Raw genomic sequence first — 56,712 nt, 5'->3', positions numbered from 1 at the left:
GTTGCCGCGGGCATCGGTAAAGCGCACCGGCAGTTCACCGCGCAGGACGCCTTTTTCGGTCATCACCAGGCCGACCAATTGCTCAGTACCTTTCTCACGCTCCAGTTCCAGCACGTCGCGACCGATAAAGTTGCGATCGGCCGGTTCCCAGGCGATGGTCCAGCCCATGTTGGCTGCCAGCGGGGAGACGCTTTCGTCCATCTCCTGGCCGTACAGGTTCATCCCAGCTTCCAGACGCAGCGTATCGCGCGCGCCCAGACCGCAAGGCTTCACGCCTGCCTGTACCAGTTTCTGCCAGAAATCGGCGGCCTGCTCTTTTGGCAGGGCAATTTCATAACCCGCTTCGCCGGTGTAACCGGTGGTGGCGATAAAGAAGTCACCCGCCTGCACGCCAAAGAACGGCTTCATGCCTTCAACGGCGTGGCGCTGCTCATCGGTGAACAGCGTGCCGGCTTTCGCCTGCGCGTTCGGCCCCTGTACGGCAATCAGCGACAGGTCATCACGGACGGTGATATCGATGGCATAAGGTTCAGCGTGTTGGGTAATCCAGGAGAGGTCTTTTTCGCGGGTGGCGGAGTTAACGACGAGGCGGAAATAATCTTCGGTAAGGTAGTAAACGATCAGGTCATCAATCACGCCGCCCGATGCATTTAGCATACCGCTGTAGAGCGCCTTGCCGGGCTTGGTAAGCTTGGCAACGTCGTTTGCCAGCAGATAGCGTAGAAACTCTCGGGTCCGTGGCCCGTGAAGATCGACGATGGTCATGTGTGACACATCGAACATCCCGGCATCGGTACGCACCGCGTGGTGCTCATCAATCTGCGAACCATAGTGCAGCGGCATCATCCAGCCGTGGAAATCCACCATACGCGCGCCACATAACACGTGCTGGTCATACAAAGGCGTTTGTTGAGCCATCATGTCCTCGTTGAATATATCGCACCACAAAACCAAACGCCGACGCCCATTCGGGCACCGACGCAAACGTTCTCTTTTCCCTGAACTTACCACCGAACATCGTGGTAAACCATCCTGAAAAAGGGGACATCACATTAGCTTATGACCAAAAGCCGCGAAAAAGCATACAGAGGAATCGACTGCAAAAAAGCGAAACACACCACATTTAATTAACAACAATGGTTAACAATTCAGCATAAGATAATATTTTATGCGTAAAACAGGGCGAGTTTTCCGTAACATGAAAACGCATGGATTAATAAAACTAATGCGAAAAATGGCGTGAAATTAGAATTTTTCAAATGAGGGAGGAGACTCCCGGTAGAACCACCGGGAGTAAAAGTGTGAGCGACTTAACGAAGCCACTCTGGGAGGTCGTTCAGGCCCATCGCCTGACGAATCAGCTGCGGCTTCACGCCGGGCAACGTATCAGCCAACGCAAGGCCGAGATCGCGCAGCAGTTTTTTCGCCGGGTTTTCACCAGCAAACAGCTCGCGGAAGCCCTGCATCCCCGCGAGCATCAGCGCGGCGCTGTGCTTACGGCTACGCTCGTAGCGACGCAGATAGAAATGCTGACCAATGTCTTTACCCTGCATATGCAGACGACGCAGTTCTTCAATCAGCTCGGCGGCATCCATAAAGCCCAGATTCACGCCCTGCCCAGCCAAAGGATGAATGGTGTGCGCCGCATCGCCGACCAGCGCCAGACGATGGGCGGCAAACTGGCGCGCATAGCGCCCGGTCAACGGGTACACCTGACGTTCACTTTCGACCTTGCACAACCCCAGGCGATTATCAAAGGCGATGTTCAGCTTCTGGTTAAATTCAGCGTCCCCGGCCTGCAGCATCCGTTCTGCTTCCTGTGGCGACAGCGACCAGACAATCGAACAAAGATGCGGGTCGGAGAGCGGCAGGAAGGCCAGGATACCTTCGCCGTGGAAGCTTTGGCGCGCCACCGCGTCGTGCGACTCTTCGGTGCGAACGGTTGCCACCAGCGCATGGTGACGATAGTCCCAGAAGGTCAGCGGAATATCCGCTTTACTGCGCAGCCAGGAGTTCGCGCCGTCCGCGCCAACCACCAGACGCGCGGTCAGCATGTTGCCATCTTTTAGCGTCAGAAACGCGTCGTTCTCGCCCCACACCACCTGCTGCAGTTCAGCGGGCGCCATCAGCGTGATGTCACTACTGCGCTCGGCTTTTTGCCACAGCGCGTGGTGAATCACCGCGTTTTCAACAATATGGCCGAGATGGCTATAGCCCATGCTGCGGTCATCAAACGTAATGCGGCCAAAGCTGTCTTTATCCCACACTTCCATGCCGTGATAGCAGCTGGCGCGCTGGGCAGTAATTGCCGACCAGACGTCCAGCTTAGTGAGCAGCTTTTCGCTGCCCGCATTGATGGCGGAGACGCGAAGCGCAGGCGGCGCATCGGCGGCAAGCGCCTGCGGCAGCGACTGTTCCAGCACGGCAACCCGCAGGCCGCTGCCCTGTAAACCGCAGGCTACCGCCAGCCCAACCATTCCACCACCTACGATGGCAACATCAACACTTTGCACATTAACTCCTTAAACTGCTGATTAGCGGGCGACCCAGCCCAGCGTCCGCTGTGCCAGCACATCGCGTGCAGGGGTAAATAATTCCATCGTCATCAGGCCCACGTTGCGCCCGGCTACCAGCGGTGCCCAGCGGTTGGCGAACAGATGCACCAGCCCGTCGGTGACGCCAATCGTGGCGGCTTTATCTTCCGCACGCTGGCGCTGGTAATGACACAGCAGCGAATAGTCGCCAATATCCTGATTGGCCTCATGCGCGCTTGCCAGATGTTCCGCCAGCGTCATGACGTCGCGCATGCCGAGGTTAAAACCTTGTCCAGCAATCGGGTGCAGCGTCTGCGCCGCGTTGCCCACCAGCGCCAGGCGGTGCGATACCGTTCGAGTTGCAGTAGTCAGCGATAACGGATACACGCTGCGCACGCCAGCCTGGGTAATCCGTCCCAGACGCCAGCCGAACGCTTTCTGTAGCTCACGGCAAAACTCAGCGTCTGACCAGTTGAGCACGTCGTCATGGCGTGCCAGCGGATGGCACCAGACTAACGAACAGCGGTTCTGCGACATCGGCAGCATGGCGATAGGGCCATGCTCGGTAAAACGTTCAAACGCCCGCCCCTGATGCGCCACGGCGGTGGAGACGTTGGCAATCACCGCCACCTGATTATACGGTTCCTGCTGCCAGGCTATACCGCACTGCTCGCCGAGCGTGGAGCGCGAGCCATCGGCCGCAACCAACAGTTTGCCGCGCAGCGTTTCGCCGTTATCCAGCGTCACGCTTACGCCGTCAATCTGACGCTCGACCTGCGCCACGCGTGATGGACAATGCAGTGTGACGCCGCGCGCATGGCGCAGCAGGTCAAACAGCCGCTGGCCCACATCGTGCAGCTCTACCACATTGCCGAGCGCTGATAGCCGATAATCCTGGGCATCAAGGGTGACAAAACCGGCGTGGCCGCGGTCGCTGACGTGCACGGTGGTAATCGGCGTCGCACAGTCGGCAATTGCCTGCCATAAATTGATTTTCGCCAGCTGTTGGCAGGTACCAGCCGCCAGCGCAATCGCCCGACCATCAAAGCCAGGATGTTCGGCGGCGTGAATATCCGCCGCTTCTATCAGGTGCACCGGAAGACGGCCCGCCGTCAGCTGCGAAATAGCCAGCGCCAGCGTGGCGCCGGTCATACCGCCGCCGACAATAATCACGCTCATAGCTGACGTGCCGCTGTCATCAACGCTTCAATGGCATCCGCATCCTTCACCACGCTCGCGGTGAGGTTCTCGTTACCCTCTTCAGTAATGAGAATATCGTCTTCGATACGAATACCGATACCGCGATATTCCACCGGCACGTCCGCGTCTGGCGCAATGTACAGGCCCGGCTCAACGGTCAGCACCATCCCCGGCTCAAGCACACGTGAACGGTCTGCGCCGTAGACACCAACGTCATGCACATCCAGCCCCAGCCAGTGGCTCAGGCCATGCATAAAGTACGGACGGTGGGCATTGTCGGTGATCAGCTGATCAATTTCCCCTTTGAGGATCCCCAGACCGTGCAGGCCGGTCACCATAATGCGCACCACTTCACCGGTCACTTCCTGAATGGAGGTGCCAGGGCGATACAGTTCCAGGGATTTGTACAGCGAGGCGAGCACGATGTCGTAGATAGCGCGCTGTGCCGGGGTAAATTTGCCATTAACCGGGAAGGTTCGGGTGATGTCGCCCGCGTAGCCTTTGTATTCGCAGCCCGCGTCAATCAGCACCAGCTCGCCATCGCGCAGCTCGGATTCGTTCTCGGTGTAGTGCAGGATGCAGCCGTTTTCGCCGCCGCCCACGATGGTGTTATAGGACGGGTAGCGCGCGCCGTGGCGGGAGAATTCGTGGAGGATCTCCCCTTCCAGTTGGTATTCAAACATCCCCGGACGGCATTTTTCCATCGCACGGGTATGGGCCAGCGCAGAAATTTCGCCCGCGCGACGCAGGATTTCAATCTCTTCGCTGTCTTTGAACAGGCGCATTTCATGCACCATCGGACGCCAGTCAATCATCGCATCCGGCGCGGTCAAATTCTGACGCGACCCTTTACGCAGTTTATCCAGCGCGGTGAAGACGATTTCATCGGCAAAGGCATATTCACCCTGCGCGTGGTAGATAACGTCCAGGCCGTTCAGCAACTGGAACAGCTGCTGATTGATTTCGCTGAATGCCAGTGCGCGGTCAACGCCCAGTTTTTCCGGCGCGGCGTCCTGGCCCAGACGGCGGCCAAACCAGATCTCTGCTGTCAGGTCGCGAACGCGGTTGAACAGCACGCTGTGGTTATGAGTGTCATCGCTTTTAATCAGCACCAGCAAGGCTTCAGGCTCGTTAAAGCCGGTGAAGTACCAGAAATCGCTATTCTGGCGATAGGGATACTCAGAATCCGCGCTGCGAGTCACCTCTGGCGCGGCAAAAATCAGCGCCGCGCTGCCTGGTTTCATTTGCGCCAGTAATGCCTGGCGGCGGCGGAGAAACGCTTGCTGTGTCATGACATCTCCTTTCAATCCCTTAGCGCTCCGTTTACCGGCCTTGCGCAGCAAGCGGAGCGGGCGTTGTGATTAGTGTAATGTTGGCTTTTGCACTTCAGGCGCGGTCGGCTGTGGGTGAGTGAAAGTATCGTGGCACAGCAGCGCCGCTACGCGAACGTATTCGATAATTTCTTCCAGCGACATTTCCAGCTCTTCCTGATCTTCATCTTCTTCATAGCCAAGTTGCGCAATATTTCGAAGATCGTCAATGGCTTCGCCGGTTTCATCTCTCACTTTATCGAGTTTTGGCTGTACCATCCCCAGACCCAGCAGGAAATGGTTCACCCAGCCGGAGAGCGCATCGGCGCGGTCGAACACGCTGACATCATCGCCTTCAGGCAGATAAAGCTGAAAAAGGAAGCCGTCGTCTTCCAGCGCATCGCTGGTTGCCGCATGCATGGAACGCAGCGACTCGGCAAGCTCGTGACCAAACGCCAGACCTTCGTTGGTCAGGTCGTGAACCAGCGGCTGCCAGGAGCTGTCCTTATTTCCGCCGCAGAGCAACCCACTCAGCAGACCGTGCATTTCTGCAGGCGTCAGGCCTACCCCTTGTTGGTTCAACAGCTGGTTCATCACGGTGTAACCCGGCATTTCGTTCTGTATAGACATGCGCATTCGTCATTGTTGGGTGGAATTCATGATATGCTACCACTTTGGACCCTGGAGATACCAGAAAAGGGCTTGTATCTTCGTACCAGGGTAGCTATAGTGTCGCCCCTTCACATCCTGAGAGTGAAGGAAGCGCAGTCAATCAGCAGGAAGGTGACATGTCTGCACAACCCGTCGATATCCAAATTTTTGGCCGTTCACTGCGTGTGAATTGCCCGCCTGAACAAAGAGATGCTTTGAATCAGGCCGCGGACGATCTGAATCAGCGGTTGCAAGATCTGAAAGAACGCACTAGAGTCACAAATACTGAGCAGTTGGTTTTCATCGCCGCGTTGAACATCAGCTATGAGTTAACTCAGGAAAGGGCAAAGACGCGTGACTATGCTTCTAGCATGGAACAGCGCATTCGGATGCTGCAACAGACCATTGAACAGGCATTGCTTGACCAGGGTCGCATATCCGATAAGACAGCCCCAAAGTTTGAATAACACTTTGCAGTTTACTATGGTAGAGTGACTGTGAAGACAAAATTTCTCTGAGATGTTCGCAAGCGGGCCAGTCCCCTGAGCCGATATTTCATACCACAAGAATGTGGCGCTCCATGGTTGGTGAGCATGCTCGGTTCGTCCGAGAAGCCTTAAAACTGTGACGACGCATTCACCTTGAACCAAGGGTTCAAGGGTTACAGCCTGCGGCGGCATCTCGGAGATTCCCCTTCTACCTACCGGTCTTATGACGCATCCATCTGAGCAACAAAACTCCCGACAGCACATTCGCCAGTTAATCCGGCAACGTCGTCGTGCTCTCACACCCCAACAGCAAACGCTCTACGGTGAACAAGCCGCAGACCGCATGATGGCCTGGCCACCAATGGTGATGGCAAAAAACGTCGCGCTGTTCTTATCTTTTGATGGCGAACTTGATACCCAACCTTTGATTGAACAGCTCTGGCGAGCCGGTAAGCGCGTATACCTACCGGTGCTGCACCCGTTTAGTCCTGGGAATCTACTGTTTCTGCATTATCATCCGCACAGCGAACTGGTGATGAACCACCTCAAAATCCGCGAGCCGAAGCTTGATATCCGTGAAGTTCTGCCGCTGGCAAAACTTGACGTGCTGATAACGCCGCTGGTTGCCTTTGATGAACAGGGTCAGCGGCTGGGCATGGGAGGGGGGTTTTATGACCGAACATTGCAGAGCTGGCGATTGCACGGTATTCACCCAGTCGGCTATGCTCACGACTGTCAACTGGTGGATGCCCTGCCCGTTGAGCAATGGGACATTCCTCTGCCAGCCGTGGTCACACCATCGAAAATATGGCAGTGGTAACTGAATGCGACTTAGCCCGCCTCCTGCAATATGGCATCCTTTAGGTGCTGTTCACCAGCATCATCCAAATAATGAAACCGTATCTGATGCTTACCCTCTGAACCCAGTGTTCCGATGATCGCATAATTTTTTTTACTGAACGGTCCAACCATCATATCCATCTGCTGTTCAACGCTCCTCCCCACAGCCCCATCCTGAACCGTAATAGAGGTAAGCGAAACATGCAGAGGCGTTGGGTTCTCACATTCAATCCACCAGCGTTCTTTATCATGTCGTAAGCGGAAGACCAACTTTGGCAATGCTTCTTCAAGTGAAATCGTCAGCGTCTGCGGGCGATAGAAAATCTTCATTTGCGTGTTCATCGCAAGCGTTACCCGCTGGACATCGGGGACAGCGCCATTGGTGGGGGGAACCTCATATAGGTTCAACCAGAAAACAGATTCACGATCTTGCGGTATCGTCGTTTGATTAAACAGCAGACGAATCCCCTGAATACCTTGCGGAACCAACCTGAAAACGGGGGGGATGACAATGAATGGCGCTTTAGCTGTGTCTGGATTACCTATTCCATCATCCACCCAACTTTGTACAATCACTGGGTAACTGTTGGTGTTAACCAGCATTACCGATTTCTCCCGTTCGCCTGCAGGATAAATAATGCGCGTAGATGACGCCATAACCCCAGCCACTGCCGAAGAGGCTCCTGACAGCAACATAAGAACGATGACCAATAAGCGGCTCATTGCATTTTCACCAGAACATAGGCCGTTGCATGCAACTTACCGGGCGTTACGGTTTTTCCATTCAACTTCTTTAGTGTTGCAATGAAATTATACGAGTACATTGAATAACCGGATACCGAAGCACCTTCCCTTGTCGCACCCCGCAATACAGGATACCAACCAGCTGCATTACCCCCGGGCGTCAGCGTGGCAATTCCAGGCTGCCCAACCAGCATAAGCGAGATACCCGGATCGCTACTATTCGCAATCGTTATACCGACACCTTTTGCGCTATTCTCATCAAAGTAATTATCTGACACCAGAGCGCTAACGCCGCCGCTGCCGTTAACTAAACCTAACGTTGAAGCTGCGCTGTAGGCCCCCTCGGAAACCTGGATGCCAAGTGCGATTTGCCTATCGCTGACCCCTGATGTTGCAGAATCGCTGCATTCAACCCGGACGGAAAAATTTCCGCTAACCTCCTGACCGGACTCCAGCGCATCAACCGATATCGTCGGAAACATAACCATCGGCGTAGCGTTACGAGCAACACAGGTTGGGTTCGAATAGAGCCTATTGGCAGTACGCATCCCATAAGCAAAACCGTTATCTGCCCCCCAGGAATCATAGTTGTAAGCGCTATCTTCCCCCTCGCTGTCACGGGCAAAGTAGAACGTCACGTTGCTGTCGCCAGACAATTGTAGATAGGCGTTGGGTTGTATGCAGGAGTAGATCTTTCCCGCTGCATTTGCAAATGCAATCCCGCCGCCATCATTGTTATTATTTCCGCAATAGCTAGTCACAGCACTCGTTCCAGGAAGAGTGCTTACTCTATATAGTTCCGCCTGGAGAATTGGAATATCCTGCAACCGAATCTGAATCTTCGAACCTGACGTAGCGTAACTGGTAATAGGAACTTTTTTCCAGTTACGGGTAATTGTCGTCCCTGACATTGTTAACCGCAGTCCAACATACGCAAACCAAGTTGCATAAACATCTTCAAGACCATCTACCGCACCAATATCGTAAAAGCCGCCAATACGGTCATCTCCATTTGTAGAAACCAGAAAATAAATATTTGGCAAATCAGCCGCATCACATTCCCAAAATACCGTGCTCGCGGTAGAACCACCATATGTATAGTTGGTTGGTGGAACAACAACGCTTGCTATTTGGCTCCCTACAGGCATGAAATAAGTATCCGTGAGATTTATTTTGCCAAAAGGAATTAATGCAGAATAACCATCCTCCGTTTGCGGATAGCCATTTTTAGTACAAGCAGCCAATGAAGGAAAAGTAAAAAAGAGCATTAATAGACCAGTGAAAAAAGTTATTAGAACCTTCATTTTTGCGTCCTTTCTCATTACGGCTAGTAAATACATTCAGCTGCAAGCTTTACTAATGTTTGGTTTTGTTTAGATTCCGGCACCTGATAAGATAAGCTGCAGCTATCTTCAGCGCTATCTCCCCACTGAACAATAAGCTTGCCGTTCATATTCTCGGTACGGACATATATCTGACCCCCTTGCCCAACCATGCCAATAATCTCGCCATGTTCATCAACCACATCCGCCCCCAAAGGAACTGGCTGACCATCTTTAAATCGAGAACTAATAAGCAGCGCAGTACCAGTACGCGTACGGAACACCACTTTCACGCCAGAGCCAGCAACCGGGGCAATTTGTTTTTCACTATCAATCAGCTCAGCGTCTCCTTCCATACCCTGCGGATCAAGGGATATTCGATTGTAGCGATAAGGGGTAACCGCAGGGACCAGCGCGTATCCGTGGCTATCAATAACGGTTTGCTGCGAACTGAAGATCTTTGCGCCCTCCGCACCTTTCGCTTCAACCAGCGCAAATGTGTCACCTAGATACGGGCCTGTCGTGACTCCACCGGAATGAGCGACAAACGCTCCCTGAGCATTCCCGGAGGCCTGCCAATAGTTATTTCCTTTAGATGTATTGAGGCCCAATGTGGCAAACGATGTACGTTTTTGTAGATTGCCACCAATCGTCGTTAGCCCATTATTTTGATCGCGTGCAGCGCTAAGGTTGTAGTTCGTCGTCAGAGCCTCATCCATCATGCCCGATGCGGAAGTCTGATACTGATCGCCACCTTGTGAAGAGTGAGTCCATGTATTAGAAAGATCGACCGATCGAGGTCCAGAACCAAGAGGGATGGAAAATGATAGCGACACCAACGTCTCCATTTCTCCAGCATCGTTTTGATAACCCCCTGTCCGCTGGCGCCCTACCGACAGATTCATGGAGATCCCCTTAGAGAAGGTCTTGCTATAACCGAGCTGCAACTGAGTATCACGCTTGCGGCCACCTCGATAATTTTGCGTGGAGCTGGAAAGGAAAATATTCCCGTAGCGCTCAAGACTCTGGCTTATTGAAATATCAAACCTTGAAAGCTGGAGATAAGTACTGGACTGCCAGTCACTCATTCCCTCTTCTTTCTCTGCCTGACGCAAACCGAGCACATCACTCAGGTCACGGTACCCCTTTGTTGAATATCGATAGCCCGCAAGTGACACCGTAGTGCTAGTCGGCTGAAATGTTTTGCTCCATGTAAAATGCATCATCCAACCATCGGTGTAACCAGCAACAGGTAAATCGGCTCTGGAATAGGTTAAATTGGCCCCAAATGCCCCCAGGTAATTACTATAAACACCACCGAACAGCGCCGATTGATAGCCATCGGAAATGCGTACGCCGCTATTTGCAGTGATATTATTTGTTACCCCACGCTGCCAGTTTATATCAGTAAAATAAGCCTCATCACCGCTGTCTCGTGTTTTCCCTGTTTCAATACTAAAGCGCGATATACCCGGGCGCATAGATTCCGGGACGGCTGAAAATGGAACCGTAAACCGGCTAACGGAGCCATTTGCTTCCGTGATAGTCACGTTCAGATCACCGCTATAGCTGGTTGGATAAAGATCGTTTATCTCAAAAGCACCCGGCACCACTGTCGTTTGATAAATTTCAGCACCATTTTGAGTTACCGAGACCTTGGCATTGGTTGCAGCAATCCCACGGATGGTCGGTGCATAACCGCGCATTGAATCAGGCAACATACGATCGTCAGTAGATAAACTGACACCATTAAAATTCAGGCCTGAGAAAAAACGCCCACTAGTAATCAATTCACCCGCCATCAGTTGGCTGTTTATTGTCGGTATCGGGCGTTGGATATAACTACGGATATTATTCCATGTGCTACCGTTGAGCTTATCCCAATTAAGCGTTGATAGTTGTCGGTATTGCCAACCAGCAAGATTGATCCCACCATTCAACGACAACCATGCAGAATCCCGGTCCTGAGCACCGTCATCGGAGTACGAGACGTGATAATAGTTAGCGACATAGTTGGCAAACCCTAAGGAAGAACCAACTTCCAATTCTGAAGGGCTCACATAACCGCGTGGTTTTTTATTTAGCAAGACCTGGGGTATACTAAATTCAATCCGCAGACGAGAAACATCAAGAGTTGTCGAACTCCCCTTCGCAGCCTGATCCATTAAACGGCACGATTCTTCGCGTTTGGAAGAATCGTCAATAATTTTAAGGCCAATAGCGGTCAACATTTCAGTCGTCATACAGGGTTGAACAGATCCATCAGCCTGCTCAGAAAAATCAACGTTGAATTGCTCAACAAATCGCCCATTGATATAAATATCCATTTTATATTGGCCGGGTAAAAGCGAGTTCTTTTTCGTTAATCGAGCCAAAGATGTCTGACTAAATTTTCCGCCACGGAATAATGCCGGATCAAAATAGTATTCATCGGAAGATGTCCCCTGGGACTTTCCATTTATTGCTGCCTGGGTATTTGAAATTGATGCAATAACAAGACAAAGAACCATTGGGTATTTCATTGAATCAGCCCCTATCCCTGTAGGCATTAGCAATGCAATTATTATTATATTTCGTTAAAGTGTGACCGTTGTGATCGTGTCAACACCATAATCATTAACAACCACCAATCGTACTTCGCCTCCCGAAAGGGACGATATAGGTGAAGGGGATTTCCACTCAACTTTGGCGCGTGGGGGTACAATGACAGAGTCAGCAAGTGAGATGGTTTTTCCATTAATATTCAGACTCGCATTTTTTATCACTGCATGATAAGGCGTAGGATTTGTTACAAAAACATTCCCACCACTTATTTTAAATACTAGCGACTTTGCCGTATCCGCTGAATCCCCTTTAATACCTTTCGGCCTGAAGAATATTTTCACGCGAGAGGTAATCGCCAGGATCAACTGATTCCCAGTCTGCTCACTTTTCTTCAAAATAGGAAGTTGACTAAAACTAAAGTAAAAAATTGATTCTCTATCCTGAGGCAGGTTACTGCCAATATACTGTAACCTAACGGATTGACCTGCATTAGGCTCCATACGGAAAATTTGTGGCGTCGCGATAAATGACGATGAGCCAAGACTTTCACTACTCACATTCTCGTTATCATCCACCTGAAGTTGAACAAGATAAAGCTGATTATCAGGATTTCTCAACTGTATAGTTTTCTCTTTAACTTGCTCAGGATAAATAATTCGTGTGCCAGTCATCACCACGCTAGCATGAGCAGCGTTGAAACTGAACGAAATGAAACCAATAAAAAAAACCAATAAGTTGCGCATTTACGCTCCTCAAAAAATACGAATTCTGACCAGGTACGTGAGCACCTGGTCAGAATATATTAATCAGAGATAGCTTACGGTGTATTCCGCAACAGCGCTGATTTTACCAGCCTGTGCACCAGTAGCATTAATAACGTAATAACGAGCACCAAACTCATAGTTTGCAGACGTTGCATCCTTCGGTAACACCAACCCAGGAACGCTTGTCACGCCAGACAGCATCACCGGAGTGCCGCCAGAAGCAGAAGACATCAGCTGAATACCATAACCCACCGCTGCATTTGTTGTTTCACGGTTGCCTAACGTACCGCTCGTTGCATCAACGTCATAGCCCAGGAATTTGGTTGAAATTGGTGTGGTGGAAGTTGATGAAGCAGTACAACCGCTTACCGAAACGGTAAATGCCGTTAAACCAGCAGTCTGCCCCGTCGTCAGCGTAGTACCAAAATCAGTCACAGTGGTGGTTGGCAGCATAACCACCGAGTTAGTCTGACCATTGATATTTACCGAGCATGTCTGAGAAGTGACTTCACCGACAAAAGTAATCGTCGGCGCAGCAAAGCTGACGCAAGGTAACGAAGTTAAAGCCAGAGCCACTGCAATTTTTTTAACATTAAACATGATATATCCTTATTTTAAAACATTGACAATTAAAAAATTCACCACACAGATGAATACGCTAAAATATCGTCAAACACATCCATTTGAACAATTAACCAGAGAAAGTGATTCACTTAATGTATACTTTTGCGCAAAGCATTTTCTTTTTAAGATATTAAAAAAATAAAATTAAAAAAACAATCCCCCATGCTTAAGCATCACACGTCAGGCAATTAAAAACCAAAAGAAACAGAGAATTAAACATAAAAAAATAAATAGCTAAAGAGACATCATATAAACATCACAAATAAAATAACATGTTAATATAAACATCAATGATAGCTTAGTAGGATATTACCTAAGCCACTAATTAAAAAATATAATACTTAAGCATAAAAACCTCTGATATGTTAACACTCAGCGTAACACTTAATATTAACACCAATATTTAATAAAAATTAAAAACACCACCGCGTTAAAATATTAGAATATCCGCAAAGAAATAGGTATATATAATAGAACGTAACACTCTGATATTAGAGAAGGTAGGAATGAAAACGGCAGGCCGATCGCCTGCCTGGCGGGAATCAATGAATCAGTACAGTAGACGTGCGCGAACGGTGCCCGGAATCGCCTTCATGCTCAACAAAGCTTTTTCAGCCACATCTTCTTCCGCTTCAATATCGATAACCACATAGCCCATCTGCGGCGTCGTTTGCAGATACTGTGCGGCAATGTTCACGCCCTGCTCGGCGAAGATCTGGTTGAGTGCCGTCAGCACGCCAGGACGGTTTTCGTGAATATGCAGCAGGCGACGACCGCCGTGCAGCGGTAGCGACACTTCCGGGAAGTTGACCGCAGAGAGCGTCGAGCCGTTATCGGAGTACTTAATCAGTTTGCCAGCCACTTCCAGGCCGATGTTCTCCTGCGCTTCCTGGGTAGAACCGCCGATGTGTGGCGTCAGGATAACGTTGTCGAACTCGCACAGCGGCGAGGTGAACGGCTCGCTGTTGGTAGCAGGTTCGGTTGGGAAAACGTCGATCGCCGCCCCAGCCAGGTGCTTACGCGCCAGCGCATCACACAACGCAGGGATTTCAACGACCGTGCCGCGTGAGGCGTTAATCAGCAGCGCGCCTGGTTTCATCAGCGCCAACTCTTCTGCGCCCATCATGTTCTTGGTTGAAGCATTTTCCGGCACGTGCAGGCTGACAACGTCACTCATGTTCAGCAGGTCAGAAAGATGCTGTACCTGGGTGGCGTTACCTAGCGGTAGCTTGTTTTCAATATCGTAGAAGAAGACATGCATCCCCAGCGATTCCGCCAGAATACCGAGTTGGGTGCCGATGTGGCCGTAGCCGATAATGCCCAGCTTTTTGCCGCGCGCTTCATAAGAGCCCGCCGCCAGTTTATTCCACACGCCACGGTGCGCTTTGGCATTCGCTTCCGGGATACCGCGAAGCAGCAGCAGCAGTTCGCCGATCACCAGTTCCGCCACGGAGCGAGTGTTAGAGAATGGCGCGTTAAATACAGGAACGCCGCGCTTGGCTGCCGCCACCAGATCGACCTGGTTGGTGCCGATACAGAAGCAGCCTACCGCCACCAACTTCTCAGCGGCAGCAAAAACTTCTTCCGTCAGATGAGTACGGGAACGCAGGCCGATGAAGTGGGCATCACGGATCGACTCTTTCAGCTGTTCGCTATCCAGCGCACCCTTGTGAAACTCGATATTGGTGTAGCCTGCCGCACGCAGACTATCCACCGCCTTCTGGTGCACGCCTTCAACCAGCAGAAATTTAATTTTCTCTTTTTCCAGTGATACCTTAGCCATTTCCCCGTCCTGTCTTTGTTTTACTGATGTTGTGGTGAACGAAAGTTCACCTAAGCAACATATCAAAAAAAATTATTGCGGCAATATGAACGTTTGCGTCGGGGTGATGAAGAAATGTCATCCAGCGGAAAATGCCAGCATAAAATGCTAAGTGGAAAGATAAACGTGGGATGTTAATAATGCGTGACGTAAAAATGTGACACAAGTCACCGAATTTAGCCCGCATAAAAAAAATGGGGGAAATTGTATTTTCCCCCCGGCCAGATCATTTCACGATGGTTTTCACACCGTCGGCGGTGCCAATCAGCGCGACGTCCGCGCCACGGTTCGCGAACAGACCCACGGTGACCACGCCTGGAATGCCGTTAATCGCGTTTTCCAGTGCAATGGCATCGAGGATTTCCAGGCCGTGCACGTCAAGAATCACGTTGCCGTTATCGGTCACTACGCCCTGACGATACTCTGGACGACCGCCCAGCTTCACCAGTTCACGCGCCACGGCGCTGCGGGCCATCGGGATCACTTCAACCGGCAGCGGGAAGTTACCCAGAATATCAACCTGCTTGGAAGCATCAGCGATACAGATAAATTTATCTGCAACGGAGGCGATGATTTTTTCGCGCGTCAGCGCTGCGCCGCCGCCTTTGATCATCTGCATATGGCCGTTGATCTCATCCGCACCATCAACGTAGATGCCTAAACGGTCGACTTCGTTCAGATCGAAAACGGTAATGCCAAGGCTTTTCAGCTTCTCGGTAGAAGCATCTGAGCTTGATACCGCCCCTTCGATTTGTCCTTTCATCGTGCCCAGCGCATCAATAAAGTGCGCCGCGGTAGACCCCGTGCCCACACCGACAATCGTACCCGGCTGTACGTATTGAAGTGCTGCCCAGCCTACTGCTTTTTTCAGTTCATCCTGCGTCATGATCGTTTCGCCTGTGGTGTCATCAACTGCCGCGCATTATAGAACATAACTCTGGAACAATTCGAGCAACCGGGAAACCTCAGGCTGGACGCGATGGAACAGGCGCTCAACTCGTGACCTCCATCACAGTAAACTGCAAACCATTTTCGTCTGTATATCGGGTAAATTTATGTCATAGTGCAGATAACACCTATAGGGGAGTACCTCAGAGCAATGAAACGTCCGGACTACAGAACACTACAGGCGCTTGATGCCGTTATCAGGGAACGTGGGTTTGAACGCGCCGCGCAGAAACTGTGCATTACTCAGTCCGCCGTTTCCCAACGCATTAAGCAGTTGGAGAACATGTTCGGTCAGCCGCTACTGGTGCGAACCGTGCCACCACGCCCAACGGAACAGGGGCAAAAGCTGCTGGCGCTGCTGCGTCAGGTTGAGCTGCTGGAAGAAGAGTGGCTTGGCGATGAGCAAACCGGCTCCACGCCGCTGCTGCTGTCGCTGGCGGTCAACGCCGACAGTCTGGCGACCTGGCTGCTGCCGGCTCTTGCCGACGTGTTGGCCAACTCCCCTATTCGTTTGAATTTGCAGGTAGAAGATGAAACCCGCACCCAGGAACGCCTGCGTCGTGGTGAAGTGGTTGGTGCGGTGAGTATCCAGCCACAAGCGCTGCCAAGCTGTTTGGTTGATCAGCTCGGAGCGCTCGATTATCTGTTTGTCGGGTCAAAAGCGTTCGCTGAACGCTATTTCCCTAACGGTGTGACTCGCTCTGCGCTGCTAAAGGCACCCGCCGTGGCCTTCGATCATCTGGACGATATGCACCAGGCCTTTTTGCAGCAGAACTTCGATCTGCCGCCGGGCAGCGTGCCGTGCCACATCGTTAACTCTTCAGAAGCGTTTGTGCAGCTGGCCCGTCAGGGAACGACCTGCTGTATGATCCCGCATTTGCAGATCGAGAAAGAGCTGGCAAGCGGGGAGTTGATTGACTTAACCCCGGGGCTGTTCCAGCGTCGGATGCTGTACTGGCACCGGTTTGCGCCGGAGAGCCGAATGATGCGCAAGGTGACGGATGCGTTGTTGGCTTATGGGCATAAGGTGTTGCGTCAGGATTAACCCGTGCGCTAACACAGAGAGTGTATAAGGGGGCGGCCAATCGCCGCCGCCCCCTTTAAACGCTTATTTCGCCGCAGGTGCCGGAGTTGTCGCTGAAGCAGCTGGAGCCGCAGCCTGCTCAGGCTGAAGCTGGAACACCACATCCACCTGATCATCAAACTGGATCGTCGCCTGCTCGTAAGTTTCCTGCGCGGAAACCGGCGCCGCATCCGCCTTCATCATCCGCACCATCGGGCTCGGCTGATAGTTGGATACGTGGTAACGCACGCTATATACCGGCCCCAATTTGCTATGGAAACCTGCGGCCAGCGACTGCGCCTGATGAATCGCATCTTCAATAGCCGCTTTACGCGCTTTATCTTTATAGGCATCCGGCTGAGCCACGCCCAGCGACACAGAACGGATTTCGTTCAGCCCGGCCTTCAGCGCGCCATCCAGCAGCGAGTTCAGCTTATCCAGCTGGCGCAGCGTCACCTCCACGGTGCGCACCGCGCGATAGCCTTTCAGCACGCTTTTACCGTTCTGGTAGTCATAATCTGGCTGGGTACGCAGGTTCGCGGAGCTGATATCTTTTTTCGCTACACCGTTCTGCTCGAGGAAGGAGAGATATTGTGCGACACGCTGGTCGGCCTGTTTTTTCGCGCTCGCGGCATCCTTGGCAGCAATGTTGACTTCAATGGCAAGCGTCGCGATATCCGGAACCGCATCCACGCTCGCCGTACCCGATGTCACGATATGCGGGCTGTCCGGCAATTCATTTGCCTGTACCGCCATTGCGCTAAACCCAACTACTGCAGCCAGAGCCATCACTTTAAACTTCACTGTTGTATCTCCTTGGTTATCACCCAACAACGGGGTCTTGCCTGCAAGCTTAGCCGTTGCCAGGGGAAAGTCCATCAGATGAGACCTAGTTCAGCAACGCATGCAGATGTCCGACACCCTCTTTTGCCAGCTGAAATGCAATAAACCACATCACTACACCGACAACGAGGTTAATAATACGCTGTGCTTTAGCGGTACGTAAACGCGGAGCAAGCCAGGCCGCCAGCAGCGCTAACGCGAAGAACCACAGAAAAGAGGCGCTTACAGTGCCCAGCGCAAACCAGCGTTTTGGTTCCTCCGCCAGTTGGCCGCCGAGGCTGCCCAGCACCACAAAGGTATCCAGATAGACGTGTGGGTTAAGCCAGGTCACCGCCAGCATGGTGGCGATAATTTTCCAGCGCCCCTGCTTCATCACCTCGGCATTCGCTAGCTCAATATTGCTGCCCATCGCGGTTTTCAGTGCGCCAAAGCCATACCACAGCAGGAACGCGACGCCGCCCCAGGTCACCAGCGCCAGCAGCCATGGCGAAGCCGTCAGCAGCGCGCTACCGCCAAAGATCCCGGCGCAGATCAACAGCAGATCGCTAACGGCGCAAAGTAAGGCAATCATCAGGTGATATTGACGACGGATCCCCTGGTTCATGACGAAAGCATTTTGCGGCCCCAACGGCAGAATCATCGCAGCACCGAGCATAAGACCTTGAAAATAATAAGATATCACGATATTTTTCTTCAAATAGTTCAGGAATGGCGCTGACTATAGCGCGATAACATCATTAGCGGAAATTGATATTTTTAATAGATAATTAGTTTAACTAATGAAAGCCGGGCGCGATATAAACGACACTCTAATTTATTAGAGTCATGAAGCTAAAGGATTAGAAATGAATATTAACGTTATGCTCTCACGGTCGTTCACTGCATTTGCACTGCTGACGCTGTCTATCGGTTGCGCAAATGCAGAGACCGTATTGCGCTACACCGACCACGAACCGTATGGCAACATGCGAACCCGGGCAATAAAGACTATTTTCTTCGCCGCCATAGAAAAAGAGTCGCAGGGACGATTGCGCATCGAGGCGCACTGGAACGGTGAGCTCTCAACCAGCTATGATGCATTGCACACTCTACAGGAGGGCAAAAAAGCCGATATCGGCATTGTTGTGCCAGAATATACCCCCGAACAGCTCCCCCTATTTCAGGTATTCAAAAGCTTCCCTCTTGGCCCTGATAACGGCGCAAAGCAGTCGTTATTCTTTCAACGTGTGTTTAAAGCGATCCCTGAATTTGATGCTGAACTGGCGCAAAACAATCTGGTCAATTTACAGTTTTTCCTCGGCTATCCCGCAGCCTTCTTTAGCACCACATCCAATATGCCATTGACACATTTACAGGGCACCACCTGGCGAACCGCCAGCTTCTGGCACCAGGCCTATCTGGAAAATGCAGGAGGTCGCGTAGTGAAAATGCCGTGGAATGGGCAAATAACCGAAGCATTAAAGAACGGAACATTGAATGGATTGCTGGTTAATCTGGATAGCGGCGACGATATTCACGCCCAGCAGGCGGCAAAATATATCCAACTGTCTCCACGGCTATGGATGGGGCATGTCTATCTTCTGACCATGAATAAAGCACGCTGGAATTCACTATCGGCCGATGACAAAGCCGCTATACAGCGAGCAGCAGCCCAGACTCAACGGCAAATCGGCCCACTGCTGGATACCAGCCTACGCGAAATGACCGATGCGATGGGTAAACAAGGTGCCGCTATTACCTGGCTCTCCCCTGCCCAATTGCAGTCCTGGCAGCACGTTAGCCGTTATCAGCAGGAACAACAAAAATGGGTCTCAGCACAGGAAGCAAAAGGTCGCGGCGATAGCGGACAAATACTGTCTCGCGTTGCGACGATGCTCGATGCCGCGATGAGCCAATAAAAGAGATAAAAATGCCGGGCATAAACCCGGCATTTTCACAGCGTAGAAGCGATTATTGCTGAGCAGCGCTGCCCGGCTGCATATGCACATCTAGCTGCGGGTAAGGAAAGCTAATACCGTTGGCGTCGAACTCACGCTTAATTTGCTCCAGCACGTCCCAGTAGACGTTTTGCAGGTCGCCGCTCAGGCTCCAGGCGCGCACGACAAAATTCACTGATGACGGCGCCAGTTCATTTAAGCGCACGGTAATATCACGGTCTTTGAGAATGCGGTTATCCGCTTCCAGAATGCGGGTCAGGATCTGCTTAACCTTATCAATATCCGCATCGTAAGAGACGCCAATAATGAACTCATTACGGCGCGCAGGTTCGCGGGAGAAGTTGATAATATTGCCGGCGATAATTTTACCGTTTGGAATAACGATAATTTTACCGTCAACGGTACGCATGGTGGTCGAGAAAATCTGCACGCTGAGCACGGTACCGGCAACGCCGCCGAGATCAACGTATTCACCCGCGCGGAACGGACGGAACATCACCAGCAGTACGCCAGCAGCCAGGTTGGAGAGCGAACCCTGCAGCGCCAGACCTACGGCTAAACCGGCGGCACCCAGCACGGCAATCACTGAGGCGGTCTGCACACCGACGCGGCCCAGCGCGGCAATCAGCGTAAAAGCGATAATCGCGTAGCGTACCAGCGCGGAGAGGAAGTCCGCTACAGTGGCATCAATTTTACGCGCCAGCATCAGGCGGTTGACGGTGCCAGAGACAATCCTCGCCACAATCATCCCGACGATAAGGATCGCAATCGCCGCAACAATATTAACGGCGTAGCTCAGCAGGAGTTCCTGGTTGCGCACCAGCCAGGAGCCTGCGTTGTTTATGCTGTCGACAACGTTTAAATCTTCCATTCAATATTCCTTATGGATACCCGGATGGGAAACTAAAAGCGGCCCGTAAAAGTACAGGCAGGTATAAAGGGTAAACAAAAAATCAGTATTTTGCCAAACCGATCACGTTTTTATACCGGCCCATCATATTGAAAAGGCAATAAAAAAGCCCGCTATGCAGCGGGCTTTTGGTCAAGAATCAGGTTTATCTTACAGAACGTCTTTCGCGTTCAGTTCAGTGAAAGCCTGCTCCAGACGAGCGATCATGGACGCCTGAGCTGCACGCAGCCATACGCGTGGATCGTAGTATTTCTTGTTCGGCTGGTCTTCGCCTTTCGGGTTGCCCAGTTGGCCCTGCAGGTAAGCTTCGTTGGTTTTGTAGTACTGCAGGATACCGTCCCAGGTTGCCCATTGGGTGTCGGTATCGATGTTCATTTTTACTACGCCGTAGCTTACGGAGTCTTTGATTTCCTGAGCAGAAGAACCGGAACCGCCGTGGAAGACGAAGTTCAGGCTGTTGTGCGGCAGGTTGTGTTTCTTAGAAACGTATTCCTGAGAATCACGCAGGATAGTTGGGGTCAGAACCACGTTACCTGGTTTGTACACACCGTGTACGTTACCGAAGGAAGCTGCGATGGTGAAACGTGGGCTGATTTTGCTCAGTTCAGTGAACGCGTAATCAACGTCTTCTGGCTGAGTGTACAGTGCAGAAGCGTCCATGTGGCTGTTGTCGACGCCGTCTTCTTCACCGCCGGTGCAACCCAGTTCAATTTCCAGAGTCATGCCCATTTTGGACATGCGCGCCAGGTATTTGGAGCAGATTTCGATGTTTTCGTGCAGGGACTCTTCGGACAGGTCGATCATGTGGGAAGAGAACAGTGGCTTACCGGTAGCTGCGAAGTGTTTTTCACCCGCGTCCAGCAGACCGTCGATCCACGGCAGCAGTTTCTTAGCGCAGTGGTCAGTGTGCAGGATTACTGGAACACCGTAGTGTTCAGCCATCTGGTGTACGTGGTGTGCACCGGAGATAGCACCCAGGATTGCAGCGCCCTGAGGAACGTCAGTTTTCACGCCTTTACCTGCGATGAACGCAGCGCCGCCGTTGGAGAACTGAACGATAACCGGTGCTTTAACTTTTGCAGCGGTTTCCAGAACGGCGTTGATGGAGTCAGTACCAACGCAGTTAACTGCTGGCAGAGCGAAGTTGTTTTCTTTTGCTACCTGGAAAACTTTCTGTACGTCATCACCGGTGATAACACCTGGTTTTACGAAATCAAAAATTTTAGACATGTTACGTAGTCCTGTATCTTCGGCCGTTAGAAAAGGTGCGAGCTCTATAAAGCGCGCTGAAAATGGGGCAGGTTTCCCTGCCCTTGAATGGCTTACTTCTTAGCGCGCTCTTCGAGCATTGCTACTGCTGGCAGTACTTTGCCTTCCACGAATTCGAGGAATGCACCGCCACCAGTGGAAATGTAGGAGATTTTGTCAGCGATACCGAACAGGTCGATAGCTGCCAGGGTGTCGCCGCCGCCTGCGATGGAGAACGCGTCGCTGTCTGCAATTGCGTTAGCAACGATTTCAGTACCTTTGCGGAAGTTCGGGAATTCGAACACGCCAACTGGGCCGTTCCACAGGATGGTTTTTGCGTTTTTCAGGATCTCAGCCAGTTTCTCAGCAGAAACGTCGCCCAGGTCCAGAATCTGCTCTTCATCTTTGATGTCGTTTACAGATTTCAGGGTAGCGGTCGCGGTTTCGGAGAACTCGGTCGCTACGCGAACGTCGGTTGGAACTGGGATATCGCAGGTGGTCAGCAGACGTTTAGCTTCTTCAACCAGGTCAGCTTCGTACAGGGATTTACCCACGTTGTGGCCTTGAGCGGCAACGAAGGTGTTCGCGATACCACCACCAACGATCAGCTGGTCAGCGATTTTAGACAGGGAGTCCAGAACGGTCAGTTTGGTAGAAACTTTAGAACCACCAACGATAGCGACCATTGGGCGAGCTGGTTCTTTCAGTGCTTTACCCAGCGCGTCCAGTTCAGCTGCCAGCAGTGGGCCTGCGCACGCAACGTCAGCAAATTTGCCGATACCGTGGGTGGAAGCCTGTGCACGGTGTGCAGTACCGAATGCGTCCATTACGAATACGTCGCACAGTGCAGCGTATTTTTTGGACAGCGCTTCGTCGTCTTTCTTCTCGCCTTTGTTAAAGCGAACGTTTTCCAGAACAACCAGCTCACCGGCAGCAACTTCAACACCATCCAGGTAATCTTTAACCAGACGAACCGGAGCAGACAGTTTGTCTTTCAGGTAATTAACAACCGGCAGCAGAGAGAATTCTTCATTGTACTCGCCTTCGGTCGGACGACCCAGGTGAGAAGTCACCATCACTTTCGCACCCTGTTTCAGCGCCAGCTCGATAGTTGGCAGTGAAGCACGGATACGCGCGTCGCTGGTTACTTTCCCTTCTTTAACTGGTACGTTCAGGTCCGCACGGATGAAAACGCGTTTACCAGCCAGATCCAGATCGGTCATCTTAATTACAGACATGGTGAATCCTCTCGTTGATACTTAAAGTTTTGTCGACGCTCAAGCGTCGAGCCTGAAACCAATAGCGGCCATTGCTAACGTGGTGTCGAGCATTCGGTTAGCAAAACCCCATTCGTTATCACACCAGACCAGCGTTTTGATCAGATGCGCTCCACTTACCCGCGTCTGCGTACCATCGACAATGGCGCTGTGCGGATCGTGGTTAAAATCAGTTGAGACCAACGGTAATTCCGTATAGTCAACTATACCATGAAATGCACCCTGTGCTGCTTTTTGCAGCAACTGGTTGACTTCATTTGCTTTTACTGGCTTTTTCACCGTCACGCTCAGGTCAATTGCCGTCACGTTAATGGTCGGTACTCGCACCGCAATCGCCTCGAAGCGGTCACCAAACTGCGGGAAAATTCGCGCAATGCCCGCGGCAAGTTTAGTATCTACCGGAATAATCGACTGGCTTGCTGCGCGCGTGCGGCGTAAATCGGGATGGTAGGCGTCAATCACCTGCTGGTCGTGCATCGCGGAATGGATGGTCGTGACCGTGCCCGATTCAATGCCATAGGCATCATCTAACAGTTTAATGACGGGAATGATGCAGTTGGTAGTGCAGGAGGCGTTGGAGACAATACGATGCTCCGCACGCAGTTCATGCTGATTGACCCCAAACACCACGGTGGTGTCGAGATCGTTGCTGCCAGGATGTGAAAAGAGCACCTTCTTCGCGCCGGCGGCAATATGGGCTTCGCCGTCATGGCGGCTGCCATATACACCGGTACAGTCTAGCACGACATCAACCGATAGCTCTTTCCAGGGCAGCGCTTCAATAGTGCGCTCATGCAAAAGACGGATGGCGTCATCGCCGACGAAAAGCTGTTCACGCTCCTGGCGAACATCCCAGGCAAAGCGCCCGTGGCTGGTGTCATATTTCAACAAATGCGCGATGCCCGCAGCATCTGCCAGTTCGTTGATTGCCACCACGGTGATTTCCGCACGGCGTCCGGATTCATACAAAGCACGAACCACGTTACGTCCAATGCGACCGAAGCCATTAATCGCTACGCGTACGGTCATAGGTCTCCTGCAAGGTTGTCCCGATGCAAAGTGGCAAACAGAGTAATGCAGCCAAACGCTTTGGGAAACCTCACCCGCCACAAACAGTGACTGATTGGTTAAATGTCGAACGATTTGTCGACTGAAACGCTTCAGCTAGAATAAGCGAAACAAGGAATAAAAGGAATGATTGTCCAGACAGAGACGCCTAATATCTGACATGCATCACATTTTGATTGGAATAATATGCAAAGAAATTCCTGAGAATAAAAAAAGGGCCGCCGAAGCGACCCTTTTATTTCAGAGAAAACGCAGATTACAGCAGTGATTTCGCTTTCGCGAGAACGTTCTCAACGGTGAAGCCGAACTCTTTAAACAGCAGATCCGCTGGCGCAGACTCACCAAAGGTGGTCATGCCGACGATTGCGCCGTTCAGGCCCACGTATTTGAACCAGTAGTCTGCGATGCCCGCTTCGATAGCGACGCGTGCAGAGACGGCTTTCGGCAGTACGGATTCACGGTAAGCCGCGTCCTGCTTGTCGAATGCGTCGGTAGACGGCATGGACACCACGCGCGCCTTCACGCCTTCTGCGGTCAGTTTTTCGTAAGCGGCAACGGCCAGCTCAACTTCGGAACCGGTCGCAATCAGGATGATTTGCGGCTGGCCGTCGCTGTCTTTCAGCACATAACCACCACGAGCCACGTTCGCCAGCTGCGCTTCAGTACGTTCCTGCTGCGCCAGGTTCTGACGGGAGAGGATCAGTGCGGTTGGGCCGTCGTGACGCTCTACGCCGTATTTCCACGCAATCGCGGATTCAACCTGGTCACATGGGCGCCAGGTGCTCATGTTCGGGGTCACGCGCAGGGAAGCAATCTGCTCTACCGGCTGGTGAGTTGGGCCATCTTCGCCCAGACCGATGGAGTCGTGGGTGTAGACCATCACCTGGCGTTTCTTCATCAGCGCTGCCATACGCACCGCGTTACGGGCATATTCAACGAACATCAGGAAGGTAGAGGTGTACGGCAGGAAACCACCGTGCAGGGAGATACCGTTGGCAATCGCGGTCATACCGAATTCACGCACGCCGTAATGGATGTAGTTACCTGCGGTGTCTTCGTTAATCGCTTTTGAGCCGGACCAGATGGTCAGGTTAGAAGGTGCCAGGTCAGCGGAGCCGCCGAGGAATTCTGGCAGCAGAGGACCAAAGGCTTCGATAGCGTTCTGGGAAGCTTTACGGCTGGCGATTTTCGCCGGGTTAGCCTGCAGCTTAGCGATGAATTCGTTCGCTTTCGCGTCGAAGTCAGACGGCATGTCACCTTTCATACGGCGGGTGAATTCTGCTGCTTCCTGTGGGAAGGCTTTAGCGTAAGCGGCGAACTTATCGTTCCATGCTGCTTCTTTCGCCTGGCCTGCTGCTTTCGCATCCCACTGCGCGTAGATGTCAGCCGGGATTTCAAACGGACCGTATTTCCAGCCCAGTTTTTCGCGGGTCAGCGCCACTTCGGCTTCGCCCAGCGGTGCACCGTGGGAGTCGTGGGTGCCAGCTTTGTTTGGCGAACCGAAACCAATAACGGTTTTGCACATCAGCAGGGATGGTTTGTCGGTCACTTTACGTGCTTCTTCTACTGCACGTTTAATCGCTTCTGGATCGTGACCATCGATGCCACGGATCACGTGCCAGTGGTAGGCTTCGAAACGTTTAGCAGTGTCATCGGTGAACCAGCCTTCAACATGGCCGTCGATGGAGATGCCGTTGTCATCATAGAATGCGATCAGTTTGCCCAGTTTCAGGGTACCGGCCAGGGAGCACACTTCGTGAGAAATGCCTTCCATCATGCAGCCGTCGCCCATGAACGCATAGGTGAAGTGGTCAACGATGTCGTGACCAGGGCGGTTGAACTGCGCCGCCAGCGTTTTTTCTGCAATCGCCATACCTACGGCATTCGCAATACCCTGGCCCAGCGGGCCGGTAGTGGTTTCAACACCTGCGGTGTAACCCACTTCCGGGTGGCCCGGGGTTTTGGAGTGCAGTTGACGGAAGTTTTTCAGCTCTTCCATTGGCAGATCGTAGCCGGTGAGGTGCAGCAGGCTATAGATCAGCATGGAGCCGTGGCCGTTAGACAGCACAAAGCGGTCACGGTCAGCCCAGGACGGATTCTGCGGGTTATGGTTCAGAAAATCACGCCACAGGACTTCGGCAATGTCAGCCATACCCATAGGGGCACCCGGGTGACCGGAATTGGCTTTCTGTACTGCGTCCATGCTCAGCGCACGAATAGCATTAGCAAGCTCTTTACGTGAGGACATTTTGACTCCAGTTCGGACTGTTGAAGGCAACCCTAACGTCACGAGAGGCGCACGTTACGGGCTTTGCCAGAAAAAAGTGTCAACAATGTAACCTATGCGACAAAGCATGTACATGGAGCATCCTTTTGCCACTTCAGAAATCTCTGGAACAGAGGTTAACAAGATGTAATCCCCTCGCCCGTAAGCCGCGATATTCTTTATACTTAGCCTAACTCTGGCGGCGCAGTTCCAGGGCATTTTCAGATAAACGACTTTGGAAGCAATCTCATGAAGAAACGGGCGATGGTTCTGGCGTTTGGCGCAACTTTGCTGCTAAGCGGCTGCCAGAATATGGATTCAAATGGTTTATTAAGCTCGAGTACCGGTGCCTTGCAGGCATTTTCGTTGAGCGATCAGCAGGTTCAGGCGCTGAGCGACCAGGCCTGTAAGGATATGGACAGTAAGGCTACCATTGCGCCGGCAAACAGCGCTTATGTACAGCGGCTCAATAAGATAGCGGCGGCGCTTGGCGATAACATTAACGGACAGCCGGTGAACTACAAAGTCTATGTAGCGAAAGACGTCAACGCCTTCGCCATGGCTAACGGCTGTATTCGCGTCTACAGCGGCCTGATGGACCTGATGAACGATAATGAAGTCGAAGCGGTTGTCGGCCACGAAATGGGCCACGTAGCGCTTGGCCACGTTAAGAAAGGGATGCAGGTGGCGATTGGCACCAACGCCCTGCGCGCGGCGGCGGCATCCGCTGGCGGTATTGTAGGTAGCCTGTCGCAGTCGCAGCTTGGCGATCTTGGCGAAAAACTGGTGAACTCCCAGTTCTCCCAGCGTCAGGAATCAGAGGCGGACGACTACTCTTATGACCTGCTGCGCAAACGTGGGATCAACCCGACCGGGCTTGCCACCAGCTTTGAGAAACTGTCTAAGCTCGAGGATGGCCGTCAAAGCTCCATGTTTGACGATCACCCGGCCTCGCAGGAGCGCGCCCAGCACATTCGCGATCGCCTGCAGGCGGACGGCATTAAATAATGATTTAGGGGGCAATATTGCCCCCTTGCTTTGATAAGCAAAAAATATTAATAATGGCTAAACGGCATTAATTGATAATTTAAGCGCACAAACCGTTAAATATACGCAGATGCTAGCTCGGTCAAATATATAAGACAACTCCGCAGCGCTCGAGTTTTTATTCTGTATATTAAATAAAAAATATACTATTTACCTTTCATAAAGTTCTTTTACCTTATTTTTAAATAGTCCATAGCTATTCATGAGATCCAGACGCTACGCACCCTGCAGCACGATTCATCGCGACACATCCATTCATACAATGATTGCTTTCGACACTTTTTCAGGCGAATATCCGAAATGTAACAACACAATTCGACCGTCAGATAAACAGAGAAGTTCCCTCCGTGAAAAAGAAATTAACGTTAATTGCTTTAAGTATTATTGCCTCTGCACCGGCTTTCGCAAGCCAACAATCCGACAGCCAGGGTTTTATTGATGACAGTCATCTGGATCTCTTTTTGCGTAACGCGTATATCAAACGCGATTATCGCGATGGGCTGCATGATAAGAGCGAATGGGGCCAGGGCTTTATCGCCACCTTTGAATCCGGCTTCACCCAAGGCCCTATCGGCTTCGGCGTAGACGGTATCGCCCAGTACGGCGTGCGCCTGGACGGCGGCCGCGGTAACAGCGGCGCGGGCGGTATCGACTTTTTCGCTCAGGATAACGACGGCCGCGCGAAATCTGACTTAGCCAAATTCGGCGCCACCGCCAAAATGCGCTTCTCCAATACCGTGCTGAGCTACGGTAACCAGCGCCCAACGCTGCCGATTCTCTACGCTGACGACTCTCGCCTGCTGTATGAAACCTTTACCGGGACCATGCTGACCTCTAAAGAGATCGACGGTCTGGAAGTGAACGCCGGTTACTTCACCGACGAGCAGCGTAAAAGCGACGACAGCCACAATAGCGGCCTGACGAGCATCACCTTCGGCGGCGCGAGCTATCAGTTTAACGACCAACTGAGCGGCGCGCTGTACGCCTCTAACGTTGAAGACGTGCTGAACAAGCAGTACCTCGGCCTGAACTACGCGCAGCCGCTGGCGGCCTCTCAGAAACTGGTCTTCGACTTCAACGGCTATAGCTCTCGTCTGGATCAGGAATACGCCGACTCGCTCGATACCGGACGCAGCAACAGCATCTGGAGCCTGGCTACCAGCTACATCTGGGATATTCACACCTTCAAAATTGCCTACCAGCAGAGCAGCGGCAGCACCGGCTATCACTACGGCAGCTACCAGGATCAGGGCGGCGTCGGTGACGGCGGCAATACCATCTGGCTGGCGAACTCTTATTGGTCTGATTTCAACGGTGAAGATGAGCGTTCATGGCAGGCGTCCTACGCGCTGGACTTTGGCGGGCTGGGTTTACCGGGTCTGAGCTGGACCACGGCGTACGTTCGCGGCGATAACATCAAGACGGCGGAAACCAATAACGGTAAAGAACACGAGTGGTTTAACCAGGTGCAATACCAGGTCCAGAACGGCCCGGCGAAAGATCTGAAGTTTAAGGTTCGCTACTCGGTGCTGCGCGTTTCCAGCAACGCCAGCGACTATAACGTCGGCGGTAATGAAGTCCGCGTTTACGTCGAGTACCCGTTTAACGCATTTTAATCGTTGGGTGGTTCCCGGCGTCGCTGCACTCGGCCGGGCTACATGTTAATCGTAGCCCGGCCGAGGCGTTTACGCCGACGCCGGGGAACCTCCGCGAAGGCCTTACTCGCCCTTCTTCGCAGCCTGGATATACAGCATCTCCAGCGCCAGCGTCGCCGCTGCCAATGCAGTAATTTCGGACTGGTCGTAGGCTGGAGCCACTTCAACCACGTCCATCCCGACGATATTCAGATCCTTCAGGCCGCGAACCAGTTTAATGGCGCGATCGGAAGTCAGACCGCCGATCACTGGCGTACCGGTACCCGGAGCAAACGCCGGATCCAGACAGTCGATATCAAAGGTCAGGTAGACCGGCATATCGCCAACAATCTGCTTAACCTGCGCAATGATGTCATCCACGGTGCGATCGTTCACCTGGCCGGCGTCCAGCACGGTGAAACCGTTGTCTTTGTCGAACTCGGTACGAATACCAATCTGTACGGAGTGGTTCGGGTCGATCAGCCCTTCGTTCGGCGCGGTGAAGAACATGGTGCCGTGGTCGAACTCGCAGCCGTTAGCGTAGGTATCGGTGTGGGCATCGAAATGCACCAGCGCCATTTTGCCAAAATGCTTCGCGTGCGCGCGCAGCAGTGGCAGGGTGACGAAGTGGTCGCCGCCGAAGGAGAGCATGCGCTTACCGGCCGCCAGCAGTTTTTCCGCGTGGGCCTGCAGTTTTTCACTCATCTCACGAGCATCACCGAAAGCGTAAACCAGGTCACCGCAGTCCACCACGTTCAGGCGCTCGCGCATGTCGAAGTTCCACGGGAAGCGGTTGTGCTCCCAGGCCAGGTTGGTAGATACCTGACGAATGGCCGCCGGGCCGTGGCGGCCACCGGCACGACCTGAGGTCGCCATATCAAACGGTACGCCAGTAATGACCCAATCCGCGTCGCTGTCGTACGGCATGAAGTTCATCGGCAGACGAAGAAAACCAAACGCGTTGGAAACCAGGGAGTTATCGTATTGATGACCTAAGGTGCTCATGTGCTGACCTCTTTTAAAATCACTGTAAAAAAAATCCCCTCCGCGTCGTTAGGCCCGACGAGGAAGGGATTGATTTGGTAACTGCATATTTGCGGCAAATTATCGCCGTTATTTTGTACGGATTCAAGTGAGCGCTGAACCCGACTGCCGGATGGCGGCTTCGCCTTATCCGGCCTACTTTCGTAGGCCCGGTAAGCGCAGCGCCACCGGGCATTTACTGTTACTCGTCTTCCAGGTAAGTATAGCCGTACAAACCGGCTTCAAACTCTTCCAGGAACTGCTGCTGCAGCTCGGCGTCGAGATCGGTGTTCTTCACCTGGTCACGGAACTGCGTCAGCAGGGTGTTTGGATCCAGCTGTACGTACTGCAGCATATCCGCCACGGTATCGCCTTCATCAGACAGCTCAACTTCCACGCTGCCGTCAGGGAAAACGAACACATCAACCGCTTCGGTATCACCGAACAGGTTGTGCATGTTACCGAGGATCTCCTGATATGCCCCGACCATAAAGAAGCCCAGCATCGGCGGGTTCTCCGGGTCGTATTCCGGCATTGGCATGGTGGTCGCAATCCCGTCACCGTCGACGTAGTGGTCGATAGCACCGTCGGAGTCACAGGTGATATCCAGCAGCACCGCGCGGCGCTCTGGCACCTGGTTCAGCCCTTCCAGCGGCATCACTGGGAACAGCTGATCGATACCCCACGCATCCGGCATCGACTGGAACAGCGAGAAGTTGACGTAAATCTTATCCGCCATACGTTCCTGCAGTTCGTCGATAATCGGACGGTGCGCACGGTTGCTCGGGTCGAGCTGTTTCTGCACTTCGTGACACATGTTCAGATACAGCTGCTCGGCCCACGCGCGCTCGTGCAGGCTAAAGGTACCTGAAGAATAGCCGACGTGAATATCGTGCAGGTCCATCTGGCTGTCGTGCAGCCATTCGCGCAGCGAGCGACGGTTACCCGGCTCGTGCATCTCCTGCCAGGTTTCCCACATGCTTTGCAGCGCGCGCGGCGCATCTTCAGCCGGCGGCGTCGCTTCGGTGTGTTCGCTACGCTCAACGCCGATAATGTTAGACACCAGCACCGTGTGGTGCGCAGTGACCGCACGACCGGACTCGGTGATCACCGTTGGATGCGGCAGGCCATGCTCTTCACAGGCATCGCCAATCGCCCAGATGATGTTGTTGGCGTATTCGTTCAGGCCGTAGTTCACGGAGCAGTCGGACTGCGAGCGGGTACCTTCGTAATCCACGCCCAGGCCACCGCCCACGTCGAAGCACTGAATGTTCACGCCAAGCTTGTGCAGCTCAACGTAGAAACGGGCGGATTCACGTACGCCGGTGGCGATATCGCGAATGTTCGCCATCTGCGAACCGAGGTGGAAGTGCAGCAGCTGGATGCTGTCCAGACGGCCGCGCTCACGCAGAATTTCCACCAGTTGCAGGACCTGGTTTGCCGCCAGGCCGAATTTGGATTTTTCGCCGCCGGAGGACTGCCATTTACCGGAGCCCTGAGAGGCCAGACGCGCACGCACGCCAAGGCGCGGCACGACGTTCAGACGCTCGGCCTCTTCCAGCACGATAGCGATTTCCGACATCTTTTCGATAACCAGATAGACCTTGTGACCCATCTTCTCGCCGACCAGAGCCAGACGAATGTATTCACGGTCTTTATAGCCGTTACAGACGATCACGCTACGGGTCATGCCCGCGTGCGCCAGCACGGCCATCAGTTCAGCTTTGGAACCGGCTTCCAGCCCCAGCGGTTCGCCGGAGTGGATCAATGATTCAATCACGCGACGATGCTGGTTTACTTTAATAGGGTAAACCAGGAAGTAGTCGCCGTTGTAGCCGTAAGATTCACGCGCGCGCTTGAATGCCGCGTTAATCGAACGCAGACGATGCTGCAGGATCTGCGGGAAGCAGAACAGCGCGGGCAGACGTTGCCCCTGTGCTTCACGGGCTTTTACCAACTCGGCGAGGTCAACGCGCGCTTCCGGTACATCCGGGTCAGGACAGACGCTGATGTGGCCAAGCTCGTTGACGTCGTAGTAGTTATTGCCCCACCAGGCAATGTTGTATGTGCGTAGCATTTTGCTGGCTTCCTGGGAGCTCATCGCAACCTCCTGCATGGAACGTAGTACACCGCGTTCGCCTGCTGACGAATGCGAATCGAATGAAATGTCGTCAGACATAGCGAACCTCAATTATTTATAACAAGTGTAAAACAGTTAACTACTATCGCAGCGTGACGTTGCGATAACAACCCATATACAGCCTGAATAGGCAGCAGAACATGCTGACGCTCCGACTGTGCGACCGGTTTCTTATTCATATCATTATAAAACAAGCACCTGAACACATTATGACGGTTCAGAGAAACCACGAGAAAACTCTTGTTGTGACAAGAGCGCCCTTGTTCAGTGTTCCGTTACCTACCGGCTCGGGAGTCCTGAGAAGCGCCGAAATGGGTATAACATCGGCTGGTATGCAAAGCAGAATGGGGGGTTGCGGGGAACATCGTCGCGCCAGGACGGCACGGTAGAATAAGCAGAATACAACGGTTCATTATCTCGAATCACCTCCACGGCCGCCCCGAAAGACGAACCTCAAGCCAAAGCCAAAGTCTTAGCCCGGCTGGAAGTGGCAACACGAAAAATGACGTGTGCTTTTTTGTTTGAGCCGCGCGCGGCGTTTTATACCGATAACCCACCTAAAATGCAAAATATAAATGCGCAGCTTGCCGCCAGTGTCAGGAAAAATTTCCAATCTCAGTTGCAGCAGAATGCGAGCTATCTCAAAAAAAACTGGCAATGAGATGAAGATGTGACCTAAAATAGCCGTCCAGATGTTAATCCATCTATACCGATTAACACTCAGACTGCCAGTGACGGCAACCATCAAGTCCGTGGTATAATCTTCCATCGTGATTATTCAATACAACAGTTTGAGCTAACCAAATTCTTATTGGGTGATATTAAATATGGCAAAACACCTTTTTACGTCCGAGTCTGTATCTGAAGGGCATCCTGACAAAATCGCTGACCAAATTTCCGACGCCGTGCTGGACGCCATCCTCGAACAGGATCCGAAAGCGCGCGTAGCGTGTGAAACCTACGTCAAAACCGGTATGGTGCTGGTCGGTGGTGAGATCACCACCAGCGCATGGGTTGATATCGAAGAGATCACCCGTAACACCGTTCGCGAAATTGGCTATGTGCATTCTGATATGGGCTTTGATGCCAATTCCTGTGCCGTACTGAGCGCTATCGGTAAGCAGTCTCCGGACATCAACCAGGGTGTTGACCGTGCCGATCCGCTGGAACAGGGCGCGGGCGACCAGGGCCTGATGTTTGGCTATGCGACCAACGAAACCGACGTGCTGATGCCAGCGCCAATCACCTACGCACACCGTCTGGTGCAGCGTCAGGCTGAAGTGCGTAAAAATGGCACCCTGCCCTGGCTGCGTCCGGATGCGAAAAGCCAGGTCACCTTCCAGTACGACGACGGTAAAGTTGTCGGTATCGATGCGGTCGTTCTGTCTACTCAGCACGCCGACAGCATCGATCAGAAATCCCTGCAAGAAGCAGTGATGGAAGAGATCATCAAGCCGGTTCTGCCTACCGAGTGGCTGAACGCCTCAACCAAATTCTTTATCAACCCAACCGGTCGTTTCGTTATCGGCGGCCCAATGGGTGACTGTGGTCTGACCGGTCGTAAAATCATCGTTGATACCTACGGCGGCATGGCTCGTCACGGTGGCGGTGCGTTCTCCGGTAAAGATCCATCAAAAGTTGACCGTTCTGCAGCCTACGCAGCACGCTATGTGGCGAAAAACATCGTTGCCGCTGGCCTGGCTGACCGCTGTGAAATTCAGGTGTCCTACGCTATCGGCGTGGCTGAACCAACCTCCATCATGGTAGAAACCTTCGGTACCGAGAAAGTGCCTGCTGAGCAGCTGATTGGTCTGGTTCGCGAGTTCTTCGACCTGCGTCCATACGGCCTGATCCAGATGCTGGACCTGCTGCACCCGATCTACAAAGAGACGGCAGCTTACGGTCACTTCGGTCGCGAAACCTTCCCATGGGAAAAAACCGACAAAGCAGCTCAGCTGCGCGAAGCGGCTGGCCTGAAGTAAGGTTTAACCGTTTTGCTGAAAGCCAGCCTTGTGCTGGCTTTTTTTATGCCTGTCGCTTTGGGAGCTGTTCCCGGCGTCGCTACGCTCGGCCGGTGAAATCCCCGCACCATAGCATTCATCTCTTTTACGTAACAATTTACAGTTCCACACAATTTAGTGAAAGCGATTACATTATTACTTTCTTGCTGCACAAGCTCTGACTTAACACCATGAAACAGCTTTTCATAATAATGCTTTGTGTTTCAGTAAAGTCTCATTATCGATCTTTTTACTTTATCTGAAACAGCATTAAAATCATGATTAAATTGATATTTAACCTAACGGCAACTTACACATCAGTGTAAGCGATTACACAGTCGTGATTGTAATCACATTTTTTTACGACATACTCTCCTACCCTAAGCATCGATAGAATCAATGACTCAATTGGAGAGCATCATGCCTAACAATAAAAAACAGGGTCGCTCGAACAAGACAATGACCTTCTTTGTCTGCTTCTTAGCCGCCCTGGCCGGACTGCTGTTTGGCCTTGATATCGGCGTTATTGCCGGTGCACTGCCCTTTATTACGACCGATTTCCAGCTCAGCCCACATACGCAGGAGTGGGTGGTCAGTTCCATGATGTTCGGCGCAGCGGTGGGGGCGGTCGGCAGCGGCTGGCTCTCCTTTAAGCTGGGCCGTAAAAAAAGCCTGATGATTGGTGCGATCTTGTTCGTCGCCGGTTCCCTGTTCTCTGCCGCCGCGCCAAACGTGGAAATACTGCTGCTTTCCCGCGTACTGCTTGGCCTCGCTGTCGGTGTGGCCTCCTACACCGCACCGCTGTACCTGTCTGAAATCGCGCCGGAGAAAATCCGCGGCAGTATGATTTCCATGTACCAGTTGATGATTACCATCGGTATTCTCGGCGCGTACCTGTCCGATACCGCCTTTAGCTATAGCGGCGCATGGCGCTGGATGCTGGGCGTTATCATCATTCCAGCGGTACTGCTGCTGATCGGTGTGTTCTTCCTGCCGGACAGCCCGCGCTGGTTTGCCGCTAAACGTCGCTTTAACGATGCCGAGCGCGTGCTGATGCGTCTGCGTGATACCAGCGCAGAAGCCAAACGCGAGCTGGATGAAATCCGTGAGAGCCTGAAGGTGAAACAGAGCGGCTGGGCGCTGTTCAAAGAGAACAGCAACTTCCGCCGCGCGGTGTTCCTCGGCGTGCTGCTGCAGGTCATGCAACAGTTCACCGGGATGAACGTCATCATGTACTACGCGCCGAAAATCTTTGAACTGGCGGGCTACACCAACACCACCGAACAGATGTGGGGTACCGTTATCGTTGGCCTGACCAACGTGCTGGCGACCTTTATCGCGATTGGCCTGGTTGACCGCTGGGGCCGTAAACCTACCCTTATCCTCGGCTTTATCGTGATGGCCGTTGGTATGGGCGTGCTGGGCTCGATGATGCACATCGGCATTCACTCCGCCGTTGCCCAGTACTTCGCCGTGCTGATGCTGCTGATGTTTATCGTTGGCTTCGCCATGAGCGCCGGTCCGCTGATTTGGGTACTGTGCTCTGAAATCCAGCCGCTGAAAGGCCGTGACTTCGGTATCACCTGCTCTACCGCCACCAACTGGATTGCGAACATGATTGTCGGGGCCACCTTCCTGACCATGCTGAACTCGCTCGGCAGCGCCAACACCTTCTGGGTATACGGCGGCCTGAACGTGCTGTTCATCTTCCTGACCTTGTGGCTGATTCCAGAAACCAAAAACGTCTCTCTGGAACACATTGAACGTAACTTGATGCAGGGCCGTCCGCTGCGTGAAATTGGCGCTCGCGACTAACCGTCATCCCGCTTCCTCCCGCCAGGGAGGAAGCTTCTTCTTGCACCACCCCGCTTCACGCTCTATCCTCAGCCGTTATGAAAACCCCTCGCATTCCTATCGCCGTCCAGCAAAACGTCATGCGCAGCCTGCGGGAAAAACTCGCTCAGGCCAACCTGGCGCTGGGGCGTAACTACCCTGAACCGAAGCTGGTCTATCAGCAGCGCGGCACCTCCGCGGGCACCGCCTGGCTGCAGCAGTATGAAATTCGCCTCAATCCCGTGTTGTTACAGGAAAACCAGCAGGCGTTTATTGATGAAGTAGTGCCGCACGAACTGGCGCACCTGCTGGTCTGGAAACACTTTGGCCGCGTCGCACCGCACGGTAAAGAGTGGAAGTGGATGATGGAGAGCGTGCTTGGCGTACCGGCGCGACGTACCCATCAGTTCGAACTGGAGTCCGTGCGCAAAAATACCTTCCCCTATCGCTGCCGCTGCCAGCAGCACCAGCTTACCGTTCGCCGCCATAATCGTGTGGTGCGCGGTGAAGCCACCTATCGCTGCGTCCACTGCGGCGAACCATTAGTTGCCGAAATGTAACTAACGGAAATATCTGGAAGTTTTCTGACCTGACTGATTGCATCTGACAACCACATTGGTTACGTTGCGGGCTCGTTTTGAGATGGAGTTCGTGATGTACCGTAATTTGTCTTTTGCCGTGGCGTTTGTCGCGGCGGCACTCTCTGGGCAGGCGCTTGCCGAAGGTATTAACAGTTTTTCCCAGGCCAAAAGCGCGGGCGTAAAAGTGAATAGCGACGTTCCCGGCGATTTCTACTGCGGCTGTAAAATTAACTGGCAGGGTAAGAAAGGCGTTATCGATCTGGAATCCTGCGGCTATAAAGTGCGTAAAAATGAGAACCGCGCCAGCCGCGTCGAGTGGGAGCACGTTGTTCCGGCCTGGCAGTTCGGCCATCAGCGCCAGTGCTGGCAGGATGGCGGGCGGAAGAACTGCGCCAAAGACCCGGAATACCGCAAGATGGAGAGCGATATGCATAACCTGCAGCCCGCCGTCGGCGAGGTGAACGGCGATCGCGGCAACTTCATGTACGGGCAGTGGAACGGCGGCGAAGGTCAGTACGGCCAGTGCGCCATGAAAGTCGACTTTAAAGAGAAAGTCGCCGAGCCGCCAGAGCGTTCACGCGGCGCCATCGCCCGCATCTACTTCTATATGCGCGACCGTTATCAGCTGAATCTCTCTCGCCAGCAAACCCAGCTGTTCAACGCCTGGGATAAAATGTATCCCGTTAGCCAATGGGAGTGCGAACGCGACCAGCGCATCGCTAAAATTCAGGGCAACCATAATCCATATGTGCTGCAGGCTTGCCAGGCGCAAAAGAGCTAACCTACACTAGCGGCAATTGTTATTTTGCCCTGCCCTCTCCCTGGCGGAGAGGGCGTAGCCACAGATGGAATTCAGACTATGCGCATCCCTCGCATCTACCACCCAGAATCACTCACCGTCGGCACGCAGGTTGCCCTATGCGAAGATGCGGCGAACCACGTCGGGCGCGTTTTGCGCATGGGTAAAGGCCAGGCCATTCAGCTGTTTGACGGCAGCAACCACGTCTTTGAGGCCGTTATCACCGATGCCGGTAAAAAGAACGTGACGGTTGAAATCCAGAGCAGCACCCTCGATGACCGCGAATCGCCTATCCATATTCACTTAGGCCAGGTGATGTCGCGCGGCGACAAAATGGAATTCACCATCCAGAAATCGATTGAACTGGGTGTAAGCCTCATTACGCCACTTTTTTCCGAGCGCTGCGGCGTTAAACTGGATGCCGAGCGTCTGAATAAGAAGATTCAGCAGTGGCAAAAAATCGCGATTGCCGCCTGTGAGCAATGCGGTCGCAACCAGGTTCCGGAAATTCGCCCGGCGATGGACGTCGAGGCATGGTGCGCCGAGCAGGATGATGCGCTGAAGCTCAACCTGCACCCGCGCGCCAGCGCCAGCATCAACACGCTGCCGCTGCCGGTGGAGCGCGTTCGCCTGCTGATTGGCCCTGAAGGCGGCCTGTCGGCGGATGAAATTGCCATGACCGCACGCTACCAGTTTACTGATATTCTGTTGGGGCCTCGCGTTTTGCGCACAGAGACTACCGCACTCACCGCCATCACCGCACTGCAGGTGCGATTTGGTGACTTGGGTTAAAGGAGAACAATAATGATCAAGCTCGGCATCGTGATGGATCCCATCGCAAGCATCAATATCAAGAAAGACACCAGCTTCGCTATGCTGCTGGAAGCACAGCGTCGCGGCTATGAACTCCACTACATGGAGATGAACGATCTTTATCTGATCAACGGCGAATCTCACGCCCGTACGCGCCTTCTGAGCGTTGAGCAGAACTACGATAAATGGTACGAATTCGGCAACGAGCAGGATATTAAGCTCGCTGACCTCGACGTTATCCTGATGCGTAAAGATCCGCCGTTCGACACCGAATTTATCTATGCGACCTACATTCTGGAACGCGCGGAAGAAAAAGGGACGCTGATCGTCAACAAGCCGCAGAGCCTGCGCGACTGTAACGAGAAGCTGTTCACCGCCTGGTTCTCTGACCTGACGCCAGAAACGCTGGTCACCCGCAACAAAGCCCAGCTGAAAGCGTTCTGGGAAAAACACGGCGACATCATCATGAAGCCGCTGGACGGCATGGGTGGCGCTTCTATCTTCCGCGTGAAAGAAGGCGATCCGAACATTGGCGTGATTGCCGAGACCCTGACCGAACTGGGCAGCCGCTACTGCATGGCGCAGAACTATCTGCCAGCCATCAAAGACGGCGATAAGCGCGTGCTGGTGATCGACGGCGAGCCGGTACCTTATTGCCTGGCGCGTATCCCGCAGGGCGGCGAAACCCGTGGCAACCTGGCGGCCGGTGGCCGTGGCGAACCGCGTCCGCTGAGCGAAAGCGACTGGGCCATTGCCCGCAAAGTCGGCCCGACGCTGAAAGCCAAGGGGCTTATCTTCGTTGGCCTCGACATCATCGGCGATCGTCTGACGGAAATTAACGTCACCAGCCCAACCTGCGTGCGCGAAATCGAAGCGGAATATCCGATTTCTATCACCGGTATGCTGATGGACGCGATTGAAAAACGCCTGCAAAAATAAGCTATTGCCCTAAAACGGCGGGAGGGAACCCGCCGCCAATCAGGCCTTTCGCCCCCATCGTAAACGGGCAAGCCTGGTGACAGCCGTGTACTTTCCCCGCATACTGGGCATTGCTGCGTATTGAAACAGGACAAGAACCTCTGATAATGAATTTACAGCATCATTTCCTTATTGCTATGCCATCCCTTCAGGATCCTATCTTCCGCCGTTCCGTGGTTTACATCTGCGAATACAACGACGATGGCGCGATGGGCATCATTATTAATAAACCACTGGAAAATTTGCAGATCGACGGCATCCTCGAGAAGCTGAAGATCACCGCTGAACCACGCGACCCCGCCATTCGGCTGGATAAGCCCGTTATGCTGGGCGGCCCGCTGGCCGAAGATCGTGGCTTTATTCTGCACACGCCACCGGCGTCGTTCTCCTCGAGCATCCGTATCTCCGATAACACCATCGTCACCACCTCCCGCGACGTACTGGAGACGCTGGGTACCGCGCGTCAGCCAAATGACGTGCTGGTTGCGCTGGGCTATGCCTCATGGGAGAAAGGACAGCTGGAGCAAGAGATCCTCGATAACGCCTGGCTGACTGCGCCTGCGGATCTCAATATTCTGTTTAAAACACCGATTGGCGAACGCTGGAAAGAAGCGGCTAAACTTATTGGTATCAATATTCTGACCATGTCTGGCGCTGCGGGGCACGCATAATGAGTAGTGGAACACTGCTGGCTTTTGATTTCGGTACGCGCAGCATCGGCGTGGCCATTGGTCAACGCATTACCGGAACGGCACGCCCGCTGGCCGCGCTGAAAGCACAGGACGGCACGCCGGACTGGAATCTGATTGCCCGCCTGCTCAAAGAGTGGCAGCCGGAAACGGTGATCGTCGGTTTACCGCTGAATATGGACGGCACTGAGCAACCGCTGACCGCCCGCGCGCGTAATTTTGCCAACAAGATCCACGGCCGCTTTGGCGTGGCGATCACGCTGCATGACGAAAGATTAAGCACCGTTGAAGCTCGTGCAGGGCTGTTTGAACACGGGGGATTTCGCGCGCTGGACAAAGGTAGCGTCGACTCAGCGTCTGCGGTGGTGATTCTGGAAAGTTATTTCGACCAGGGTTTCTAGCACGCCCGCCCCCGGGAAATCAATTCCCGGGAACAGACCTGTTATACGCGGCCGAGGTTCATCGCACAGCCCACACATTGGCCAGCTGATATCAGGATATTAGTGACGCAGGTTTTCGTTTGCCCAGCTTACCGCCTGAGTTCTGTTTTTCACGCTGAGTTTGCGGAAAACATTATACAGGTGCGTACGCACGGTATTTTCACTGATGAACAATGCGCGAGCAATATCCATATTGGTCGCACCGTGGCGTAATTCATTCAGAATTTCGCATTCACGTTCAGTCAGTGGAACACTATCATGAGTTTCTTCTGTATGTTCAACAGCATACATTGCCGGGTGCATCACGCTCAATTCAGCCGTCTGCTCGCCGTTTAAGACCGCTTTGACGCCCTCAATTAAGCGCGATTCTTCGTCGTCGTGACGGAAGACGCCGTACAATGCTGGCCATTGTGCCATTTCGTATAATTCGTACTTCTGTGCGCTGTTAATAATAAGCAGGCGCGGAGAGTCGAACTGGGTACGAATAATATCGCGCCAGATACCATTCAGCTTTTTGTTGGAAACAGCGATGTCGAACAACACCACGGTGCCTTTGCTCAGACGCTGCATCAGCGGCTTGTTGATGTTATGCACATCAACGGAAACTGACAGTAATTCAGCAAGGTAGTTGGCAAACGCGTTGGCTTGTACTGACGGATGGGTGATAAGAATAATCTTGCGGGAATTAGATGCACTCTCTGTTACTTCAAACATTTTGAAACTCTCCATAGTCTATTTCCACCATCATGGTGTTTATAAGTCAAAGCAAAGGTAAACCTAATACCATTAATAATAAGGACGCATCAAGAAGTGAAATAATATTTCATAAGATTAGTCCTAATTACACAAATAGAATAGAACGAAGAGCCGAGAAGTGTCAAAAGAATATCAACCTTTTTTTGTAAGCCTACGCAACATAATGTAATTCAACCATTACAAATAACTCATCCTAATAGCTTAGGGATTATTACTCTATTAGAATAAAAATCGTAGTAAGTTATAAAAATGTTTTGCGCATTATCACGTAGAAACCACAAAAAAATACATTCACGCAACAGGATAAATAATTATATTTACAAATGCCATTTAAAATATAATCACTTAAGATGCGCTTATTAAAAAACAGGAATTACATCACATTATTAATGTATACATTGTGGTAGCGAAAATGTTTCAGCGCCGGGGCTGATTTATCTATAGGTTGCCGGCGTGAAAAGTATACTCCCTTCATAACGTTATAGCATCCCGGCTTTCACCCGCTGCTGATAGCTCTGGCTGAAGGTCTGCATCCCGCTCTGCAGGCCAGTCTGCATCACCCCAGCCAGCTGATGCGTCTTACCCTCACGAATCAGATTGCCTACGGCTGGGGTATTGATCAGCATTTCAAATAGCGCCACTCGCCCGCCGTGACTATCCGGCTGCAGCTTCTGCGACAGCACCGCGCACAGGCTGCTCGCCAACTGATGACGTACCGGATCTTTTTCCTGTGCGGGAAAGACGTCAATAAGCCGTTCAATGGCCTGCGCCGCCCCTCGCGTATGCAGCGTTGCCAGCACCAGGTGACCGGTTTCTGCCGCGGTCAGCGCGAGCCGAATGGTGTCGCTATCGCGCAGCTCACCGAGGAGGATAACGTCAGGGTCCTGACGCAGCGCCGCCCGTAGCGCTGCGGAAAATGAAGCCGTGTGAGCGCCGACTTCGCGCTGATGAATTAAACAGCTACCGCTTTCGTGCACAAACTCCACCGGATCTTCGAGCGTCACAATATGCCCCGCCAGTTGATGGTTGAGGTGATCAACCATTGCCGCAAGGGTGGTCGATTTACCGCTACCCGTCGCTCCCGTCACCAGGATAAGCCCGCTCTCTTCCCGTAGCAGCTCCGCCAGCGCCACTGGCGTATGCAGCGCCGCAAGCGTTGGGCAGGCCTCAGGCAGCAGTCGCAGCACCAGAGAGATGCCATCACTATGCGCAAAGGCACTGGCACGCAGGCGAGGACAGCCGGGCAGCGAGAGCGCAAAATCCAGCTGATGGCGCTGCTGCCACTCCTCCTTTTGCGCTTCATTGAGCCAGCTCACCAGCAGCATTTGCGGGTCCGGCGAGGAAAATGGCGCGATCAAAAGCTTTCCGGCCTGACGCCAGCGTGCCGTCCTGCTGCTACATAGGTGTAGATCCGATACGTTATGCTTTACACTAAGCGACACCATTTCTTGTATATCCATAGACCCACCAGCACATATGAACGATATTGCGCATAACCTGGCACAGGTCAGGGAGAAAATCTCAGCGGCAGCAGTACGTTGCGGCCGTGATTCAGAAGAAGTTACGCTGCTTGCCGTCAGCAAAACCAAACCTGCGAGCGCCGTCGAAGAAGCGGTCGCAGCCGGACAGCGGGCATTTGGCGAAAATTATGTTCAGGAAGGGGTGGAAAAGATCCTTCACTTTCGGGAAAAAGGTATCACCTCGCTGCAATGGCACTTTATTGGCCCGTTGCAGTCCAACAAAAGTCGCCTGGTCGCCGAGCATTTTGACTGGTGTCATACCGTTGATCGCCTGAAGATCGCAACCAGGCTGAGCGAGCAGCGTCCGGCAGAGATGCCGCCGCTTAACGTGCTGATTCAAATCAACATCAGCGATGAGCAGAGCAAATCCGGCATTCCGCTGGACGCGCTGGATGCCCTGGCCGCCGACATTGTCGCGCTGCCAAACGTCCGTCTGCGTGGTCTGATGGCCATTCCGGCTCCGGAAACAGAGTACGAGCGGCAACTTGCCGTCGCTCAACAGATGGCAGCCGCGTTTGCGCGGCTAAAAGCAGACTACCCAAGCGTCGACACATTATCTCTGGGTATGTCTGACGATATGGAAGCCGCCATCGCGGCAGGTAGTACAATGGTACGCATCGGCACCGCCATTTTCGGTGCGCGTGATTACACAAAAAAATAAGGAACCTCAAGGAACGCCATGAAGACGTTGACCTTCCTGCTCTCCACAGTGATTGAACTGTACACAATGGTGTTACTGCTGCGCGTATGGATGCAGTGGGCGCGCTGTGATTTTTACAACCCGTTCTCTCAGTTCGTGGTGAAAATAACCCAGCCTATCGTTGGGCCGCTGCGCCGTATCATTCCGCCAATGGGGCCGCTGGACAGCTCCTCATTACTGCTGGCCTTTATCCTCTGCGTTATCAAGGCGATCGTGCTGTTTATGGTGGTGACCTTCCAGCCGATTATCTGGATCTCGGCGGTGCTGATTCTGCTCAAGACGATCGGTCTGCTGATCTTCTGGGTACTGCTGCTGATGGCTATCATGAGCTGGGTCAGCCAGGGCCGTAGCCCGGTGGAATTCGTGCTGATGCAACTGGCTGAGCCGCTGCTGCGCCCAATCCGCCGCCTGCTGCCGTCCATGGGGGGCATCGACTTCTCGCCAATGGTATTGGTGCTGCTGCTGTACGTGATTAACATGGGCATCGCAGAAGTCCTGCAGGCCACCGGCAATATGCTGCTGCCAGGGCTGTGGATGGCGCTATGAGTGCCGTCACGTCCTGCGATGACGGGCTGGTCCTGCGGCTGTACATTCAGCCAAAGGCCAGCCGTGACGCGATTGTCGGGGAGCATGGCGACGAATTAAAAGTCGCCATCACCGCCCCACCCGTTGATGGGCAGGCCAATGCCCATCTGGTGAAGTATCTCGCCAAGCAGTTTAAGGTCGCCAAAAGCCAGGTCATCGTTGAGAAAGGCGAACTGGGGCGGCATAAACAGGTTAAAATTATTCATCCGCAACACATTCCTGCGGGCATTGCTGCCCTGACAAATTAGGATATCCCATGCAAAAAGTTGTCCTCGCTACTGGTAACGCCGGTAAAGTGCGCGAGCTCGCCTCGCTGCTCGCTGATTTTGGTCTTGATATCGTCGCCCAGACCGAGCTTGGCGTAGAATCCGCTGAGGAGACCGGGCTGACCTTTATTGAGAATGCGATCCTCAAAGCACGTCATGCCGCTCAGGTTACCGGCTTACCGGCGATTGCCGACGACTCCGGCCTCGCCGTTGACGTGCTCGGCGGCGCCCCAGGTATCTACTCCGCCCGCTATTCCGGCGTGGACGCCACCGACCAGCAGAACCTCGAAAAGCTGCTGGTGACGCTGAAAGACGTTCCGGACGACCAGCGTCAGGCACAGTTCCACTGCGTGCTGGTCTATCTGCGTCACGCCGACGATCCAACGCCGCTGGTGTGCCACGGCCGCTGGCCTGGCGTGATTACCCGCGCACCGGCGGGTGAAGGCGGCTTTGGTTACGATCCTATCTTCTTTGTGCCGTCAGAAGGCAAAACCGCCGCCGAACTCACGCGCGAAGAGAAGATTGCCATCTCCCACCGCGGCCAGGCGCTGAAGCAGTTACTGGAAGCGATGCGCAATGGTTAACCTGCCTCCGCTGAGTCTCTACATTCATATCCCGTGGTGCGTGCAGAAATGCCCGTACTGCGACTTTAACTCGCACGCGCTCAAGGGCGAAGTGCCGCACGACGACTACGTACAGCATCTGCTGAGCGATTTGGATGCGGATGCCGCCTGGGCACAGGGACGTGAAGTGAAGACCATCTTTATCGGCGGCGGTACGCCGAGCCTGCTTTCAGGCCCGGCGATGCAGACCTTGCTCGACGGCGTGCGTGCGCGCCTGAAGCTGGCAAGCGACGCGGAAATCACCATGGAAGCCAACCCCGGCACCGTAGAAGCAGACCGCTTCGTGGAGTATCAGCGCGCGGGGGTGAACCGCATCTCCATCGGCGTACAGAGCTTCAGCGACAGCAAATTGCAGCGGCTGGGGCGTATTCACGGGCCGGAGGAGGCGAAGCGCGCTGCGCGTCTGGCGAGCGGGCTGGGGCTACGCAGCTTCAACCTCGACCTGATGCACGGCCTGCCGGATCAGTCGCTGGAAGAGGCGCTGAGCGATCTGCGCCAGGCGATTGAACTTTCACCGCCGCACCTCTCCTGGTACCAGCTAACGATTGAGCCGAATACGCTGTTCGGCTCTCGCCCGCCGGTGCTGCCGGACGATGACTCGCTGTGGGATATCTTCGAGCAGGGCCATCAACTGCTCACCGCCGCAGGCTATCAGCAGTATGAAACCTCGGCTTACGCCAAACCGGGTTACCAGTGCCAGCACAACCTTAACTACTGGCGCTTTGGTGACTATCTCGGCATCGGCTGCGGCGCACACGGTAAGGTGACCTTCCCGGATGGGCGCATTCTGCGCACCGCGAAAACTCGCCACCCGCGCGGCTATATGGAAGGGCGTTATCTGGAGCGTCAGCATGACGTCGAAAACACAGATAAACCGTTCGAGTTCTTTATGAACCGTTTTCGTCTGCTGGAACCCGCCCCGCGCGCAGAGTTCAGCGCCTACACCGGCCTCGATGAGAGCGTGATCCGCCCGCAGCTTGATGAGGCGCTGGCGCAGAACTACCTGACCGAGTGCGAGGCTTACTGGCAGATAACCGAACACGGCAAGCTGTTCTTGAATTCGCTGCTGGAATTATTCCTCAGCGAATAATGCAACTTATATATTTGCCGTTATTAATAGCGGCAAATATATACATCGCTTATTCCGAAGTGTTTAAATTCATTTTAACGAATAATTCCCACGTAAACATTTCAATAAAATATTAATACCCATTAATGGATATTAAATAATATAACCCAGCACACAAAAATCGCATTAAACGTATAGACAGATTAAAAATGTGAGAGCGTTATCGTGAAGTTGTCTGACAACCAGGATAATATGTCATACAGAAAGACAGACTATCCCGACAGATATAAACCACGATAATTAATGTGCATGGAGCCTATTAATGAAACCTCTCTCTTTTAGCAAAACGCTGATGTGCGCTTCTCTGCTCGCGTTACTTTCCACCGGGGCAACCGCCGCAGAAAAAGTGACGCTTAAGCTCGCCCACAACCTCGAGCGCAGCCACGTTGTTCACCAGGCTTTCGAGGAAATGGCGAAAGAAGTGAAGCAGCTGTCTGACGGCAAAATGACGCTCCGCATCTACCCAAGCAGCCAGATGGGCAGCGCGCGTGAAACCATGGAACTATTGCAAAACGGGGCGCTGGATTTAACTAAAGGCTCTGCCAGCGATCTGGAATCATTTGATAACGTGTACGCTATTTATAATCTGCCATTCCTATTTAAAGACCAGTCCCACTTTAATAAGGTCGTCTTTGGCGAAGTCGGCAAAGAAATTATGGAATCCACAAAAGAGAAAGGATTCTTTGCACTTTCAGCGTATGTTGCCGGTACTCGTAGTTTTTACGCCAAACAGCCTATTACCCAACCTGAAGATTTAAAAGGGCTGAAAATTCGCGTTCAAGCCAGCCCAACGACCATTAAAATGGTGGAATTAATGGGTGGTTCACCAACGCCTATTTCGTTCGGCGAAGTGTATACCGCCATGCAGCAAGGCGTCGTTGATGGCGCAGAAAATAACGTACCGTCATGGGTGCAAACGCGCCATATTGAAATTGCGAAAGTCTTCTCCGAAGATGAGCATGCCTCCATTCCAGACTTCCTTGTGATTTCAACAAAAACCTGGGACAAACTGACGCCGGAGCAGCAGCAGATCCTCGCTAAAGCAGCCAAAGCCTCAGAAGCCTATCAGCAGAAATTGTGGGATCAGGTCGATGCCGACACCCGTGCGCAGGCTAAAGCGATGGGCGGCAAGATAGTCAAAGTCGACAAAGCGCCGTTCCGTGCCGCCGTTCAGCCGCTGTTTGATGATTTCAGCAAAGACCCAAAACAGGCCGCTCTGCTGGCCAAATTTGAAGCCGCCGCAGAATAACCGCTTCGCGGGCCAGCCCCTGGCCCGCCTTCACCAGGATAATAAACGATGATTTTTACCCGCACTAAACAGGCGGTAGACCGCGCGATCGCCGCGTTCTCCGTCGCGGTCATGATCGCGCTGGTTATATGCGTCGTCTGGCAGGTTTTTAGCCGCTATGTGTTAAGCCAGCCCAGCACGCTCACCGACGAACTGGCACGCTTTCTGATGATCTGGGTTGGTCTGCTCGGCGCCGCCTATACCGTCGGCGCACAGCGCCATCTGGCGATTGATTTACTGGCGATGACGCTGAAACCGCAGAAACAGAAGCTACTCAGTATCGTCATTAATCTGCTGATTTTTCTCTTTGCTGGTTCGGTGATTGTCACCGGCGGCCTGAAGCTTATCGATAAAACGCTCGCCACCGCCCAGGTGTCCGCCGCGATGCAGATCCCGATGGGCTACGTCTATCTGATCCTGCCATTAACCGGCTTCATCATGATGTTTTACGCCTTATGGTTCATCGTTAACGGCTTGCTGAGCCTGAAAAATTCCGCGCAAGGAGCGTGCTAATGGACGGGTATATTGCCTTAACGCTGTTTGGCGCGTTCTTCGCGCTGGTGTTTATCGGCGTGCCGATTTCGTTTTCCATCGGTATTGCCACCGTCGCCTCCATGCTATTGATGTTCCCATGGGATATCGCGGTGATTACCGTTTCCCAGCGCCTGGCGAACGGGCTCGATAACTTCGCCCTGCTGGCGATCCCATTCTTTATTTTTGCCGGTACGCTGATGAACAGCGGTGGCATTGCGATACGGTTGATCAACCTCGCGCAGGTGATGGTTGGCCGCGTGCCCGGCTCGCTGGGCCACGTCAACGTACTCGCCAATATGATGTTTGGTTCCATTTCGGGTTCAGCGGTTGCGGCGGCGGCAGCCGTCGGTGGGACGCTGCATCCGATCCAGACCAAAAAAGGTTACGATCCGGCATTTTCCACGGCGGTTAACGTCTCTTCCTGCATCACCGGCTTGCTGATCCCGCCGTCGAACGTGCTTATTGTTTTCTCGCTTACCGCTGGCGGCGTTTCTGTCGCTTCGCTGTTTATGGCGGGCTACCTGCCCGGCATTTTGATGGGCCTGGCTATCATGATCGTCTGCGCGATTATTGCCAAACGCCGCGGCTATCCTGTTTCCGAGCGCCCAACCTGCGCGCAAGCAGCGAAAGCCTTCCTCGACGCGCTGCCAAGCCTGCTGCTGGTGTTTATCGTGATGGGCGGTATCCTCGGCGGAATTTTCACCGCCACCGAAGCCTCTGCCATTGCGGTGGTTTATACCTTTATCCTGTCGGTGCTTATCTACCGAGAGGTGAAGTGGCGCGACCTGCCTAAGCTTATCCTTGAGTCGGTGGTAACCACCTCCATCGTTCTGCTGCTGATCGGCTTTTCCGTCGGCATGTCGTGGGCGATGACCAATGCCGATATCCCTTATATGATCAGCGACACGCTGATGGGGATCTCCGACAATCCGCTGGTCATTCTGCTGTTGATTAACATCGTGCTGCTGATCGTCGGTATCTTTATGGACATGACGCCTGCGGTGCTGATCTTCACGCCGATCTTCCTGCCGATCGCTCAGGATCTGGGAATGGACCCGGTACATTTCGGGATCATGATGGTGGCGAACCTGTGTATCGGTTTGCTGACGCCGCCGGTAGGCAGCGCTCTGTTTGTCGGCTGCTCGATCTCTGGGGTGAAAATCCAGCAGCTCATCAAGCCGCTGCTTCCCTTCTATTTCGCCCTGCTGGTTGCGTTGATGATGATTACCTATATCCCGCAGATTTCCCTGTTTATTCCACAGGTTCTCGGGCTGATGTAAGCTTTCACCCGCGTAAAAGGGAGGCTCGCCTCCCTTGTATCTTGTATTACGGAATCACGCCCTCTTTACGCAGCTTCGCCGTCCCTTCTTGCCAGATCTTATAGCCACGCTCAAGGTCATCAATACTGAACGACACCCCCATCATCTGTTCATACAGTGCCTGACGCTCTTTCTGTAACGGGGCTACTTGTTTATCTTTTTCCTCCATGGTGGCATTCAGCTTGTCCCGCATCTGAGTATGCTGGCGGTAGTACTCCTCTTTTGTATTCTCCAGCGCCACGTCACGAGCCGCGTGTATAGGTGCAGAATCGCACACTGCTTTTTTCTGGCAGGCCGCCAGTGCCGGTTCATAAACGTTGAGATAATACTGAGACTCAAATTTGGCAAAGCTGTTTTTACGGTCGAGTTCGTCCATCTGCTGGAATAACGCTCGATAAACCGCGCCACGATCGAGCGGCTTGCCGTCTGCATCCGTCCCCCATGAACGTTTGATCTTTACATCCTGAGCATCGAGCTTTTTCTTTAATGCTTCATACTCTGCCTGCTGTTTCTGGATAAGCGTCTTACTGGCAGCGAACTGCGCATCTATTTTGGCAAACTGGGCCATATAGCCGCTGTCGTTAACCACCAGCGCCTTTGTGAGATTTTTCTCGTGGCTAAAGGGGCGACCCACGCTTTTGGCGGCCATTTGCATTGAGAAAAATTCGGTTTTCCAGCCTGAAGCCTTGGTGCCAACGGCGGTCATCATCGCCGAAAATTTTACCGGCTGATCTTTTCTCCAGGTCCGTTCGTAGAAAAGGTAGTCGCCAGCTGCGCCAAGAATACCGTAGAGATCGTCGTTAGACGCGATGTCTCCCTCGACCATATAGGTCGCGCGATTGCCCACTGATTCTAGCGGGCTAAGCTTCAGCTTTTCCAGATGCATCAAGCCGTCAGAATGTTCGGCAAACTGCTGCTTTATCACCTCGTCAGTAGGGGTGTTGTCATTGGCTAGAGCGTGAAAGGGCAAACTGCTGAGCAGCAGCAGCCCGCATGTCCAGGCGAGTTTCATCGGCAAATTCCTTTTTATGAGTGAGAGGGCATCATACGGAATCTGCAAAGGGAAGACGGATAAACGAAATCTGATTCTGGCTACCGGCGAAAAGCAGGTAGCCAGTTAAGAAGGGATTACTTCAGGGTGCCAACCAGCGCCTTGCGGCTCTCTTCCAGCGACACCACGCGACCACACACGTCTTTACCGAAGGCCTGGAAATCCGCCTCCTGGTTTTTCCATTCGTTCTGAATGGCCGTTTGCAGGCCGCCTAAGCTCCCGAGCACGCCCTGAAGCGGGTTACCGCCGCCTTTCAGCACGGCCTTGGCGCCCATTTCGTTGATACTGTCCTGGAGAATGCCGCCCATCGCCTGATTCACCAGTTGTTGGCCATCGGCACGAACTTCGTCGATAGCTTTATAGTGGAAGGTCAGGCCGTCGGTGCGGTGTTCAATAATGCGGTTCATTTGTGCTTTGAGCTGCGCGTCGAGCTTGGTCAGACGCCCGCGCATATTGCTGTTCTCGCCCACTTCTTTGGCGATGATTTTATCCAGCGCTACGCGACCTTTTTCAACGCGGCTACGTGCACCATCATCAATCCACGGCAGCGCGCTGCGCAGTTCGGTCTGGTAGTCTTTCGCCTGCTCGCGCTGGGCGGCACTCAGCGTGTAGACCTTACCGTTGTACGTCACATCGCCGGTTGGGGTAATCACCAGGTTGCCGTTTTCACCTTTTACCTGCACGGTTTTCGGGCTGAGAACGACGTCATCGCGGGGGGTTACGCTGCACTGGTAGTCAGCATGGGCGGACATCGCCGTGAAGGTTAAAACTGCCGTCAGCAGCGTTTTGCGCATCATCACTTTCCCTCAAAACAGATCGGGCCAGCGAATGCTGGCCCCTTATACACTTCATCCTTCAAGCTGCTCTGCGTTGGCTGCGTTGGCTGCGTTCACTCACCCTAGTCACGTACTTATGTACACTCCTGGGGATTCGCTCTCTTGCCGCCTTGATGCAGCTTGAATGATTTCGTGTATATAGACTATTAGTCCCACCAAACGTCGAAAAGTTCGCTGGTGCGGACCTCTTCGTACTTGCGGTCTTCCAGCCACTTACGAACCAGAGCCTGGTGTTCTTCGGTGCATTTACCGATTTCCTGGGTGCAAATCAGACCTTCCCAGGCCAGATAGCCGCTGCCGTCAAAGGCCAGTTTGTTCGGCTCGATCACTTCATCGATAAACTGGTCGACTTGATTATCAATCTGCTCTGCGCTGGTGCCTTCCGGGAAGCGCCATGCCACGGAGAAGCCAATTTCCTGAAACTCATCGATGTGCATTTTTTTACGCAAACGACGGCTACGATTCTTTGCCATTTTATTTCACCCTCTCGAACATTAAGTCCCATACGCCGTGGCCAAGACGATGGCCACGCTGTTCAAATTTGGTTACCGGGCGTGATTCCGGACGCGGTACATAGTCTTTACTTTCAGACAGGTTCTGATATCCGTCAATGGAGGACATCACTTCCAGCATGTGTTCGGCATAGGCTTCCCAGTCGGTTGCCATGTGGAACACGCCGCCCAGCTTCAGTTTGCTTTTTACCAGTTCAGCAAACGGTACCTGAACGATACGGCGTTTATTATGACGCGCTTTGTGCCATGGATCAGGGAAAAAGAGCTGCACCATGTTCAGGGAGTTGTCCGGGATCATCTTGTGCAGCACTTCAACCGCATCGTGGCACATTACGCGCAGGTTATCGACACCCTCTTCGTGAGCGGATGCCAGGCAAGCGCCCACGCCCGGTGAGTGCACTTCAATGCCGAGGAAATTCTGCTCCGGGCGCGCTTTGGCCATCGCTACCAGCGAAGCGCCCATCCCAAAACCAATCTCCAGCGTCACTGGCGCTTCGCGGCCAAACAGGGCGGCGAGGTCGACAGGCTCTTCGCTGAATTCAACGCCCATCACCGGCCAGTAGTTTTCCAGCGCGTGTTCCTGCCCTTTGGTCAGTCGCCCCTGGCGACGAACAAAACTACGAATGCGGCGCAGTGGGCGGCCGTTTTCATCAAATTCCGGTGAAATGACGTCGTTCTTCATAAAAATTAAGTCTGCTTGTGAGAGTGTTCGGGAAACGGGCATTATCCAAAGTTAGTTGCCGGATGCAAGCACCGGAAAGTTCCTGTTTACAGCATAGTACCGCTGTGCTGCAATCTGGCCCCCTGATAGTACAATACTGGAAGCACTGCTTTGACCATGCAAGCGTCTCAATTTTCAGCCCAGGTGCTGGACTGGTACGACAAATACGGGCGTAAAACCCTGCCCTGGCAAATTGAAAAGACGCCTTACAAAGTATGGCTGTCAGAGGTAATGCTGCAACAAACGCAGGTTACCACCGTCATTCCTTACTTTGAACGGTTTATGGCGCGTTTTCCAACCGTGACCGATCTCGCCAACGCCCCGCTCGATGACGTGCTGCACCTGTGGACCGGGCTCGGCTACTACGCCCGCGCGCGTAACCTGCACAAAGCCGCACAGCAGGTCGCTACGCTTCATCAGGGGCGCTTCCCGGAAACCTTCGATGAAGTGGCCGCGCTACCCGGCGTTGGGCGCTCCACCGCCGGGGCGATTTTGTCGCTGTCGCTCGGCAAACACTTCCCGATTCTCGACGGCAACGTCAAGCGCGTGCTGGCACGCTGCTACGCCGTGGGTGGCTGGCCGGGTAAAAAGGACGTTGAGAAAAAACTGTGGGATATCAGCGAGCAGGTCACCCCTGTGGTTGGCGTATCGCGCTTTAACCAGGCGATGATGGATCTCGGTGCGATGGTCTGCACCCGCTCTAAGCCAAAGTGCTCGCTCTGCCCGCTGGAGAACGGCTGTATCGCTACCGCGAATAGCAGCTGGGCGCAGTACCCGGGCAAAAAGCCAAAGCAGACGATTCCGGAACGCACAGGCTATTTCCTGATGATGCAGAATGACCGCGACGTCTTTCTGCAGCAGCGTCCGCCCAGCGGACTGTGGGGCGGTCTATACTGTTTCCCGCAGTTTGAAACCGAAGAGGCGCTGCGAGAGTGGCTGGAGGCACGGAACATCTCTGCCGACACGCTGACCCAGCTCACCGCGTTCCGCCACACTTTCAGCCATTTCCATCTGGACATTGTGCCAATGTGGCTTACTGTGTCCTCATTCACGTCATGCATGGATGAAGGCAGCGCTCTCTGGTATAACTTAGCGCAGCCGCCCGTCGTTGGGCTGGCCGCACCGGTTGAGCGCCTGTTGCAGCAGTTACGCGCCGATTCACTCGTTTAGCGAGCGGCGACATAAGAGGATTGATTATGAGCAGAACCATTTTTTGTACTTTCCTGCAGCGCGATGCCGAAGGACAAGATTTCCAGCTCTATCCCGGCGATCTGGGAAAGCGTATCTATAACGAGATCTCGAAAGAGGCCTGGAAGCAGTGGCAGCAGAAGCAAACCATGCTCATCAATGAAAAGAAACTGAACATGATGAACCTGGAGCACCGTAAGCTGCTGGAAGAGGAAATGATCAATTTCCTGTTTGAAGGCAAAGATGTGCACATTGAAGGCTACACGCCGCCTGAAAAACAGTAAGGGCCCAACGGGCCTTTAAGACATCAACAACACGCGCTCCCGGAATAATGAAAAAATTACTCGCTCTGGCACTCATTGCGCCGCTGCTGGTCTCCTGTTCCTCAAAAAATAAAGGCGATACCTATAACGAGGCGTGGGTCAAAGACACCAACGGTTTTGACATTCTGATGGGGCAGTTCGCCCATAACATTGAAAATATCTGGGGCTTTAACGAAGTTCTGATAGCAGGTCCAAAGGACTACGTTAAGTATTCCGACGGCTACCAGACCCGTAGCCACATCAACTTCGACGACGGTACCATCACCGTTGAAACCATCGCCGGCACCGATCCCGCCGCGCGTCTGCGTCAGGCCATTGTCACCACGCTATTAATGGGCGATGACCCCGGCTCGGTCGACCTTTACTCCGACGCCGACGATATTCAGATTTCCAAAGAGCCGTTCCTCTACGGCCAGGTGGTCGATAACACCGGCGAAGCCATTCGCTGGCAGTGGCGCGCCGAGCGCTTTGCCGACTACCTGCTGCAAACGCGGATGAAAAAACGCACCAGCGGCCTGCACATTATCTACAGCGTGACCATTAATCTGGTGCCAAACCACCTGGATAAACGTGCGCATAAATATCTGGGCATGGTGCGTCAGGCGTCGCGTAAGTACGGCGTCGATGAGTCGCTGATTCTGGCGATTATGCAAACCGAATCCTCCTTTAACCCGTATGCGGTCAGCCGTTCCGACGCGATGGGGCTGATGCAGGTGGTGCAGCATACCGCCGGGAAAGATGTGTTCCGTTCTCAGGGGAAATCCGGCACGCCAAGCCGTAGCTACCTGTTCGACCCGGCCAGCAACATCGACACCGGCACCGCCTATCTGGCGATGCTGAGCAACGTCTACCTGGGCGGTATCGATAACCCAACGTCACGTCGCTATGCGGTGATCACCGCCTATAACGGCGGCGCGGGTAGCGTGCTGCGCGTCTTCTCTAACGATAAAGTTCAGGCGGCGAATATTATCAATAGTATGGCGCCGGGCGACGTTTACCAGACGCTGACCACCCGCCATCCGTCTGCGGAATCACGCCGCTATCTGTACAAGGTTAATACCGCGCAGAAGAGCTATCGTCGTAAGTAATAATTCTCACACTATCAGGCGCTCTCATCCCGAACTCACCGGGGTGAGAGCGGCCTTCCCACCGACCTTCCCTATAAAAATGTTACTTTTGTCACTAAATCGTTTTGCAAAGTAAGAATAATTGCAAAATTTTGCGGTGCTTAACAATGTCTCACTATCCACGTTGATAGAATTAGCGCAAATAACGCCTCTGAATGTTATCCAAGTAACACATACCGCCAAATTTTGTGAGGAAAGTAACATGAATTTAAAGCTGCAGCTTAAGATACTGTCGTTCCTGCAGTTCTGCCTTTGGGGGAGCTGGCTCACCACGCTCGGCTCATACATGTTTGTGACGCTGAAATTCGACGGCGCATCTATCGGCGCGGTTTATAGTTCCCTCGGTATCGCTGCCGTCTTTATGCCAACGCTGCTCGGCATCGTGGCGGATAAGTGGATCAGCGCCAAATGGGTTTACGCCTTCTGTCACCTGGTCGGGGCCGGTACGCTATTTATGGCGGCCGAAGTCACCACACCGGGGGCGATGTTCTTCGTTATCCTGCTCAACTCGCTGGCCTATATGCCAACGCTTGGCCTGATTAACACCATCTCTTACTACCGCCTGAAATCTGCCGGTATGGATATCGTTAACGATTTCCCACCGATCCGTATCTGGGGCACCATCGGCTTTATTCTGGCGATGTGGGCGGTGAGCTTCTCCGGCTTCGAACTGAGCCATATGCAGCTGTATATCGGTGCCGCGCTGTCGGTCGTACTGGTGCTGTTTACCCTGACCCTGCCGCATATTCCGGTCTCTAACCAGCAGCAGAAACAGAGCTGGACCAGCATGCTGGGGCTGGATGCGTTCGCGCTGTTTAAAAACAAGCGCATGGCGATTTTCTTTATCTTCTCCATGATGCTCGGCGCAGAGCTGCAAATCACCAACATGTTCGGCAACACCTTCCTGCACAGCTTCGATAAAGACCCGCTGTTTGCCACCAGCTTTATCGTGCAGCACGCGTCGGTGATGATGTCGATTTCGCAGATTTCCGAAACCCTGTTCATCCTCACCATTCCGTTCTTCTTAAGCCGCTACGGCATCAAGAACGTGATGCTGATTAGTATCTTCGCGTGGATGCTGCGCTTCGGCCTGTTCGCCTATGGCGACCCAACGCCGTTCGGCACCGTGCTGTTGGTCCTGTCGATGATTGTTTACGGCTGCGCCTTCGACTTCTTCAACATCTCCGGTTCGGTGTTCGTAGAGAAAGAGGTTCGCCCGGAAATCCGCGCCAGTGCGCAGGGTATGTTCCTGATGATGACCAACGGCTTCGGCTGCATCCTTGGCGGTATGGCGAGCGGTAAGGTGGTTGAGATGTACACGGTGAACGGCATCACCGACTGGCAGAGCGTATGGCTGATTTTCGCCGCCTACTCTCTGGTTCTGGCGGTGGCGTTTGTTGGGCTGTTTAAATATAAACATGAACGTACGCCTGCGGGTGTGCAGACGGTTGCCCACTAAGGTACAACCCCCTCACCCCGGCCCTCTCCCCGTGGGGGAGAGGGAGAAAAACGCCCGGATTCTGTTGTTAATCACTGCACCTAACGGCCCCCTCTCCCCCATGGGGAGAGGGTTAGGGTGAGGGGAAATCCCACTCCCTACTTCAAAACGTACCCATACAGCCGACTAATCCCGTCGGCATCCTTCTCGCTGTAAACCCCCTGAAGCTCCGGCGAGAAGCCGGGCAGCAGGTTCACCCCTTCTTCCAGCGCCAGGAAGTAGCGCTGCACCGCACCGCCCCAGACTTCCCCCGGCACCACGCACAGCACGCCCGGCGGATACGGCAGCGCGCCTTCGGCGGCAATGCGCCCTTCCGCTTCGCTGATGCGTACCAGCTCCACGTTGCCGCGAATAAA

The 56,712-nt window shown here is 53.3% G+C and carries 56 protein-coding genes and 1 other RNA gene (2 of these 57 cut by a window edge); 27 read left to right on the top strand and 30 right to left on the bottom strand.

The features are described 5' to 3' along the window. From gcvT to ACLGE8_RS16115, 5 genes are all read right to left on the bottom strand, one after another. A protein-coding gene (gcvT, locus tag ACLGE8_RS16135; protein WP_410999935.1) for a glycine cleavage system aminomethyltransferase GcvT crosses the window boundary here: on the bottom strand, window positions 1-918 show its 5' portion. Its footprint begins 177 nt before the window's first position; only the first 918 of its 1,095 coding nucleotides appear in the window; it begins with the start codon at window positions 916-918; its stop codon lies off the left edge, out of view. A 392-nt stretch (window positions 919-1,310) separates the two neighbouring features. Continuing rightward, a complete protein-coding gene (gene ubiI / locus ACLGE8_RS16130; protein WP_410999898.1) occupies window positions 1,311-2,513 on the bottom strand; it encodes an FAD-dependent 2-octaprenylphenol hydroxylase in 1,203 nt (400 codons plus the stop codon). A 21-nt stretch (window positions 2,514-2,534) separates the two neighbouring features. Beyond that, on the bottom strand, window positions 2,535-3,713 hold the full coding sequence (gene ubiH / locus ACLGE8_RS16125; RefSeq protein ID WP_410999896.1) for a 2-octaprenyl-6-methoxyphenyl hydroxylase: 1,179 nt from the start codon (window positions 3,711-3,713) through the stop codon (window positions 2,535-2,537). Then, a complete protein-coding gene (gene pepP / locus ACLGE8_RS16120) occupies window positions 3,710-5,026 on the bottom strand; it encodes a Xaa-Pro aminopeptidase (RefSeq protein ID WP_410999894.1) in 1,317 nt (438 codons plus the stop codon). The genes ubiH and pepP overlap by 4 nt, the downstream gene beginning before the upstream one ends. A 69-nt stretch (window positions 5,027-5,095) precedes the next feature. Continuing rightward, window positions 5,096-5,674 (bottom strand): YecA family protein, encoded by a 579-nt coding sequence (locus ACLGE8_RS16115; RefSeq protein WP_185669872.1) that lies wholly within the window; start codon window positions 5,672-5,674, stop codon window positions 5,096-5,098. Between the two features lie 158 nt (window positions 5,675-5,832). Here ACLGE8_RS16115 and zapA point away from each other — a divergent pair, with 158 nt between their 5' ends. The 3 genes from zapA (at window position 5,833) to ACLGE8_RS16100 (ending at window position 7,003) form a co-directional block, all read left to right on the top strand. Beyond that, the gene (zapA, locus tag ACLGE8_RS16110) at window positions 5,833-6,162 is read left to right on the top strand and encodes a cell division protein ZapA (protein ID WP_035896247.1); all 330 of its coding nucleotides are present in this window, start codon (window positions 5,833-5,835) and stop codon (window positions 6,160-6,162) included. A gap of 41 nt (window positions 6,163-6,203) precedes the next feature. Continuing rightward, window positions 6,204-6,387: non-coding RNA, 6S RNA (gene ssrS / locus ACLGE8_RS16105), on the top strand. A gap of 19 nt (window positions 6,388-6,406) precedes the next feature. Further along, window positions 6,407-7,003 (top strand): 5-formyltetrahydrofolate cyclo-ligase, encoded by a 597-nt coding sequence (locus ACLGE8_RS16100; RefSeq protein ID WP_410999893.1) that lies wholly within the window; start codon window positions 6,407-6,409, stop codon window positions 7,001-7,003. An 11-nt stretch (window positions 7,004-7,014) separates the two neighbouring features. On the opposite strand, the gene ACLGE8_RS16095 is transcribed toward ACLGE8_RS16100, so the two are convergent. From ACLGE8_RS16095 to rpiA, 7 genes are all read right to left on the bottom strand, one after another. Then, a complete protein-coding gene (locus ACLGE8_RS16095) occupies window positions 7,015-7,680 on the bottom strand; it encodes a molecular chaperone (protein WP_410999934.1) in 666 nt (221 codons plus the stop codon). Between the two features lie 62 nt (window positions 7,681-7,742). Beyond that, entirely contained in the window at window positions 7,743-9,089 is a 1,347-nt protein-coding gene (locus ACLGE8_RS16090) for a fimbrial protein (protein WP_410999933.1), read from the bottom strand. Between the two features lie 5 nt (window positions 9,090-9,094). Beyond that, window positions 9,095-11,599 carry a fimbria/pilus outer membrane usher protein gene (locus ACLGE8_RS16085; RefSeq protein ID WP_410999932.1) on the bottom strand — a complete coding sequence of 835 codons (2,505 nt, stop codon included), beginning with the start codon at window positions 11,597-11,599 and terminating at the stop codon, window positions 9,095-9,097. A gap of 66 nt (window positions 11,600-11,665) precedes the next feature. Next, a complete protein-coding gene (locus ACLGE8_RS16080) occupies window positions 11,666-12,376 on the bottom strand; it encodes a molecular chaperone (protein WP_410999891.1) in 711 nt (236 codons plus the stop codon). 63 nt (window positions 12,377-12,439) lie between these two features. Next, on the bottom strand, window positions 12,440-12,997 hold the full coding sequence (locus ACLGE8_RS16075) for a fimbrial protein (protein ID WP_410999890.1): 558 nt from the start codon (window positions 12,995-12,997) through the stop codon (window positions 12,440-12,442). A 574-nt stretch (window positions 12,998-13,571) separates the two neighbouring features. Continuing rightward, window positions 13,572-14,804: a phosphoglycerate dehydrogenase gene (serA, locus tag ACLGE8_RS16070; RefSeq protein WP_185669875.1), complete on the bottom strand. Its 1,233-nt coding sequence runs from the start codon at window positions 14,802-14,804 to the stop codon at window positions 13,572-13,574. A gap of 265 nt (window positions 14,805-15,069) precedes the next feature. After that, complete coding sequence (rpiA, locus tag ACLGE8_RS16065; RefSeq protein WP_047347933.1) at window positions 15,070-15,729, bottom strand: ribose-5-phosphate isomerase RpiA; 660 nt, start codon at window positions 15,727-15,729, stop codon at window positions 15,070-15,072. Between the two features lie 213 nt (window positions 15,730-15,942). On the opposite strand from rpiA, the gene argP reads away from it, so the two are divergent. Next, on the top strand, window positions 15,943-16,836 hold the full coding sequence (argP, locus tag ACLGE8_RS16060) for a DNA-binding transcriptional regulator ArgP (protein WP_035896251.1): 894 nt from the start codon (window positions 15,943-15,945) through the stop codon (window positions 16,834-16,836). A 63-nt stretch (window positions 16,837-16,899) separates the two neighbouring features. Here the strand turns inward: argP and ACLGE8_RS16055 are convergent, their stop codons facing one another. Both ACLGE8_RS16055 and argO read right to left on the bottom strand, forming a co-directional pair. Continuing rightward, the gene (locus tag ACLGE8_RS16055; protein WP_410999888.1) at window positions 16,900-17,658 is read right to left on the bottom strand and encodes an oxidative stress defense protein; all 759 of its coding nucleotides are present in this window, start codon (window positions 17,656-17,658) and stop codon (window positions 16,900-16,902) included. Window positions 17,659-17,743: 85 nt separating this feature from the next. Then, on the bottom strand, window positions 17,744-18,379 hold the full coding sequence (gene argO / locus ACLGE8_RS16050; protein WP_410999886.1) for an arginine exporter ArgO: 636 nt from the start codon (window positions 18,377-18,379) through the stop codon (window positions 17,744-17,746). 163 nt (window positions 18,380-18,542) lie between these two features. Between argO and dctP the strand changes: the two genes are divergently transcribed. Then, window positions 18,543-19,595, top strand: a complete 1,053-nt coding sequence (gene dctP / locus ACLGE8_RS16045; protein WP_410999884.1) for a TRAP transporter substrate-binding protein DctP — start codon at window positions 18,543-18,545, stop codon at window positions 19,593-19,595. Window positions 19,596-19,647: 52 nt separating this feature from the next. On the opposite strand, the gene ACLGE8_RS16040 is transcribed toward dctP, so the two are convergent. The 5 genes from ACLGE8_RS16040 to tkt form a co-directional block, all read right to left on the bottom strand. Beyond that, window positions 19,648-20,505, bottom strand: a complete 858-nt coding sequence (locus ACLGE8_RS16040) for a small-conductance mechanosensitive channel MscS (protein ID WP_410999882.1) — start codon at window positions 20,503-20,505, stop codon at window positions 19,648-19,650. A gap of 189 nt (window positions 20,506-20,694) precedes the next feature. Further along, entirely contained in the window at window positions 20,695-21,774 is a 1,080-nt protein-coding gene (gene fbaA / locus ACLGE8_RS16035) for a class II fructose-bisphosphate aldolase (RefSeq protein WP_333498838.1), read from the bottom strand. A 92-nt stretch (window positions 21,775-21,866) separates the two neighbouring features. After that, on the bottom strand, window positions 21,867-23,030 hold the full coding sequence (gene pgk / locus ACLGE8_RS16030) for a phosphoglycerate kinase (protein WP_410999880.1): 1,164 nt from the start codon (window positions 23,028-23,030) through the stop codon (window positions 21,867-21,869). 39 nt (window positions 23,031-23,069) lie between these two features. Continuing rightward, on the bottom strand, window positions 23,070-24,098 hold the full coding sequence (epd, locus tag ACLGE8_RS16025) for an erythrose-4-phosphate dehydrogenase (protein WP_410999878.1): 1,029 nt from the start codon (window positions 24,096-24,098) through the stop codon (window positions 23,070-23,072). Window positions 24,099-24,393: 295 nt separating this feature from the next. Further along, window positions 24,394-26,385, bottom strand: coding sequence for a transketolase (tkt, locus tag ACLGE8_RS16020; protein ID WP_115073718.1), 1,992 nt, complete (start codon window positions 26,383-26,385; stop codon window positions 24,394-24,396). Between the two features lie 267 nt (window positions 26,386-26,652). Here tkt and ACLGE8_RS16015 point away from each other — a divergent pair, with 267 nt between their 5' ends. Both ACLGE8_RS16015 and ACLGE8_RS16010 read left to right on the top strand, forming a co-directional pair. After that, a complete protein-coding gene (locus ACLGE8_RS16015) occupies window positions 26,653-27,411 on the top strand; it encodes a M48 family metallopeptidase (protein WP_220439522.1) in 759 nt (252 codons plus the stop codon). Window positions 27,412-27,797: 386 nt separating this feature from the next. Next, entirely contained in the window at window positions 27,798-29,066 is a 1,269-nt protein-coding gene (locus ACLGE8_RS16010) for an OprD family outer membrane porin (RefSeq protein WP_410999876.1), read from the top strand. Between the two features lie 102 nt (window positions 29,067-29,168). Here ACLGE8_RS16010 and speB read toward each other — a convergent pair whose 3' ends face one another. The 4 genes from speB to ACLGE8_RS15990 form a co-directional block, all read right to left on the bottom strand. Then, window positions 29,169-30,089: an agmatinase gene (gene speB, locus ACLGE8_RS16005; protein ID WP_123652553.1), complete on the bottom strand. Its 921-nt coding sequence runs from the start codon at window positions 30,087-30,089 to the stop codon at window positions 29,169-29,171. Window positions 30,090-30,309: 220 nt separating this feature from the next. After that, complete coding sequence (gene speA / locus ACLGE8_RS16000) at window positions 30,310-32,286, bottom strand: biosynthetic arginine decarboxylase (protein WP_410999874.1); 1,977 nt, start codon at window positions 32,284-32,286, stop codon at window positions 30,310-30,312. Window positions 32,287-32,294: 8 nt separating this feature from the next. Then, a complete protein-coding gene (gene yqgB / locus ACLGE8_RS15995; protein WP_333496530.1) occupies window positions 32,295-32,426 on the bottom strand; it encodes an acid stress response protein YqgB in 132 nt (43 codons plus the stop codon). A gap of 293 nt (window positions 32,427-32,719) precedes the next feature. Further along, window positions 32,720-33,016, bottom strand: a complete 297-nt coding sequence (locus ACLGE8_RS15990) for a hypothetical protein (RefSeq protein ID WP_410999872.1) — start codon at window positions 33,014-33,016, stop codon at window positions 32,720-32,722. A gap of 58 nt (window positions 33,017-33,074) precedes the next feature. Here ACLGE8_RS15990 and metK point away from each other — a divergent pair, with 58 nt between their 5' ends. The 8 genes from metK (at window position 33,075) to ruvX (ending at window position 40,341) form a co-directional block, all read left to right on the top strand. Continuing rightward, window positions 33,075-34,229 carry a methionine adenosyltransferase gene (gene metK / locus ACLGE8_RS15985; protein ID WP_220439526.1) on the top strand — a complete coding sequence of 385 codons (1,155 nt, stop codon included), beginning with the start codon at window positions 33,075-33,077 and terminating at the stop codon, window positions 34,227-34,229. A gap of 438 nt (window positions 34,230-34,667) precedes the next feature. Next, window positions 34,668-36,062 (top strand): sugar porter family MFS transporter, encoded by a 1,395-nt coding sequence (locus ACLGE8_RS15980; protein ID WP_185668316.1) that lies wholly within the window; start codon window positions 34,668-34,670, stop codon window positions 36,060-36,062. Window positions 36,063-36,139: 77 nt separating this feature from the next. After that, window positions 36,140-36,640: a SprT family zinc-dependent metalloprotease gene (locus tag ACLGE8_RS15975; protein WP_074398731.1), complete on the top strand. Its 501-nt coding sequence runs from the start codon at window positions 36,140-36,142 to the stop codon at window positions 36,638-36,640. Window positions 36,641-36,734: 94 nt separating this feature from the next. Further along, a complete protein-coding gene (endA, locus tag ACLGE8_RS15970; RefSeq protein WP_333496527.1) occupies window positions 36,735-37,442 on the top strand; it encodes a deoxyribonuclease I in 708 nt (235 codons plus the stop codon). Window positions 37,443-37,520: 78 nt separating this feature from the next. Then, a complete protein-coding gene (gene rsmE / locus ACLGE8_RS15965; protein ID WP_185668318.1) occupies window positions 37,521-38,252 on the top strand; it encodes a 16S rRNA (uracil(1498)-N(3))-methyltransferase in 732 nt (243 codons plus the stop codon). Between the two features lie 12 nt (window positions 38,253-38,264). Then, window positions 38,265-39,212, top strand: a complete 948-nt coding sequence (gshB, locus tag ACLGE8_RS15960; RefSeq protein WP_410999869.1) for a glutathione synthase — start codon at window positions 38,265-38,267, stop codon at window positions 39,210-39,212. Between the two features lie 146 nt (window positions 39,213-39,358). Beyond that, window positions 39,359-39,922: a YqgE/AlgH family protein gene (locus ACLGE8_RS15955; RefSeq protein ID WP_333496526.1), complete on the top strand. Its 564-nt coding sequence runs from the start codon at window positions 39,359-39,361 to the stop codon at window positions 39,920-39,922. Beyond that, the gene (gene ruvX, locus ACLGE8_RS15950) at window positions 39,922-40,341 is read left to right on the top strand and encodes a Holliday junction resolvase RuvX (RefSeq protein WP_035892025.1); all 420 of its coding nucleotides are present in this window, start codon (window positions 39,922-39,924) and stop codon (window positions 40,339-40,341) included. The genes ACLGE8_RS15955 and ruvX overlap by 1 nt, the downstream gene beginning before the upstream one ends. A gap of 99 nt (window positions 40,342-40,440) precedes the next feature. Here ruvX and ACLGE8_RS15945 read toward each other — a convergent pair whose 3' ends face one another. Further along, a complete protein-coding gene (locus tag ACLGE8_RS15945) occupies window positions 40,441-41,094 on the bottom strand; it encodes a LuxR C-terminal-related transcriptional regulator (protein ID WP_185668417.1) in 654 nt (217 codons plus the stop codon). Between the two features lie 521 nt (window positions 41,095-41,615). Then, window positions 41,616-42,596, bottom strand: coding sequence for a type IV pilus twitching motility protein PilT (locus tag ACLGE8_RS15940; protein WP_410999867.1), 981 nt, complete (start codon window positions 42,594-42,596; stop codon window positions 41,616-41,618). A gap of 16 nt (window positions 42,597-42,612) precedes the next feature. Here ACLGE8_RS15940 and ACLGE8_RS15935 point away from each other — a divergent pair, with 16 nt between their 5' ends. The 8 genes from ACLGE8_RS15935 (at window position 42,613) to ACLGE8_RS15900 (ending at window position 49,061) form a co-directional block, all read left to right on the top strand. Then, window positions 42,613-43,317, top strand: coding sequence for a YggS family pyridoxal phosphate-dependent enzyme (locus tag ACLGE8_RS15935; RefSeq protein WP_410999865.1), 705 nt, complete (start codon window positions 42,613-42,615; stop codon window positions 43,315-43,317). Window positions 43,318-43,335: 18 nt separating this feature from the next. Then, entirely contained in the window at window positions 43,336-43,902 is a 567-nt protein-coding gene (locus ACLGE8_RS15930) for a YggT family protein (protein ID WP_410999863.1), read from the top strand. Beyond that, window positions 43,899-44,189 carry a DUF167 family protein YggU gene (gene yggU, locus ACLGE8_RS15925; protein WP_410999861.1) on the top strand — a complete coding sequence of 97 codons (291 nt, stop codon included), beginning with the start codon at window positions 43,899-43,901 and terminating at the stop codon, window positions 44,187-44,189. Before ACLGE8_RS15930 ends, yggU begins: the two co-directional genes overlap by 4 nt. Before the next feature lie 8 nt (window positions 44,190-44,197). Then, the gene (locus ACLGE8_RS15920; protein WP_410999860.1) at window positions 44,198-44,791 is read left to right on the top strand and encodes an XTP/dITP diphosphatase; all 594 of its coding nucleotides are present in this window, start codon (window positions 44,198-44,200) and stop codon (window positions 44,789-44,791) included. Further along, on the top strand, window positions 44,784-45,920 hold the full coding sequence (gene hemW / locus ACLGE8_RS15915) for a radical SAM family heme chaperone HemW (protein WP_410999858.1): 1,137 nt from the start codon (window positions 44,784-44,786) through the stop codon (window positions 45,918-45,920). The genes ACLGE8_RS15920 and hemW overlap by 8 nt, the downstream gene beginning before the upstream one ends. Window positions 45,921-46,221: 301 nt before the next feature. Continuing rightward, window positions 46,222-47,208: a TRAP transporter substrate-binding protein gene (locus tag ACLGE8_RS15910; protein ID WP_410999857.1), complete on the top strand. Its 987-nt coding sequence runs from the start codon at window positions 46,222-46,224 to the stop codon at window positions 47,206-47,208. A 48-nt stretch (window positions 47,209-47,256) separates the two neighbouring features. Further along, window positions 47,257-47,760, top strand: coding sequence for a TRAP transporter small permease (locus ACLGE8_RS15905; RefSeq protein ID WP_410999856.1), 504 nt, complete (start codon window positions 47,257-47,259; stop codon window positions 47,758-47,760). Next, a complete protein-coding gene (locus ACLGE8_RS15900) occupies window positions 47,760-49,061 on the top strand; it encodes a TRAP transporter large permease (RefSeq protein WP_410999855.1) in 1,302 nt (433 codons plus the stop codon). Before ACLGE8_RS15905 ends, ACLGE8_RS15900 begins: the two co-directional genes overlap by 1 nt. Window positions 49,062-49,107: 46 nt before the next feature. Here the strand turns inward: ACLGE8_RS15900 and ACLGE8_RS15895 are convergent, their stop codons facing one another. From ACLGE8_RS15895 to trmB, 4 genes are all read right to left on the bottom strand, one after another. Beyond that, window positions 49,108-50,112: a DUF1202 family protein gene (locus ACLGE8_RS15895; protein WP_410999853.1), complete on the bottom strand. Its 1,005-nt coding sequence runs from the start codon at window positions 50,110-50,112 to the stop codon at window positions 49,108-49,110. Between the two features lie 116 nt (window positions 50,113-50,228). Continuing rightward, window positions 50,229-50,948, bottom strand: coding sequence for a DUF2884 domain-containing protein (locus ACLGE8_RS15890; protein WP_410999852.1), 720 nt, complete (start codon window positions 50,946-50,948; stop codon window positions 50,229-50,231). A gap of 185 nt (window positions 50,949-51,133) precedes the next feature. Further along, window positions 51,134-51,460, bottom strand: a complete 327-nt coding sequence (locus ACLGE8_RS15885) for a YggL family protein (protein ID WP_333498822.1) — start codon at window positions 51,458-51,460, stop codon at window positions 51,134-51,136. Window position 51,461: 1 nt separating this feature from the next. After that, a complete protein-coding gene (gene trmB, locus ACLGE8_RS15880) occupies window positions 51,462-52,181 on the bottom strand; it encodes a tRNA (guanosine(46)-N7)-methyltransferase TrmB (RefSeq protein ID WP_410999850.1) in 720 nt (239 codons plus the stop codon). Between the two features lie 156 nt (window positions 52,182-52,337). On the opposite strand from trmB, the gene mutY reads away from it, so the two are divergent. The 4 genes from mutY to ACLGE8_RS15860 all read left to right on the top strand — a co-directional run bounded on the left by mutY (window position 52,338) and on the right by ACLGE8_RS15860 (window position 56,317). Beyond that, window positions 52,338-53,390: an A/G-specific adenine glycosylase gene (mutY, locus tag ACLGE8_RS15875; protein WP_410999849.1), complete on the top strand. Its 1,053-nt coding sequence runs from the start codon at window positions 52,338-52,340 to the stop codon at window positions 53,388-53,390. Between the two features lie 26 nt (window positions 53,391-53,416). Continuing rightward, the gene (locus ACLGE8_RS15870; protein WP_035892037.1) at window positions 53,417-53,692 is read left to right on the top strand and encodes an oxidative damage protection protein; all 276 of its coding nucleotides are present in this window, start codon (window positions 53,417-53,419) and stop codon (window positions 53,690-53,692) included. Between the two features lie 47 nt (window positions 53,693-53,739). Further along, window positions 53,740-54,819, top strand: coding sequence for a membrane-bound lytic murein transglycosylase MltC (mltC, locus tag ACLGE8_RS15865; protein WP_333011298.1), 1,080 nt, complete (start codon window positions 53,740-53,742; stop codon window positions 54,817-54,819). Between the two features lie 241 nt (window positions 54,820-55,060). Then, on the top strand, window positions 55,061-56,317 hold the full coding sequence (locus ACLGE8_RS15860; protein WP_410999847.1) for a nucleoside permease: 1,257 nt from the start codon (window positions 55,061-55,063) through the stop codon (window positions 56,315-56,317). Window positions 56,318-56,454: 137 nt separating this feature from the next. On the opposite strand, the gene ACLGE8_RS15855 is transcribed toward ACLGE8_RS15860, so the two are convergent. After that, on the bottom strand, window positions 56,455-56,712 hold the final stretch of the coding sequence (locus ACLGE8_RS15855) for an ornithine decarboxylase (RefSeq protein WP_410999846.1). 1,878 nt of this gene lie beyond the right edge of the window; the window shows 258 of its 2,136 coding nt (coding positions 1,879-2,136); the start codon falls outside the window, past its right edge — the gene reads right to left on this strand; it ends in the stop codon at window positions 56,455-56,457.

The sequence above is a fragment of the Kluyvera sp. 142486 genome (assembly GCF_046569695.1).
In the GTDB taxonomy this organism is placed as follows: Bacteria; Pseudomonadota; Gammaproteobacteria; order Enterobacterales; family Enterobacteriaceae; genus Kluyvera.
This window is presented reverse-complemented; position numbering and strand designations above follow the sequence as displayed.

Excerpts from the sequence above, each read along its gene's own strand:
- epd (WP_410999878.1), bottom strand. The coding sequence starts at position 24,098 with ATGACCGTACGCGTAGCGATTAATGGCTTCGGTCGCATTGGACGTAAC.
- yggU (WP_410999861.1), top strand. The coding sequence starts at position 43,899 with ATGAGTGCCGTCACGTCCTGCGATGACGGGCTGGTCCTGCGGCTGTAC.
- yqgB (WP_333496530.1), bottom strand. The coding sequence starts at position 32,426 with ATGAATAAGAAACCGGTCGCACAGTCGGAGCGTCAGCATGTTCTGCTG.
- ACLGE8_RS15930 (WP_410999863.1), top strand. The coding sequence starts at position 43,336 with ATGAAGACGTTGACCTTCCTGCTCTCCACAGTGATTGAACTGTACACA.
- dctP (WP_410999884.1), top strand. The coding sequence starts at position 18,543 with ATGAATATTAACGTTATGCTCTCACGGTCGTTCACTGCATTTGCACTG.
- pepP (WP_410999894.1), bottom strand. The coding sequence starts at position 5,026 with ATGACACAGCAAGCGTTTCTCCGCCGCCGCCAGGCATTACTGGCGCAA.
- speB (WP_123652553.1), bottom strand. The coding sequence starts at position 30,089 with ATGAGCACCTTAGGTCATCAATACGATAACTCCCTGGTTTCCAACGCG.
- ACLGE8_RS16040 (WP_410999882.1), bottom strand. The coding sequence starts at position 20,505 with ATGGAAGATTTAAACGTTGTCGACAGCATAAACAACGCAGGCTCCTGG.
- ubiH (WP_410999896.1), bottom strand. The coding sequence starts at position 3,713 with ATGAGCGTGATTATTGTCGGCGGCGGTATGACCGGCGCCACGCTGGCG.
- ACLGE8_RS15910 (WP_410999857.1), top strand. The coding sequence starts at position 46,222 with ATGAAACCTCTCTCTTTTAGCAAAACGCTGATGTGCGCTTCTCTGCTC.
- rsmE (WP_185668318.1), top strand. The coding sequence starts at position 37,521 with ATGCGCATCCCTCGCATCTACCACCCAGAATCACTCACCGTCGGCACG.
- ACLGE8_RS15860 (WP_410999847.1), top strand. The coding sequence starts at position 55,061 with ATGAATTTAAAGCTGCAGCTTAAGATACTGTCGTTCCTGCAGTTCTGC.
- mltC (WP_333011298.1), top strand. The coding sequence starts at position 53,740 with ATGAAAAAATTACTCGCTCTGGCACTCATTGCGCCGCTGCTGGTCTCC.
- rpiA (WP_047347933.1), bottom strand. The coding sequence starts at position 15,729 with ATGACGCAGGATGAACTGAAAAAAGCAGTAGGCTGGGCAGCACTTCAA.
- ACLGE8_RS15900 (WP_410999855.1), top strand. The coding sequence starts at position 47,760 with ATGGACGGGTATATTGCCTTAACGCTGTTTGGCGCGTTCTTCGCGCTG.
- mutY (WP_410999849.1), top strand. The coding sequence starts at position 52,338 with ATGCAAGCGTCTCAATTTTCAGCCCAGGTGCTGGACTGGTACGACAAA.
- ACLGE8_RS15940 (WP_410999867.1), bottom strand. The coding sequence starts at position 42,596 with ATGGATATACAAGAAATGGTGTCGCTTAGTGTAAAGCATAACGTATCG.
- endA (WP_333496527.1), top strand. The coding sequence starts at position 36,735 with ATGTACCGTAATTTGTCTTTTGCCGTGGCGTTTGTCGCGGCGGCACTC.
- ACLGE8_RS16095 (WP_410999934.1), bottom strand. The coding sequence starts at position 7,680 with ATGGCGTCATCTACGCGCATTATTTATCCTGCAGGCGAACGGGAGAAA.
- ruvX (WP_035892025.1), top strand. The coding sequence starts at position 39,922 with ATGAGTAGTGGAACACTGCTGGCTTTTGATTTCGGTACGCGCAGCATC.
- ACLGE8_RS15980 (WP_185668316.1), top strand. The coding sequence starts at position 34,668 with ATGCCTAACAATAAAAAACAGGGTCGCTCGAACAAGACAATGACCTTC.
- ACLGE8_RS15885 (WP_333498822.1), bottom strand. The coding sequence starts at position 51,460 with ATGGCAAAGAATCGTAGCCGTCGTTTGCGTAAAAAAATGCACATCGAT.
- ACLGE8_RS15905 (WP_410999856.1), top strand. The coding sequence starts at position 47,257 with ATGATTTTTACCCGCACTAAACAGGCGGTAGACCGCGCGATCGCCGCG.
- argP (WP_035896251.1), top strand. The coding sequence starts at position 15,943 with ATGAAACGTCCGGACTACAGAACACTACAGGCGCTTGATGCCGTTATC.
- gshB (WP_410999869.1), top strand. The coding sequence starts at position 38,265 with ATGATCAAGCTCGGCATCGTGATGGATCCCATCGCAAGCATCAATATC.
- serA (WP_185669875.1), bottom strand. The coding sequence starts at position 14,804 with ATGGCTAAGGTATCACTGGAAAAAGAGAAAATTAAATTTCTGCTGGTT.
- speA (WP_410999874.1), bottom strand. The coding sequence starts at position 32,286 with ATGTCTGACGACATTTCATTCGATTCGCATTCGTCAGCAGGCGAACGC.
- fbaA (WP_333498838.1), bottom strand. The coding sequence starts at position 21,774 with ATGTCTAAAATTTTTGATTTCGTAAAACCAGGTGTTATCACCGGTGAT.
- ACLGE8_RS16075 (WP_410999890.1), bottom strand. The coding sequence starts at position 12,997 with ATGTTTAATGTTAAAAAAATTGCAGTGGCTCTGGCTTTAACTTCGTTA.
- ACLGE8_RS15945 (WP_185668417.1), bottom strand. The coding sequence starts at position 41,094 with ATGTTTGAAGTAACAGAGAGTGCATCTAATTCCCGCAAGATTATTCTT.
- ACLGE8_RS15955 (WP_333496526.1), top strand. The coding sequence starts at position 39,359 with ATGAATTTACAGCATCATTTCCTTATTGCTATGCCATCCCTTCAGGAT.
- ACLGE8_RS16015 (WP_220439522.1), top strand. The coding sequence starts at position 26,653 with ATGAAGAAACGGGCGATGGTTCTGGCGTTTGGCGCAACTTTGCTGCTA.
- ACLGE8_RS15935 (WP_410999865.1), top strand. The coding sequence starts at position 42,613 with ATGAACGATATTGCGCATAACCTGGCACAGGTCAGGGAGAAAATCTCA.
- pgk (WP_410999880.1), bottom strand. The coding sequence starts at position 23,030 with ATGTCTGTAATTAAGATGACCGATCTGGATCTGGCTGGTAAACGCGTT.
- trmB (WP_410999850.1), bottom strand. The coding sequence starts at position 52,181 with ATGAAGAACGACGTCATTTCACCGGAATTTGATGAAAACGGCCGCCCA.
- ACLGE8_RS15870 (WP_035892037.1), top strand. The coding sequence starts at position 53,417 with ATGAGCAGAACCATTTTTTGTACTTTCCTGCAGCGCGATGCCGAAGGA.
- ACLGE8_RS15920 (WP_410999860.1), top strand. The coding sequence starts at position 44,198 with ATGCAAAAAGTTGTCCTCGCTACTGGTAACGCCGGTAAAGTGCGCGAG.
- ACLGE8_RS16090 (WP_410999933.1), bottom strand. The coding sequence starts at position 9,089 with ATGAGAAAGGACGCAAAAATGAAGGTTCTAATAACTTTTTTCACTGGT.
- ACLGE8_RS16115 (WP_185669872.1), bottom strand. The coding sequence starts at position 5,674 with ATGTCTATACAGAACGAAATGCCGGGTTACACCGTGATGAACCAGCTG.
- metK (WP_220439526.1), top strand. The coding sequence starts at position 33,075 with ATGGCAAAACACCTTTTTACGTCCGAGTCTGTATCTGAAGGGCATCCT.
- ACLGE8_RS15895 (WP_410999853.1), bottom strand. The coding sequence starts at position 50,112 with ATGAAACTCGCCTGGACATGCGGGCTGCTGCTGCTCAGCAGTTTGCCC.
- ACLGE8_RS16080 (WP_410999891.1), bottom strand. The coding sequence starts at position 12,376 with ATGCGCAACTTATTGGTTTTTTTTATTGGTTTCATTTCGTTCAGTTTC.
- ACLGE8_RS15990 (WP_410999872.1), bottom strand. The coding sequence starts at position 33,016 with ATGGAAGATTATACCACGGACTTGATGGTTGCCGTCACTGGCAGTCTG.
- ACLGE8_RS16085 (WP_410999932.1), bottom strand. The coding sequence starts at position 11,599 with ATGGTTCTTTGTCTTGTTATTGCATCAATTTCAAATACCCAGGCAGCA.
- hemW (WP_410999858.1), top strand. The coding sequence starts at position 44,784 with ATGGTTAACCTGCCTCCGCTGAGTCTCTACATTCATATCCCGTGGTGC.
- ACLGE8_RS16100 (WP_410999893.1), top strand. The coding sequence starts at position 6,407 with ATGACGCATCCATCTGAGCAACAAAACTCCCGACAGCACATTCGCCAG.
- ACLGE8_RS15975 (WP_074398731.1), top strand. The coding sequence starts at position 36,140 with ATGAAAACCCCTCGCATTCCTATCGCCGTCCAGCAAAACGTCATGCGC.
- tkt (WP_115073718.1), bottom strand. The coding sequence starts at position 26,385 with ATGTCCTCACGTAAAGAGCTTGCTAATGCTATTCGTGCGCTGAGCATG.
- zapA (WP_035896247.1), top strand. The coding sequence starts at position 5,833 with ATGTCTGCACAACCCGTCGATATCCAAATTTTTGGCCGTTCACTGCGT.
- ACLGE8_RS15890 (WP_410999852.1), bottom strand. The coding sequence starts at position 50,948 with ATGATGCGCAAAACGCTGCTGACGGCAGTTTTAACCTTCACGGCGATG.